This is a genomic window from Pontibaca methylaminivorans, assembly GCF_900156525.1.
GTDB lineage: Bacteria > Pseudomonadota > Alphaproteobacteria > Rhodobacterales > Rhodobacteraceae > Pontibaca > Pontibaca methylaminivorans.
On the sequence record NZ_FTPS01000001.1, the window covers coordinates 1 to 54886 of the forward strand.

60 protein-coding genes, 1 tRNA gene and 3 pseudogenes (1 of these 64 cut by a window edge) are annotated in these 54886 nt (G+C 63.3%); 35 read left to right on the forward strand and 29 right to left on the reverse strand.

What is annotated here, in order from left to right; translation table 11 throughout:
* Positions 1-426, forward strand: a 426-nt coding sequence (ureG, locus tag B0B01_RS00005) for an urease accessory protein UreG (protein WP_076646119.1), incomplete at its 5' end; no start/stop codon positions are given.
* 40 nt (positions 427-466) lie between these two features.
* A pseudogene (locus tag B0B01_RS00010) lies at positions 467-650 on the forward strand (DDE-type integrase/transposase/recombinase); the annotation flags it as partial.
* Between the two features lie 693 nt (positions 651-1343).
* Here the strand turns inward: B0B01_RS00010 and B0B01_RS00015 are convergent.
* The 4 genes from B0B01_RS00015 to B0B01_RS00030 all read right to left on the reverse strand — a co-directional run bounded on the left by B0B01_RS00015 (position 1344) and on the right by B0B01_RS00030 (position 3499).
* Complete coding sequence (locus B0B01_RS00015) at positions 1344-2372, reverse strand: IS110 family RNA-guided transposase (protein ID WP_076646121.1); 1029 nt, start codon at positions 2370-2372, stop codon at positions 1344-1346.
* A gap of 151 nt (positions 2373-2523) precedes the next feature.
* Positions 2524-2832 (reverse strand): type II toxin-antitoxin system RelE/ParE family toxin, encoded by a 309-nt coding sequence (locus tag B0B01_RS00020; protein WP_076646123.1) that lies wholly within the window; start codon positions 2830-2832, stop codon positions 2524-2526.
* A gap of 4 nt (positions 2833-2836) precedes the next feature.
* Positions 2837-3091, reverse strand: coding sequence for a ribbon-helix-helix domain-containing protein (locus B0B01_RS00025; RefSeq protein WP_076646125.1), 255 nt, complete (start codon positions 3089-3091; stop codon positions 2837-2839).
* A gap of 96 nt (positions 3092-3187) precedes the next feature.
* On the reverse strand, positions 3188-3499 hold the full coding sequence (locus B0B01_RS00030; protein ID WP_076646127.1) for a hypothetical protein: 312 nt from the start codon (positions 3497-3499) through the stop codon (positions 3188-3190).
* Positions 3500-3808: 309 nt separating this feature from the next.
* Between B0B01_RS00030 and B0B01_RS00035 the strand changes: the two genes are divergently transcribed.
* From B0B01_RS00035 to B0B01_RS00045, 3 genes are read left to right on the forward strand one after another with little or no spacing between them, the layout of a single operon-like run.
* Positions 3809-5380: a recombinase family protein gene (locus B0B01_RS00035; protein WP_143732982.1), complete on the forward strand. Its 1572-nt coding sequence runs from the start codon at positions 3809-3811 to the stop codon at positions 5378-5380.
* Positions 5380-6291, forward strand: coding sequence for a plasmid partitioning protein RepB C-terminal domain-containing protein (locus B0B01_RS00040; RefSeq protein WP_076646131.1), 912 nt, complete (start codon positions 5380-5382; stop codon positions 6289-6291). Before B0B01_RS00035 ends, B0B01_RS00040 begins: the two co-directional genes overlap by 1 nt.
* On the forward strand, positions 6288-7205 hold the full coding sequence (locus B0B01_RS00045) for a plasmid partitioning protein RepB C-terminal domain-containing protein (protein ID WP_076646133.1): 918 nt from the start codon (positions 6288-6290) through the stop codon (positions 7203-7205). The genes B0B01_RS00040 and B0B01_RS00045 overlap by 4 nt, the downstream gene beginning before the upstream one ends.
* Before the next feature lie 252 nt (positions 7206-7457).
* Here B0B01_RS00045 and arsH read toward each other — a convergent pair whose 3' ends face one another.
* The 6 genes from arsH to B0B01_RS13310 all read right to left on the reverse strand — a co-directional run bounded on the left by arsH (position 7458) and on the right by B0B01_RS13310 (position 11574).
* Positions 7458-8189, reverse strand: a complete 732-nt coding sequence (gene arsH / locus B0B01_RS00050) for an arsenical resistance protein ArsH (RefSeq protein ID WP_076646135.1) — start codon at positions 8187-8189, stop codon at positions 7458-7460.
* Positions 8182-9291 (reverse strand): ACR3 family arsenite efflux transporter, encoded by a 1110-nt coding sequence (gene arsB, locus B0B01_RS00055; protein ID WP_076646137.1) that lies wholly within the window; start codon positions 9289-9291, stop codon positions 8182-8184. Before arsB ends, arsH begins: the two co-directional genes overlap by 8 nt.
* A complete protein-coding gene (gene arsC, locus B0B01_RS00060; protein ID WP_076646139.1) occupies positions 9288-9731 on the reverse strand; it encodes an arsenate reductase (glutaredoxin) in 444 nt (147 codons plus the stop codon). The genes arsB and arsC overlap by 4 nt, the downstream gene beginning before the upstream one ends.
* Positions 9728-10069, reverse strand: coding sequence for an ArsR/SmtB family transcription factor (locus B0B01_RS00065; protein WP_076646141.1), 342 nt, complete (start codon positions 10067-10069; stop codon positions 9728-9730). The genes arsC and B0B01_RS00065 overlap by 4 nt, the downstream gene beginning before the upstream one ends.
* A gap of 80 nt (positions 10070-10149) precedes the next feature.
* The gene (gene chrA, locus B0B01_RS00070; protein WP_076646143.1) at positions 10150-11376 is read right to left on the reverse strand and encodes a chromate efflux transporter; all 1227 of its coding nucleotides are present in this window, start codon (positions 11374-11376) and stop codon (positions 10150-10152) included.
* Positions 11377-11409: 33 nt separating this feature from the next.
* Complete coding sequence (locus tag B0B01_RS13310; RefSeq protein WP_234967660.1) at positions 11410-11574, reverse strand: helix-turn-helix transcriptional regulator; 165 nt, start codon at positions 11572-11574, stop codon at positions 11410-11412.
* Positions 11575-11811: 237 nt separating this feature from the next.
* Between B0B01_RS13310 and B0B01_RS00080 the strand changes: the two genes are divergently transcribed.
* Complete coding sequence (locus tag B0B01_RS00080; RefSeq protein ID WP_200805385.1) at positions 11812-11997, forward strand: hypothetical protein; 186 nt, start codon at positions 11812-11814, stop codon at positions 11995-11997.
* 444 nt (positions 11998-12441) lie between these two features.
* Here the strand turns inward: B0B01_RS00080 and B0B01_RS00095 are convergent, their stop codons facing one another.
* From B0B01_RS00095 to B0B01_RS13320, 8 genes are all read right to left on the reverse strand, one after another.
* A complete protein-coding gene (locus B0B01_RS00095; protein WP_076646148.1) occupies positions 12442-13113 on the reverse strand; it encodes a YcbK family protein in 672 nt (223 codons plus the stop codon).
* Positions 13114-13183: 70 nt separating this feature from the next.
* Positions 13184-13453 carry a DUF6127 family protein gene (locus B0B01_RS00100; RefSeq protein WP_076646150.1) on the reverse strand — a complete coding sequence of 90 codons (270 nt, stop codon included), beginning with the start codon at positions 13451-13453 and terminating at the stop codon, positions 13184-13186.
* Positions 13454-13551: 98 nt separating this feature from the next.
* Positions 13552-13755, reverse strand: a complete 204-nt coding sequence (locus B0B01_RS13315; RefSeq protein ID WP_234967661.1) for a head-tail adaptor protein — start codon at positions 13753-13755, stop codon at positions 13552-13554.
* A gap of 47 nt (positions 13756-13802) precedes the next feature.
* Positions 13803-14342 carry a head-tail connector protein gene (locus B0B01_RS00110; protein WP_076646152.1) on the reverse strand — a complete coding sequence of 180 codons (540 nt, stop codon included), beginning with the start codon at positions 14340-14342 and terminating at the stop codon, positions 13803-13805.
* A gap of 66 nt (positions 14343-14408) precedes the next feature.
* On the reverse strand, positions 14409-14849 hold the full coding sequence (locus B0B01_RS00115; RefSeq protein WP_076646154.1) for a hypothetical protein: 441 nt from the start codon (positions 14847-14849) through the stop codon (positions 14409-14411).
* Between the two features lie 71 nt (positions 14850-14920).
* Positions 14921-16135, reverse strand: a complete 1215-nt coding sequence (locus B0B01_RS00120; RefSeq protein WP_076646156.1) for a phage major capsid protein — start codon at positions 16133-16135, stop codon at positions 14921-14923.
* 10 nt (positions 16136-16145) lie between these two features.
* A complete protein-coding gene (locus B0B01_RS13220) occupies positions 16146-16469 on the reverse strand; it encodes a hypothetical protein (protein ID WP_200805386.1) in 324 nt (107 codons plus the stop codon).
* A gap of 27 nt (positions 16470-16496) precedes the next feature.
* On the reverse strand, positions 16497-16658 hold the full coding sequence (locus B0B01_RS13320) for an ATP-dependent Clp protease proteolytic subunit (protein WP_234967662.1): 162 nt from the start codon (positions 16656-16658) through the stop codon (positions 16497-16499).
* On the opposite strand from B0B01_RS13320, the gene B0B01_RS13325 reads away from it, so the two are divergent.
* Together B0B01_RS13325 and B0B01_RS00130 are read left to right on the forward strand one after the other, a co-directional pair.
* Entirely contained in the window at positions 16639-17046 is a 408-nt protein-coding gene (locus B0B01_RS13325) for a hypothetical protein (protein ID WP_234967663.1), read from the forward strand. The genes B0B01_RS13320 and B0B01_RS13325 overlap by 20 nt on opposite strands.
* A gap of 20 nt (positions 17047-17066) precedes the next feature.
* Positions 17067-17528 carry a hypothetical protein gene (locus B0B01_RS00130; RefSeq protein WP_076646158.1) on the forward strand — a complete coding sequence of 154 codons (462 nt, stop codon included), beginning with the start codon at positions 17067-17069 and terminating at the stop codon, positions 17526-17528.
* Between the two features lie 178 nt (positions 17529-17706).
* Here B0B01_RS00130 and B0B01_RS13530 read toward each other — a convergent pair whose 3' ends face one another.
* The gene (locus tag B0B01_RS13530) at positions 17707-18030 is read right to left on the reverse strand and encodes a phage portal protein (protein WP_327082977.1); all 324 of its coding nucleotides are present in this window, start codon (positions 18028-18030) and stop codon (positions 17707-17709) included.
* Between the two features lie 235 nt (positions 18031-18265).
* Here B0B01_RS13530 and B0B01_RS00140 point away from each other — a divergent pair, with 235 nt between their 5' ends.
* From B0B01_RS00140 to B0B01_RS00185, 10 genes and pseudogenes are all read left to right on the forward strand, one after another.
* Positions 18266-19354 carry an ABC transporter ATP-binding protein gene (locus tag B0B01_RS00140; protein ID WP_076646160.1) on the forward strand — a complete coding sequence of 363 codons (1089 nt, stop codon included), beginning with the start codon at positions 18266-18268 and terminating at the stop codon, positions 19352-19354.
* A 73-nt stretch (positions 19355-19427) separates the two neighbouring features.
* Positions 19428-20432, forward strand: a complete 1005-nt coding sequence (locus B0B01_RS00145; protein WP_076646162.1) for a Fe(3+) ABC transporter substrate-binding protein — start codon at positions 19428-19430, stop codon at positions 20430-20432.
* Positions 20413-22128 (forward strand): ABC transporter permease, encoded by a 1716-nt coding sequence (locus B0B01_RS00150; RefSeq protein WP_234967664.1) that lies wholly within the window; start codon positions 20413-20415, stop codon positions 22126-22128. Before B0B01_RS00145 ends, B0B01_RS00150 begins: the two co-directional genes overlap by 20 nt.
* 36 nt (positions 22129-22164) lie before the next feature.
* Positions 22165-22305, forward strand: a pseudogene (locus B0B01_RS12955) (integrase core domain-containing protein); the annotation flags it as partial.
* A 62-nt stretch (positions 22306-22367) separates the two neighbouring features.
* Positions 22368-23279 carry a LysR family transcriptional regulator gene (locus tag B0B01_RS00160; protein ID WP_076646164.1) on the forward strand — a complete coding sequence of 304 codons (912 nt, stop codon included), beginning with the start codon at positions 22368-22370 and terminating at the stop codon, positions 23277-23279.
* A gap of 133 nt (positions 23280-23412) precedes the next feature.
* Complete coding sequence (locus B0B01_RS00165) at positions 23413-24045, forward strand: NADPH-dependent F420 reductase (RefSeq protein ID WP_234967665.1); 633 nt, start codon at positions 23413-23415, stop codon at positions 24043-24045.
* A gap of 26 nt (positions 24046-24071) precedes the next feature.
* On the forward strand, positions 24072-24368 hold the full coding sequence (locus B0B01_RS00170) for a DoxX family protein (protein WP_143732983.1): 297 nt from the start codon (positions 24072-24074) through the stop codon (positions 24366-24368).
* Positions 24365-25228 (forward strand): VOC family protein, encoded by an 864-nt coding sequence (locus B0B01_RS00175; RefSeq protein WP_076646168.1) that lies wholly within the window; start codon positions 24365-24367, stop codon positions 25226-25228. Before B0B01_RS00170 ends, B0B01_RS00175 begins: the two co-directional genes overlap by 4 nt.
* Before the next feature lie 10 nt (positions 25229-25238).
* Entirely contained in the window at positions 25239-26189 is a 951-nt protein-coding gene (locus tag B0B01_RS00180) for a glutathione S-transferase family protein (protein ID WP_076646170.1), read from the forward strand.
* Positions 26190-26609: 420 nt separating this feature from the next.
* Positions 26610-26882: a hypothetical protein gene (locus B0B01_RS00185; RefSeq protein ID WP_076646172.1), complete on the forward strand. Its 273-nt coding sequence runs from the start codon at positions 26610-26612 to the stop codon at positions 26880-26882.
* A gap of 65 nt (positions 26883-26947) precedes the next feature.
* Here B0B01_RS00185 and B0B01_RS00190 read toward each other — a convergent pair.
* The 4 genes and pseudogenes from B0B01_RS00190 to B0B01_RS00205 form a co-directional block, all read right to left on the reverse strand.
* Positions 26948-27292 (reverse strand): annotated as a pseudogene (locus B0B01_RS00190) (VIT1/CCC1 transporter family protein); the annotation flags it as partial.
* Positions 27293-27567: 275 nt separating this feature from the next.
* Positions 27568-28218: a DUF924 family protein gene (locus tag B0B01_RS00195; RefSeq protein ID WP_234967666.1), complete on the reverse strand. Its 651-nt coding sequence runs from the start codon at positions 28216-28218 to the stop codon at positions 27568-27570.
* 68 nt (positions 28219-28286) lie between these two features.
* A complete protein-coding gene (locus B0B01_RS00200; protein ID WP_076646176.1) occupies positions 28287-30206 on the reverse strand; it encodes a heavy metal translocating P-type ATPase in 1920 nt (639 codons plus the stop codon).
* A gap of 65 nt (positions 30207-30271) precedes the next feature.
* Positions 30272-30490: a heavy-metal-associated domain-containing protein gene (locus B0B01_RS00205; protein ID WP_076646178.1), complete on the reverse strand. Its 219-nt coding sequence runs from the start codon at positions 30488-30490 to the stop codon at positions 30272-30274.
* A gap of 107 nt (positions 30491-30597) precedes the next feature.
* Between B0B01_RS00205 and B0B01_RS00210 the strand changes: the two genes are divergently transcribed.
* Positions 30598-31503: a LysR family transcriptional regulator gene (locus B0B01_RS00210; RefSeq protein ID WP_076646180.1), complete on the forward strand. Its 906-nt coding sequence runs from the start codon at positions 30598-30600 to the stop codon at positions 31501-31503.
* 33 nt (positions 31504-31536) lie between these two features.
* Here B0B01_RS00210 and B0B01_RS00215 read toward each other — a convergent pair whose 3' ends face one another.
* The gene (locus B0B01_RS00215; RefSeq protein ID WP_076646182.1) at positions 31537-32001 is read right to left on the reverse strand and encodes a hypothetical protein; all 465 of its coding nucleotides are present in this window, start codon (positions 31999-32001) and stop codon (positions 31537-31539) included.
* A gap of 505 nt (positions 32002-32506) precedes the next feature.
* Positions 32507-32665, reverse strand: coding sequence for a transposase (locus tag B0B01_RS13330; protein WP_076646184.1), 159 nt, complete (start codon positions 32663-32665; stop codon positions 32507-32509).
* A gap of 415 nt (positions 32666-33080) precedes the next feature.
* Here B0B01_RS13330 and B0B01_RS00225 point away from each other — a divergent pair, with 415 nt between their 5' ends.
* The 9 genes from B0B01_RS00225 to B0B01_RS00270 all read left to right on the forward strand — a co-directional run bounded on the left by B0B01_RS00225 (position 33081) and on the right by B0B01_RS00270 (position 45725).
* Positions 33081-33998 (forward strand): DUF7146 domain-containing protein, encoded by a 918-nt coding sequence (locus tag B0B01_RS00225; protein WP_076646186.1) that lies wholly within the window; start codon positions 33081-33083, stop codon positions 33996-33998.
* On the forward strand, positions 33988-34293 hold the full coding sequence (locus B0B01_RS00230; RefSeq protein ID WP_076646188.1) for a helix-turn-helix domain-containing protein: 306 nt from the start codon (positions 33988-33990) through the stop codon (positions 34291-34293). The genes B0B01_RS00225 and B0B01_RS00230 overlap by 11 nt, the downstream gene beginning before the upstream one ends.
* 753 nt (positions 34294-35046) lie before the next feature.
* Entirely contained in the window at positions 35047-35502 is a 456-nt protein-coding gene (locus B0B01_RS00235; protein ID WP_076646190.1) for a DUF2924 domain-containing protein, read from the forward strand.
* Positions 35499-36824 carry a recombinase family protein gene (locus B0B01_RS00240; RefSeq protein WP_076646192.1) on the forward strand — a complete coding sequence of 442 codons (1326 nt, stop codon included), beginning with the start codon at positions 35499-35501 and terminating at the stop codon, positions 36822-36824. Before B0B01_RS00235 ends, B0B01_RS00240 begins: the two co-directional genes overlap by 4 nt.
* Positions 36821-37210 (forward strand): hypothetical protein, encoded by a 390-nt coding sequence (locus B0B01_RS00245; RefSeq protein ID WP_076646194.1) that lies wholly within the window; start codon positions 36821-36823, stop codon positions 37208-37210. Before B0B01_RS00240 ends, B0B01_RS00245 begins: the two co-directional genes overlap by 4 nt.
* A gap of 90 nt (positions 37211-37300) precedes the next feature.
* Entirely contained in the window at positions 37301-40051 is a 2751-nt protein-coding gene (locus tag B0B01_RS00250) for a type I restriction endonuclease subunit R (RefSeq protein ID WP_076646196.1), read from the forward strand.
* Positions 40048-41838 (forward strand): restriction endonuclease subunit S, encoded by a 1791-nt coding sequence (locus B0B01_RS00255; protein WP_076646198.1) that lies wholly within the window; start codon positions 40048-40050, stop codon positions 41836-41838. The genes B0B01_RS00250 and B0B01_RS00255 overlap by 4 nt, the downstream gene beginning before the upstream one ends.
* A complete protein-coding gene (locus tag B0B01_RS00260; RefSeq protein ID WP_076646200.1) occupies positions 41838-43469 on the forward strand; it encodes an AAA family ATPase in 1632 nt (543 codons plus the stop codon). Before B0B01_RS00255 ends, B0B01_RS00260 begins: the two co-directional genes overlap by 1 nt.
* 783 nt (positions 43470-44252) lie before the next feature.
* Entirely contained in the window at positions 44253-45725 is a 1473-nt protein-coding gene (locus B0B01_RS00270; protein WP_076646204.1) for a class I SAM-dependent DNA methyltransferase, read from the forward strand.
* 296 nt (positions 45726-46021) lie between these two features.
* On the opposite strand, the gene B0B01_RS00275 is transcribed toward B0B01_RS00270, so the two are convergent.
* A tRNA-Ser gene (locus B0B01_RS00275) sits at positions 46022-46111 on the reverse strand.
* A gap of 290 nt (positions 46112-46401) precedes the next feature.
* On the reverse strand, positions 46402-47307 hold the full coding sequence (locus B0B01_RS00280) for a LysR family transcriptional regulator (RefSeq protein ID WP_076649962.1): 906 nt from the start codon (positions 47305-47307) through the stop codon (positions 46402-46404).
* 326 nt (positions 47308-47633) lie between these two features.
* Between B0B01_RS00280 and B0B01_RS00285 the strand changes: the two genes are divergently transcribed.
* The 7 genes from B0B01_RS00285 to B0B01_RS00315 all read left to right on the forward strand — a co-directional run bounded on the left by B0B01_RS00285 (position 47634) and on the right by B0B01_RS00315 (position 53862).
* Positions 47634-48443 (forward strand): glutamate racemase, encoded by an 810-nt coding sequence (locus B0B01_RS00285; protein ID WP_076646206.1) that lies wholly within the window; start codon positions 47634-47636, stop codon positions 48441-48443.
* Between the two features lie 83 nt (positions 48444-48526).
* Positions 48527-49555 (forward strand): N-acetyl-gamma-glutamyl-phosphate reductase, encoded by a 1029-nt coding sequence (argC, locus tag B0B01_RS00290; RefSeq protein ID WP_076646208.1) that lies wholly within the window; start codon positions 48527-48529, stop codon positions 49553-49555.
* 20 nt (positions 49556-49575) lie between these two features.
* Entirely contained in the window at positions 49576-50022 is a 447-nt protein-coding gene (gene ccmE / locus B0B01_RS00295) for a cytochrome c maturation protein CcmE (protein ID WP_076646210.1), read from the forward strand.
* A 116-nt stretch (positions 50023-50138) separates the two neighbouring features.
* Positions 50139-50750, forward strand: a complete 612-nt coding sequence (locus tag B0B01_RS00300; RefSeq protein ID WP_076646212.1) for a holin-associated N-acetylmuramidase — start codon at positions 50139-50141, stop codon at positions 50748-50750.
* Positions 50741-51286, forward strand: a complete 546-nt coding sequence (locus B0B01_RS00305; protein ID WP_076646214.1) for a 3TM-type holin — start codon at positions 50741-50743, stop codon at positions 51284-51286. The genes B0B01_RS00300 and B0B01_RS00305 overlap by 10 nt, the downstream gene beginning before the upstream one ends.
* Positions 51287-51394: 108 nt before the next feature.
* The gene (locus tag B0B01_RS00310; protein WP_076649963.1) at positions 51395-53362 is read left to right on the forward strand and encodes a heme lyase CcmF/NrfE family subunit; all 1968 of its coding nucleotides are present in this window, start codon (positions 51395-51397) and stop codon (positions 53360-53362) included.
* A 41-nt stretch (positions 53363-53403) separates the two neighbouring features.
* The gene (locus B0B01_RS00315; RefSeq protein WP_076646216.1) at positions 53404-53862 is read left to right on the forward strand and encodes a cytochrome c-type biogenesis protein; all 459 of its coding nucleotides are present in this window, start codon (positions 53404-53406) and stop codon (positions 53860-53862) included.
* A 52-nt stretch (positions 53863-53914) separates the two neighbouring features.
* On the opposite strand, the gene B0B01_RS00320 is transcribed toward B0B01_RS00315, so the two are convergent.
* Positions 53915-54616, reverse strand: a complete 702-nt coding sequence (locus tag B0B01_RS00320; RefSeq protein WP_083945941.1) for a DUF1638 domain-containing protein — start codon at positions 54614-54616, stop codon at positions 53915-53917.
* Positions 54617-54618: 2 nt separating this feature from the next.
* A protein-coding gene (locus B0B01_RS00325; RefSeq protein WP_076646218.1) for a corrinoid protein crosses the window boundary here: on the reverse strand, positions 54619-54886 show its 3' end. The gene runs 431 nt beyond the window's last position; only the last 268 of its 699 coding nucleotides appear in the window; its start codon lies beyond the right edge, outside the window; its stop codon occupies positions 54619-54621.

A 54886-nucleotide genomic window follows, 5' to 3' on the forward strand; every position in this document is an offset into this window, starting at 1 on the left:
GAAACCGGCGGCTGTCCGCATACGGCGATCCGCGAGGACATTTCCATCAATCTGGCGGCGGTGCAGCGGCTCGAGGCCGAATTTCCCGAACTCGACCTGATCCTGATCGAGTCGGGGGGCGACAACCTCGCTGCGACTTTCAGCCCGGAACTTGCCGATATCACGGTCTATGTGATCGACGTTGCCTGCGGCGAGGAAATTCCGCGCAAGGGCGGCCCCGGAATCACCCGCTCGGATCTTCTGGTGATCAACAAGACCGACCTCGCGCCGATGGTGGGTGCGGATCTTGGTGTCATGGAGCGGGATTCGGCGCATATGCGCCGCGACCGGCCCTTTGTCTTTTCCAACATGAAAAGCGGCGATGGCGTGGGGCAGATCGTCGATTTCCTGCTGGAGAACGGCGGCCTTCCGGCGCGGCCGGACTGAGCATCACTTGCCAGGAATACATTTTCGTTGCCTGCGCAACCTGTCCATGCGGCATGGGTTCCTGTATCTGGTCGCCATCATGGACTGGCACACGCGCAAGGTTCTGGCCCGGCGCATCTCGAACACGCTGGAGACAGGCCACTGCGTCGAGGCACTGAACGAAGCCATCCACAAGTTCGGCCTGCCCGAGATCCATGAACACCGAGCCAGGCAGCCAATTCACGTGCGTCCCTCTGAACGAGCAGATTGATGCGAAAGAGGCGTTTCACCTGACCTGCTCCCCGTCGAAGCCCCGTTTATCGGTTAGCTCTGTTCAGTGTTCGGCCCTCTTTCGACCGTTGGTGATACTTCCACGGGGTGAGCCCGTCGAGGCTTGTGTGGGGGCAACGCGAAGCCAGCTTCCAGAGATGCTGGCCGAACTCATCCGCTCCGTGGTCTCGATCGGCAGGGGCAACGCCGTTTGGCGCTTCTCTTGGTGTCAGATGGTGATCACCGGAGGCTGCTGAAACATCGTACTGTCACTGAACATCCAGCTGCCGCAACCATTTTCAAGATGATGGGCTGAATGGCGGGTACGACCCTCGTCTTTATAGTTATTCTTATATTATCAGGCGTATGTGGCGGAGGAGATGGGTCTGACATCGAACCTTCTTTTGTGGATGCCGCTCGGTTTGCAAGGATTTTCTGAACGTCTGGACATGTGATCGAGTGCGTACTTTTGTCAGGCCTGTTCGTGCGGCTGACATGGCGCCGCTGGCCGGGATGGTGATACGCGGACCGGGTCCAAATCTCCAACAGCGAGCTCGAGGCTCGGAGAAGGTTTCTGGTTTTCCCGATCCGGATCATGTCGATCATGTGCCCATTCAGATCATGACTTCCTCACAACTCGGTGGCCCGAGTGCCCATTCGGTGCCCGATCAGGCGCCGATCAGCACTGGACCACGATAGCTTTCGCCGCGCGTCAACATCGCCCAGATGCCACGCGCCATCTTGTTGGCCAGGGCGACGGCCACGACCGGGACCGGCTTGCGTTCCAGCATCCTCGCCAGCCACGACCCCTTCGGCGCACCGCGGCGCGAGGCCCAGCGGATCACGGCTGTAGCGCCGATGACCAGCAACCGCCGGATGTCGCGCTGCCCCATCTTCGAGGTCTTCCCCAGCTTCTGCTTACCCCCGGTGGAATGCTGCCGCGGCACCAGGCCGAGCCAAGCGGCGAAGTCGCGCCCTCGGCGGAACTGCTCCATCGGCGGTGCGAAGGTCTCGACCGCCAGGGCTGTGATCGGGCCGACACCCGGCATCGTCTGCAGCTGGCGCGGCATTTCCGCTTCGTTCGACAAGGCCGCGATCCTGGCTTTCAGCGCATCGATCCGGTCGGTCAGCTGGTTGATCTGGTCGAGGAGCACCCGGCAGATCTCGCGCGCCAGATCGGGAATGTCGGCGTCAGGATCTGCGATGACCTGTTCCAGGCGCGGTACATAGCCAATCCCCACGGGGGCGACATGGCCGAACTCGTAGAGATGCGATCTTAGCGCATTCACGGCTTCGGTGCGTTGCTTCACGAGCTGTTCGCGCGTCCGGAACGCAACCGCTCGGGCTTGCTGTTCCTGTGTCTTGGGTTCCACAAACCGCATGGTCGGTCGCAGCGCCGCCTCGACGATCGCCTCCGCATCGGCCGCATCATTTTTCTGCCGCTTGATGAACGGCTTCACGTAGTGTGGCGCGATCAGCCGGACCTCATGTCCGTCCCGCGCCATCTCTCGCGCCCAGTGATGCGCGCTGGCACAGGCCTCCATCGCCACCACGCACGGTGGATGATCCGCCATGAACCGCGCGAATTGCGGCCGCGACAGCTTCTTGCGGAACACGACAGACCCGTCCGCTGCAGCGCCGTGAACCTGGAACACGTTCTTTGCCAGATCGACGCCGATGATGGTAACTTCTCCCATGGATGCCCTCTCCTTCAGCTTGTGCTTCGACACCACGAGTATGGCACATCGCGATGCCGTCAGGGGGAGAGCGGCATCCACCCCATCTCCACCTTGGAAAGCTCCTCGCAGAGCGAAGTGAAGGAGACCTTTCATACGTAAAATCAATACTTTATTCGAAGTCGTCCTTGGAGCGCTCGATCTGATGCATCCGCTCGTGCAGGATGGTGACGATCCCGATGTCGCCATTGGCAAGGCGTTTCCAGTACACGAAATGGCGCTCGTAGCGGAAGAAGTACCCTTCCACCCCGAACTCGGCCGGCACGGGCCTCGACATCACACCGCGTCTTTCAATCCGCTCGAACGCGGCGAAGAGGCCGGTGACGTAGGTTTCGGCCTGCGCCTCGCCCCACCGGTCGCGGGTGTAGCGGTAGATCTCGTCGAGGCGGACCGAGGCCGCCTCCTGGACCCGGATCGCCATGGGCTCAGGCCCGGTTCCGGGAGATCACCTCGGCGGCGGTCAGGGGCTTGTAGCTTTCTTCGGGCGCGGCGAAGGCATGGTTCAGTTCGGCCTTCAGACGATCGAAGGCTTCGCGCTCAGCGCGTTCCTTGTCGCGGCGGATGAGATCGCGGATGTATTCGCTGACGTTCTCGTAAGCGCCGCCCTCGCCAACATTGGTCGCGACGAACTCGCTGAGGGCGCCGCTGACGCGGACGGTCATGGTCGTTGTGCGGGACATGGCACGCACCTCCTCTCCGCTCCGTTGTCTTCAAGATAACCAAAAAGGAAGACAGATCAAGCCGTGCGCTACGCTGTCACTCCCGGTTTCTGGCCTTCAATCGCCTTCGTCCTCCACCACATGGCGGCCCGCAAGCGCGAGTAGCATGAACAGCACCGCATCGGAGTGCCGAGCCAGCGCGATGAGATGATCGCCGCTGGGTCCCCGTTCGCCCGCGAGCCAGTATTTCACGGTGCGCTCGCTGGCACCCGTCCACCGCATCGCCATCTTGATCGCGCGACTGGTTGAACCGAGTTCCTCGTGCAACGCCATCGCCATGGCGTTCCGATAGTCAATCGGCTTGTCGATCAGGTGCACAAATGTGCCCATCTTCGGCACAACTGTGCCCATCTTGATCCGCATCTTCATGCCCTTCTCCGATAAACATCTGGAGAGCCATGAAAACAGCACAATCTCTTTTGCGCCCGAGACGACCCTTCGGGGCCGTCTGGCAAAACACTTCGCTATAGGACGGTGACGGCAATGCTTCGAAAATCTGCGCTTCGTACGAGCAGCTGGGATCTGCGGCCACAGCTGCCGAAAGGCGACCGGAGAAAGAACTTGCCCCTTTCCGGCAACGACTTTCCGGATGCGCTGCTGTCTTCTGCACAGAACAATATTGCCGCGTCTCCCGAGCGCCTGCACTGGCGTCTTGGGCGGTAAAGAGGAGCGTCGGATGTGAGAGTCGGCCGGGCGGACATCGAGGACGGGAGCGCGGCATCTGAACAGGACGTGCCGGCCGTCGCCTATGTCCGGATGTCGACCGATCTCCAGAAATACTCGACCGAGAACCAGCTTGACGTCATCCGCAGCTATGCCGTCGCCCGGGGCCTCCAGATCCTGCGGGTGTTCGAGGACTCGGGACGCTCCGGCCTGCGGCTGGACGGACGAGAGGCGCTGCAGAACCTGATGGCCAAGGTCCAATCTGGGCAGGCCGACTTCAAGGCGATCCTCGTCTATGACGTCAGTCGCTGGGGCCGGTTTCAGGATGCCGACGAGGGCGCCTATCACGAGCACGTCTGCTCTCGCGCCGGCATCCGGGTCCATTACTGCGGCGAGCAGTTCGAGAACGACGGCAGCATCGGCTCGAACCTTCTGAAAACCGTCAAGCGGGTCATGGCCGGCGAGTACAGCCGCGAGCTCTCCGTGAAGGTATTCGCGGGGCAATGCCGCCTCGTCGAGCTGGGCTATCGCCAGGGCGGCGCCGCAGGATACGCACTGCGGCGGGTGCTGATCGACGAGCACGGCAACCCCAAGGGCGAACTGTCGCGCGGCGAGCAGAAGAGCCTGCAGACCGACCGCGTCATCCTGGTGCCCGGCCCCGAGGAGGAGCAGCGGGTCGTTCAGCGCATGTACGGGATGTTCGTCCATGAGGGGCGCCCAGAGCGCGAGATTGCGGAGACCCTGAACGCCGAGGGCCACCGCACCGATCTCGACCGCCCCTGGACCCGCGCGACCGTCCATCAGGTGCTGACCAACGAAAAATACATTGGGAACAATGTCTTCGCGAAGGTGTCCTTCAAGCTGAAGCAGCGCCGCGTGGTGAACCCGCGAGAGATGTGGATCCGCGCCGAGGGTGCCTATCCCGCCATCGTCGATCAGGCGCTGTTCCTGCGTGCCCGTGAGATCGTGGATGCCCGCAGCCGCCATTTCTCGGATGAGGAATTGCTCGACGCGCTGCGCGCGATCCTCAAGCGGCAGGGCATGCTGTCGGGTCTGATCATCGACGAGGAGGATGATCTCCCATCCTCCAGTGCCTATCGCAGCCGCTTCGGCAGCCTGCTGCGCGCCTACCGGCTGATCGGCTACGAACCCGACCGGGACTACAGCTACATCGAGATCAACCGCGCCCTGCGGCAGGCCCATCCGCAGGTGGTGGCAGAGATCATCGCGGGCGTGGCTCGTCATGGCGGGTCGGCCGTTCAGGATCCCGACACAGACCTGGTTCGCGTCAACGACGAGTTCACCATCTCCATCGTGCTGGCCCGCTGCATGGTGACGGCGGCCGGAGCGCTGCGCTGGCGCATCCGCCTCGACGCCGGCCTCGTGCCCGACATCACCATCGCCGTGCGTATGGACGAGATGAACGAGGCGTCGCGCGATTACTACGTGCTGCCCAGCATCGACATGACCTTTGGGAAACTGAAATTCGCCGAGCAGAACGGGCTCGCGCTCGATGCGTACCGGTTCGACACGCTCGATTTCTTCTACGCGCTCGCCTCGCGGGCCAGGATCGCGGAGGTGGCGTGATGCCCGACGACATGAAGCCGACCAACCGGAAGCAGGTGACACCGATCCCCACTAACAGGATCCGGGTCCTCAATCCCCGAGTCCGCAATCGACGCACCTTCGAGGAGATGGTGGAGAACATCGCCCGCATCGGCCTCAAGCGCCCGATCACCGTGGCACCGCGTGCTGGCACCGAGCCACCGGAATACGATCTCGTCTGCGGACAGGGCCGGCTTGAGGCCTTCATCGAACTCAAGCAGGACCGCATCCCCGCCATCGTGATCGAGGCCAACGAAACCGATTGCCTTGTCATGAGCCTTGTTGAGAACTGTGCGCGGCGACAGCACAATCCGATCGACCTTATGCGCGAGATCGGCGCACTGCGCGAACGCGGCTACACTGATCGTCAGATCGGCGACAAGATCGGCGTAACCGCTGAGTACGTCAACATGATCGCGGGGCTTTTGGAGAAGGGAGAGGAACGCCTCGTCTCGGCCGTGGAAACCGGGCTTCTGCCCCTGAACCTCGCCATCCAGATTGCCAGAACCGATGCCAAGAGCGCACAGCAGGCGCTCACGGACGCCTACACTCAGAAGAAGCTGCGCGGCAGAAAGCTGACTCTCGTGCGCCGACTGATCCAGCAGCGGGAACAGCGCGGGCCGCAGCTGCGGAACAATCCCTTTGGCCGCCGCGACGGCGCAAAGCGGGCGCTCACCAGCGAAGGTCTCGTCCGGGCCTATCAGCAGGAGGCCACCCGCCAGAAGCTGTTGATCAAGAAGGCCGAGCTGACGCAGAGCCGATTGATGTTCGTGCGCGAGGCCTTCCGCAAACTCTGCTCGGACGAGCACTTCATGACGCTGCTGAGGGCCGAGGGTCTGGAGACCATGCCAGGCGATCTCGCCAAGGCTGTCACGGACGCGAGGCCGACATGAAGCGCGATTCGAGCCAACCCCCGCGTTCCGTCAATCGCGGTTTCGAGGACGACTGCGTCACCCTTCCCATTGAATCGATCCTCCCGCTGCGTGCGCTCGGCAAGTCCGCGAAATCCAGCCGAAAATACCGGCAGATCGTGGCCTCCATCGCCCAGATCGGTATCGTAGAGCCGCCGGTTGTTGTGCGGAACCACGACCAGTCGGCCACCTGGTTGCTGCTCGACGGTCACCTGCGGATCGAGGCGTTGAAGGACGCCGGTACTCAGGAGGTGGAATGCCTCGTCTCCACCGACGACGAGGCGTTCACCTACAACCGGCAGGTCAGCCGTCTCGCGCCGATCCAGGAGCACAAGATGATCCGCAAGGCGATCGAGCGCGGCGTCCCCGAGGAGAAGATCGCGGCCGCGCTCGACCTCAATCTCAGCAGTATCCGGCGCAAGGTCCGCCTGCTGGACGGAATCTGCGAGGAAGCCGTGGCGATCTTGAAGGACAAGCCCTGCACGGCGGCCGTCTTCGGCGCGCTGCGCAAGATGAAGACCATCCGGCAGATTGAGGCGGCGGAACTGCTCGTCAATGCGAACAATTTTTCCGTCGCCTATGTGAGCGCGATCCTCGCGGGAACGCCGCAAGCGCAGCTGGTCGATTCATCAAAGCCGAAGAAGATCAAGGGAATCACGCCGGAGGCGATGGCGCGGATGGAACAGGAACTGGCACGCCTGCAGGAAGGCATCGCGTCGATCCAGGACACCTACGGCCAGGACCACCTGCATTTGACCGTGATCAAGGGCTACGTCGGCAAGCTGATCGGGAACGCACGGATTGTGCGCTACCTGGCACAGAACCACCCGGAGTTCCTCGGCGAGTTCCAGACGATCACCGAGATCACGCCGGTGGAAGCCGCCAGCCCCGACTGACGAGGCGATAGCCGAGGATGGGGACCCGGACCCAGATCAAGCGCGGGGACCGCGGGAGACGCCGGACTGTGGGCCGGATCAAGCGCGGCGGTGGGGATGGCGGCGAACCCGTTCGGAGCCCGCCAGGCTGGCTAGAGTTTTCGCCGGCCGCGTGGCCGCCTCCGCGGCTGCGTCAAACTCTGGGCGTGTCGGGGGCGGGCCACTCCGACACGCCTTACTTGCATGGTTCCAGTCCCAGCCAGCGCTCCCGATTCAAATCGAGCGCTGGTTCACGCGCTTCGACACCTGCTCTGCACTTTCCACCCGCTCAGAATAGCGATCAGTCAAGTAGATCGAGCGGCGGCGGGTCAGATGGGTGAACTTCACGAGCTCCTCCATCACGTCGACGATGCGGTTGTAGTAGGGCGAAGGCCGCATCCTGCCGGCCTCGTCGAACTCGCCCCAGGCTTTGGGCACCGAGGATTGGTTCGGAATCGTCACCATGCGCATCCAGCGGCCGAGGATGCGCATTTGGTTGACGGCGTTGAAGCTCTGCGATCCGCCTGAAACCTGCATGACGGCGAGGGTCTTGCCCTGCGTGGTGCGGATGCCGCCGAGCGATAGCGGAATCCAGTCGATCTGCGCCTTCATGATGCCAGTCATCGCGCCGTGTCGTTCCGGCGAGCACCAGAGCATCCCTTCTGACCAGGTCGCGAGCTCCCGCAGCTCTCGGACCTTCAAATGGTCAGGCGACTCGGCATCCGGCAGAGGCAGCCCCGCGGGATTGAATATCCGCGTCTCGGCCCCGAACCAGCGCAGCAGACGCCCTGCCTCCTCGGCCGCGAGGCGCGAATAGGACTGCTCGCGCAGCGAACCGTAGAGGATCAGAATGCGCGGCGCATGGGTGGCTGCGGCCGGGCCGGCGAGTGCCTCCACATCGATCGGCTGGAGCTGTTCGGGATCAACGTTCGGCAGGTCGGAGAGCGTGATGGGATCCTCAGCCACGGCCCGACTCCTGCGCGGCGGGGAAATGGCGTCGCGTGCGGTTGGCGAAGGCGACGAGCGACAGCATCACCGGCAGCTCGATCAACACGCCGACGACCGTCGCGAGCGCGGCACCGGATTGCAGGCCGAAGAGGCTGATGGCGACGGCCACCGCCAACTCGAAGAAATTGGAGGTACCAATCAGCGCGCAGGGGGCGGCAACATTGAAGGGCAAACGCCAGGCCCATGCTGCAGCATAGGTAAGCGCGAAGATCCCGTAGGACTGGATCAGCAGTGGCACTGCGATCAGCGCGATCAGCAGCGGCTGTTCGAGGATGATCTGCCCCTGAAAGCCGAAGAGCAGCACGACTGTTGCCAGAAGACCGACTATCGAGAATGGCTTAATCGCCGCCGTGAAGCGCGCAACCGCCGCTTCGGCGTCCGTCCCCCGGCGGCCTCGCGCGAGCCACTGGCGCGTGGCGGCGCCGGCGGCGAGCGGGATCAGGATGTAGAGCCCGACCGAGAGGATCAGCGTCTCCCACGGCACGACAATGTCGGTGAGGCCGAGGAGCAGTGCCACGATCGGCGCGAAGGCGAAGATCATGATGACGTCGTTCACCGAGACCTGCACCAGAGTGTAGGTCGGATCGCCTCGGGTGAGCTGCGACCAGACGAACACCATCGCCGTGCAGGGTGCCGCGCCCAGCAGGATCAGACCGGCGATGTATTGCTGCGCTTCGGCCGGTGCGATCAGATCCGCAAACAGGACCTCGAAGAACAGGACCGCAAGTACTGCCATCGTGAACGGCTTTATCAGCCAGTTCACCACGATCGTCAGCACCAGCCCCTTCGGACGGTCTCCGATATGGCGCAGGTTCGCGAAATCCACCGCCACCATCATCGGGTAGACCATCGCCCAGATGAGGACGGCGACGACGAGGTTGACTGACGCAATCTCGAGCGCGGCAAGCGTCTCGAACACGCCCGGCATGAGGTTCCCGAGCAGCAGACCGGCGGCGATGCAGAGGGCAACCCAGACAGAGAGCCACTTCTCGAAGAAACCTATGCCGGCAGGCGATGCTGTGATGGCCTCGGCCGTTTGTGCGTAGATGCCGTTGCTCATCGCGCAGCATCCTCGCTCGAGGCGATCCGGCGACCGGAGGCATCCACAACAAGCTCGCCCTCCTCCTTGCGGAACTCGCCGCGCTGCAGATTCGGCAGGATGTCGAGCACCGCTTCGGAGGGGCGGCAGAGCCGGGTTCCAAGCGGCGTCTCGACGATGGGGCGATTGATGAGGATGGGATGCGCCAGCATCAGGTCGATCAATTCGTCGTCGGAGAACTTCGGATCGTCGAGCCCGAGCTCATCATAGGGCGTGCCCTTCCGGCGTAGGAGATCGCGCACGGGGATTCCCATGGCGGCGATCAGCCCCACCAGTTGCTCCCGGGTGGGCGGTGTATTCAGGTACTCGACGATCTCCGGCTCCTCGCCGGAGTTGCGGATCAGCGCCAGCACGTTGCGGGATGTGCCGCAGTTGGGGTTATGATAGATCGTGATGGTCATGCGGTCTCTTTCCTGGCGGAATTGGTTGGGGGCGTGATGCCGCAGGCCGCCGGATCGCCGGCGCAGCAATGGCGTGTGAGATAGTCGATGAGGCCGGTCATGGTGGCGAAGTTCGCGGCATAGATCAGCGAGCGGCCCTCGCGCTGCACGCTCACCAGACCAGCGTGCTTCAGCTCCTTGAGGTGGAACGACAACGTGGCCGATGGGAGCCCGAGCGCTTCGCCGATGCGACCCACTGCACGCCCTTCTGGCCCCACCTCGACCAGGAGGCGGAAGATGTCGAGGCGCGTTTCCTGCGCGAGCGCGGCGAGTGTGGCTATGGTGTCATACTTTTCCATATTTCCATGCTAGTGGAGATATGGAAAACAATCAATGCTGCACGTACCTCCCTTCGGCCGCAAAGGCAACTTGGTGACCGTCAGAGAAGCGCGAGCCCCATGCCCCCAGCTGCGACCGTCAGAACCACGGCCCAGGGCGGGGTCTTCCAGACGGTGAGCAGGACAAAACCGGTCAGGCCGAGCGCGAAGTCGAAGGAGCTGAAGATAGCGCTGGTCCAGACCGGGTCGTAGAGAGCCGCCCCGAGAATGCCGACGACCGCCGCATTCGCACCGCGCATTGCCGCCTGCGCGAGGGGCCGGGCCCGAAAGGCGTCCCAGAATGGAAGCGCGCCGATCAGCAGCAGGAAACCGGGAAGAAAGATCGCGACGAGGCCGATGCTCGCGCCAGCGACGCCATTGGGCTCCGGGTCCATAACAGTGCCGAGATAGGCGGCAAAGGTGAAGAGCGGCCCGGGAACGGCTTGGGCGGCGCCATAGCCGGCCAGGAATGTATCCTCGCTCACCCAGCCGGGACGAACCACTTCCACCTCGAGCAGCGGCAGCACCACATGGCCGCCGCCGAAGACCAGCGAGCCCGCTCGATAGAAGGCGTCGAAGAGAGCAAGGCTCTGTAATGCTGCCGCCCCCGACAAGACCGGCAAAAGGAAGAGCAGGAGAAAGAAGAGCGCGAGCGCGGCGAATCCGACGCGCTTAGGCACCGCAAACGTCAGATGCCCGGCTGCCGGAACAGCACCGCCGCGGCAAAGCCAGAGACCCGCCAGGCCGCCCATGATAATGGCTGCGATCTGACCGGCGGAGCCGGCGGCGAAGATCACGACCAAGACCGCGACAAGCGCGATACTGGCTCGTTGCCGATCAGGTGCGAGCGTCCGAGACATGCCCCAGACGGCCTGTGCGACGACAGCCACGGCCACGATCTTGAGCCCGTGCAGGAGGCCAGCTCCGACCGGTCCCTCGAAGGCCGATGCGCCGAAGGCAAACAGCACCAGAAGCAGTGCGGACGGCAGGGTGAACGCCACCCACGCGGCAAGCGCCCCGAGCGGACCGCCGCGAAGCAGCCCCAGCGCGAACCCCACCTGGCTGCTGGCCGGACCCGGCAGGAACTGACAGAGCGCGACCAGATCGGCATAGCCTGCCTCGTCGATCCACTTGCGGCGGGTGACGAGCTCATCACGGAAATAGCCAAGATGCGCGATCGGGCCGCCGAAGGAAGTAAGGCCCAGCTTCAGAAAGGCGCGGAACACCTCGCCCGGCGAGCCGCGTCGAATCGGGTCGTCAGCCGCCGCTGCTTCCGGAAACGACCTCATGAAACAGCTCCCGAATCTTGTCGTGTGCCATGTTCAGCGCCTCGATTCCATAGGGCGTCGCTCTGTAGAGGCGGCGATGCGAGCGCCCGGCCCGCTCCGTTCAGACTCCAGGTATCCATTGCGCTCCATCGCATGGAGCATCGGGTAGAGCGTGCCGGCGCTGACGCGATAGCCATGCCGCGCAAGTTCCTCGATCATCTAGTCCCATACAGGTCGCCCTCGGCGGCGTGATGCAGGATGTGAAGCCGTATAAATCCGGACAGAAGCTCCTGATGCTCCACATGGTGATCTTCCCAAACCGGCCTCACTATCGAATCTCGATTTCGGGAACCGATTGTATCTGGCATCTTTCGCCATGCAAACGGATCGGTCTGGCGGAAGTGCGGCCAACGCTGTGACGGAGAGCTCAATGGTCAGCGAAACGGATAGCGATCCATGGCACCGCACGCAGAAAATGCAGATGCGTTTGCAAGAGAGATGGATCACCCGCGTAAGGACATTGAGAAGGTCGACGAGCCTCAATTGAAGGCGGAGTTCCGGACCGCCGCCCAAGTGCCGGTCGGACTGAAGACGGCGTTCAGCGACTACGAGCAGAAGGACGCAGCTGCGCAGAGCGGCTGAGTTGGTCTTTGGAAGCAAGATTGGCCCTAAGGAGAGGTGCACTTCCGAGATTGCTCGCGCATCACGGCATAATCGCTCATCATGTCGGTAACCGCCGAGAGCTCCGGTAGCAGTATGAGCTCATCAGCCGCGCGCGCCTGATACTCACGGCTGTACTCCACGACCGGCGGACAAGTCACGCGGCCGCCCGTCTCAGAACCGACTGTCGCGCAGCCGCTCAGCAAGCTGGTCGCGATCGTGAGGACGGCGAGCCGCCGCCTCCAGCATCCGGCGTTGGACGTCATTGGCATTCTCCGATGTCTCGAGACGTTCGGCGAGGCGGCCCGTGCATTCCCCGGAGCGCCGAAGCGAAAGCAGGAACAGGAGCACGGCGAGTGCGATAGCGCTGTAGCGTAGCGCTCCCCGCCCACGGGCTCGTTGCGATCCCGGTGAGCGGCCCGGCGATCACCGCCGCCCCCGCTTCCAGTCATCGAGTCGGGCGTAGATGGTGATCGCGATGCTCCCGAGCGCCACCGCGATGAACACCCAGCGCAGCGTGTCGAGATACGGAACCAGCGGCAGAATGGCGGATTGCGTCTCGGCCAGGACGCTCTGCGCAACCTCGACCCCGGCGGCGCCCAGCATCGCCACACCAGCCGCCCCGCCACCCTTCATGGTGCAGCTCTGCGCCAAGACTGCGCGCGCAGGCGGCGTCTCAGCCGCAAAGGCCGTCTCCCGGACCGAGAAACGCTCACCCCACTGACGCGCGGGACCGAGGTCGACATGGATGAACCCCGAGCGCGGATAGAAGCCGAAGCCGAGGAACCCGACCTCCCGCGCTGCGGCCTCGAACGCCACCGGGTCATGGTTCGCCATGGCGATGTCAAAGGCGGCGCCGTCGAGATGCTTCGACCGGGTCGCGCCGCCGACGGCGCGGTTGTGCTCGGGGCTGCGATAGGCGGAGCGGACGATCAGCGGTTTGCCCAGCCGGTCGCGCAGCGCCTGCAGCTTGTCGAGGGCCGGTTCGTTGACCAGTAGCTTGCCGGTACCCCGACAGGAAATTTCGGCGGGCGAGAAGTTGGGCCAGCGCCAGGCGGCATCGGGGAAGTCCCCCCAATGACGGTAAAACGTGGTCATCCGCGACCTCCAGATGGAAAACCCGCCCAAGGGGCGGGTGCGATAAACGATCGACTTTCGGCGATGCGCGTTACGGCCCGCCGCCGAAAATCCTGAGCTTGAGGACGATGCCGGCGAGCAGTGCCAGCAGGATGCCGGTGGTGATCAGCCGCACGGTGGTCTGCAGTACGGTGCGGCGCACCAGCCGGATCACGTCGAGCAGGCAGCACAGATCATGGATATCGAGCGCCGTGTCCTCACTATCGAGGCCAAGGTCAGCGAGCGCCCGTTTCGCGCCTTGCTCGGCAGCCCGGGCCAACATCGCCTCGAGTTCGGTTTCTGTCGGATCATGCGGTGTCATCGACGCCTCCTGCACAGGCAATCCGCTCACGCCTCGGCCAGCATCTCGAAATAGGCGCCATCCTGGCTGGGTCGGGGATCTTCCTTGCAGGTCGAAGATCACCGCATCGATACCGCCCGCCATTCCAAGGTGATGGCGCGGGTCTCAGCGCTTGCGCGGATCGTCAGGATGGCCGGCGCTTTCGAGACCAGCCGTGCCTGCATGACGGCCTCGGAGCCGCGCAGATAATGGACATGGCACCAGAGGGTGGAGCGCTCCTCCCATCCCTGGATCAGCATCCCGTCCGGATCGCGGATCAGCACCGCCTCCTAGAAAGTCACACGGCGCCGCAACCATCCCGCGACCATTGTCACAGCCGGATCCTGCGATAGAGCGTCAATAGTGCGTCAACCGCCATGGTCAGCGCCGCTGCGCTTGCGCCAAGGCTGACGGCCTCGCGGTGCTCATACCAATGCCCGATGAGCAGCAGCATGGCCTGACGGATGGCGGCCGGCACATCGGTGGGGACGCCATAGCCGGTGGTGAAGGTGATCGCTGCTGGCCGCCCGAACCCCGCCAGAGGCCGCAACAGCAGCCGCTGGTCCTGAAGCGCGATGTGGTAGTCGACATCCCCGCCCGCCGCGTCCGTGAACACGGCGCTGTCAATCTCGCTGTCCGGAAACGGCAGCAGGATCGGGCCGGTGACGGCATCGAGGTTCATCTGCCAGGATTGCGTGACCAGACTCCGACCGAGGATCCACGCCGGCCCGTCGAGCCAGGCGATAGCTGCGTCGACATAATGCTGGATCAGCATATCTTCGTCGTCATGATTGACGCGAACCTGCGTCTTGGCCTCTTCCAGCGTGATTGGCGGCGCCGCAGGCGCGATGATGCGGGTGAGCGTGAACATGGGCGTATTCCCTGATGCAGAGCGCGGGCGGCCCTCACCGCCCGCGGGATCATCGCGGGTCTGACCTCACGCCTGATCGGCCTGCGGGTTGATCTGGCCGTGGCCCTTGATCACCAGGGCGGCGATGGGCGTGCCGGTGGCATGGGTGCCGGAAAACGCCGCCAGCAGCTTGAGGTAGCGCCTGATACCGACATAGCCGAAGCGGTAAACGCCGGCGGTGGCATGGGCCTCGACCAGCGCCTTGACGATGCCACCTTCGCCAACAGCTGCGACACCCAGCAGATCATCCGCCGTGACCGCCTCATAGCTGCTGTCGTCATCGGAATGGGTCAGGGTGAACTCGATCTTGTCGGTGTCGCTGAAGGTGATGTCACCGGCACCAATGGCGAGGACGATCTCGGCGCCCTTGAAGCCGCGCAGGTCGATGGCCTCGGGGGTGTCGTCGTCGGTCAGCGTGGCGGCGTCGATGGCCGCGGCCACTGTGAGACCGGAATGCAGATCCTTCATCGGATCCTCCTGTGGGATGTGTATGGGAGGACGCGGGCGACGGTTGGCCGCCCGCGCGATCAGCCGGGCGCTCAGCTCGCCGCGATCTTCAGCAGCTTGATGGCTTCAAAATCCTGCATCCCGCCGCCGACCCGCTTGGTGGTGTAGAAATGCACATAGGGCTTGTTGGTGAAGGGATCGCGCAGCACCCGGATGCCGAAGCGGTCGACGATCAGATAGCCGCGCCGGAAATCCCCGAAGGCCAGCGGGAAGGCCCCGGCGGCGATATCGGGCATGGTGTCGTCATCGCTGATCGGATAGCCGAGCAGCGTCGCCGGCTGGCCGGCCTGAACGGGAGGCTGCCAGAGATAGTGCTCCTCGGTCTTCGACTTGAGCTTGCGGATCGTCGCCTGCAGCGAGCGGTTCATCAGGAAGCGCGCGTTCTGCCGGTAACCCTGCTTCAGCCCGTAGACGAGATTGATCAGGGCATCGACGCCATTATGACCGGCATCGGTGAGCACAGCGGCGACGCCCGAGGCCGTATAGCCGATCTTGCCCCAGGCGTAGGAAACGTTCGCCACCGTGTCATAGGCGAGGATGCCGCGGGGCCGGTTCACCCCGTCACCGGTGATGAAGGCGGTGGCCTCGGCCTCTGCCAAGGCGGTCGAGACCTCCTCGGCCAGCCAGGCGGCGATATCGACCCTTGCATCATCAAGCAATGTCTGGGTCGCGGCCGGATTGGCGTAGATTTCCATCGCCGGGAAAGCCAGTTCCGCGAGCGAAGGCGTGGCGGTCGCGGGACGCGCCTGACGCTCGCCAACCCAGCCGGCCGCCGCCCCGCCCTGATTGACCAGCTTCTTGTAGCTGCCGGCCGAGATCGAGATGACGCTGGCAATCGAGCGCATGGCCGAGACCGAACCCAGTACCCGGTCGATGGTCTGTTCCATCTGGTCGGGGACAACATAGCCGCCATCGGGATCGCTGTCGGTCCTGAGCGCCGCCTTCACCTCCAGCTCGCGCAGCCCGGCCTCGACGCCACGGCGGAAGAACTGGCTGAAAGCGCGGGCGTGTTCGTGAGCCTCGGGACTATCCGCCCGATCCGCGCTGCCGCCACCGCCCAGCTTGGTCGCGGCCAACATGGCATTGGTCTCGTCGAGGGTAGACTGCAGCCGGGTGATCTCGGCCTGGTGCTCATCCTTGACGGCGGCGAAGGCGCGGTTCAGATCGGCGAGGATGGCGTTGGCGTCGCTGGCTTCGGCGCGCACGCGTACGGCCCCGCGGATGCGGGGGGAATGTTGGATACCCATGGGGATCTCCTTATGAGCGGATGGTGTCGATGAGCTGCCTCAGGCTGCTCAGTTTGCCGCCAGCGTTCTGCGTGCCGGTGAGGTCTTTCAGAATCGCGCGCCTTGTGCTGCGTGGGATGCCTTGCTGGGCCAATGCCGCGTCGATGCGGCGGCGGGCCTGAATGTCGGGGCGGGACTGCGCCATCGTGCGTGGCTCGGCTTCGGCGCGCTGTCGGCTGTTGTTGCCCTCCGCGATACTGTCGGCCATCCCGGACTCTGGCCTGCCGCTGCGAGCCGCATAGATCTCGGTCAGCGCCGCATCAACTGTCTCGAAGAGGGCTGCGGCCTCTGCCATGTCATGGCAATTGCCGATCACCACGCCCTAGGCAGTGTGCAGCATCAGGAAACTGCCGGGACTCATGCGGATATCGTCGCCGGCCATGGCGATGATGGAGGCCGCCGATGCGGCAAGCCCCAGCACTTCGACCGTGACCGCGGCCGGATGGGTGCGCAGCAGGTTGTAGATGGCGATGCCCTCGAACATGTCACCGCCCGGCGAATTGATCTGCACGGTGACCGTTCGGACCGATCCGGCGCAAAGCCGCTGCGATCCGGCGCAGGCTGACGCCACCGCCCATGCCATTCTCGCCGATCACGTCAAAGATGGTGGTGCTGTCGTCCTCTGTGCAGCTGTTGCGGCCACGGGCATGGCAGCCCATCGGGCCAGCGCGTCCGAGGGCGCATCCGCCTGGAACGCCGCCAGGCGCGGAAAGACCGGCCCGGCCGGAAGATCACGCAGGCTCATTACTGCTCCTTTTGAGTTTGGACGGCGCGCAACCGAGCAGAAACCCCGGCAGCTTCTTGCCGGTATTATGACTTCAGGCGCTTGTGATGGCGGATCAGCGGCATTTCCGCGTTATCTGTTCGACTAGGAGCACGACGGAGCAAACCCATGCGCATTTTCCAGAAACTGGCCGTGTTGGCCGTGACTGCCGCCTCTGTGGTCGCTGTTCCGGCCTGGGCAGACCCGGGTCGGGGCAAAGGCCATAATCGTGACCACTTCCGGGTCAGCCAGGCAAGACATTGCCCGCCGGGGCTGGCGAAGAAGAACACGCCCTGTGTTCCTCCCGGCCAGGCCAGGAAATACGATGATCGCCGGAACTATGATCGTCACCGGGATTACGACCGTCGCAGGGATTATGATCGCCACCGGGACTATGTCCGCTACGGGGTTCGGATTGGCGATATCCTGCGGATTGACGATTACCCGGTCATCCGTGATCCTCGCAGGCTCAACCTCGAGACGCGGGACAATTGGCGCTATTTCCGCGATAACCATCGCGCCTATCGCGTCGATCGCGACACTCAGAAGATCCTCTCAGTCATCAACCTGATCGACGCCTTTACGAACTGAGGCACCACCGGCTAAGCGCCGATTCCGACATCACGCGTCGGGGTCAGAAGACGCGCCCGACATCGTCGGCCTCATCTTCCGCTTCCCCGACCGCTGCTGTCATGTTCGGCAGCAGATAATAGACGTCGCCACAATCACAGGGGTTCTGGTCCTAAAGCACGCGGATCTCGTTAAGGCTCTAAGAGCCCCATTGCAGGCCCTTCACATAGGCCTCCCAGCGGGCCTTGATGTCGCCCTTGACCAGGGCCGCGCGGTTGAAGCGAGCATAGAGCAGATCATCCGCGCCGATCAGGTCGCGGTCGATCGCCTCCTCCCACATCGTCAGATGGTTCTCAAGCGCATAGGCGACAAAGCAGATCAATGGCTGCTCGATCCCGACACCATCCAGGCGTTTCCGGGCGATGCTGCGACACGAATCAGGCAGCTGTCCCGAATGTTCCGCTGGTGATCCACCGTTCCGCCGCCCGGCGAGCGATCTCGGCCCGCTGGGTGCAGCCGACACGCCGTCCGAGCCGCGGCCGTTGACCGAGGCGCTGATGAACGCCCTATTTCAGCGCGTCGAGTGCGAGCGCCTGCTTCAATGCCAGTCGCGCTGGGCGGGTGCGTCACCAGCGGTGCCGCCCAGCGCGGGACGCATATTCCGACAGAAGCTCTGGAGAATCCGCATCCGACCAGGTAAGAAGCCGTCTAGCCCGTAGCCTGTCTGTGCAGCCGGGGTAGCAGTGAAAGGCCACGTTATGTCCACGAACCCGGCATCCTTGCTTGAACTGGAGCATGTGTCGCGTCATTTCGATGGCCGGGCCGTTCTGAATGACATCTCGCTGACCATCCCGCCGGGAATGATCACCTGCCTGCTGGGGCAGTCGGGCTGCGGCAAATCAACACTTCTGCGGATCATTTCTGGTGTCGATCGTCCCGATCCCGGCGGGCGGATCCTGATCGACGGGACCGAGGTTGTGGGACCGGGCCGCTTCGTCGAACCCGAGGATCGCCAGATTGGCTTCATGTTCCAAGACTATGCACTGTTTCCCCATCTCAGCGTGGCGGACAATCTTACTTTCGGGTTGCGCCACCTGCCGCGCGCCGCGCGCCGCGAACGGGTGGGCGACGTGGCCGAGCGCATCGGCATCGAACATCTTCTGGACCGTTATCCCCATTCTCTGTCCGGCGGTGAACAGCAGCGCGTGGCACTGGCACGGGCGCTTGCGCCGCAACCGGCAATCCTGTTGATGGACGAGCCGTTCTCGAACTTGGATCAGGGGTTGCGCGAAAAGGTGCGCCGCGAAACCGTCGAGACGCTGCGCCGCATGGGCACCACCGCCATCATCGTGACCCATGATCCACAAGAGGCGCTTGCGGTAGGCGACCTGATCGTGCTGATGCGCGATGGCCGGATCGAGCAGGCGGGATCCCCCATCGATATCTATGACTGTCCCTGTTCGGTCTATGCCGCCGAATTCATGGGGCCGTGCAACCGTCTAACCGGTATCTGGACGGAGGGCCGGATCGAGACGCCAATCGGCACCTTTCCAGCCAACCTGGACCTGCCGGACGGAACGCTGGCGCTTGCTTGTATCCGCCCACAAGCGCTGTCCATTGGCCCGGACGGCCAAGGAATTTCCGCCCGAGTCATCGACAAGACCTTTACCGGCGAAAGCGAACAGATTGGCATCATGATCCATCCGCTGGCCCAGCCGTTGCGGATGCACTCGCACGTACGCATTCCGATGGCCGTAGGAGAAAAAGTCAGCCTGCAACTGAACGGCGCTCAGGTGCATGTCTTTTCTGAACAACCCCTGGCAGACAAGCTCGACACAGATAGTTGATGAAAATAGTAGACTACGCATTGGGATCGACGTAAAAGCGTCTGAATGATTTCAGTCGTGTTGGAGGGGCCATATGAAACTTGCACCGATTGCGCTTCTTGCCGCCCTAGTCGCTGGCGGGGCACATGCCCAGGAACTGAACCTCTATACCTCGCGGGAGCCGGGCTTGGTCGAGCCGCTGCTGACGGCCTTTACCGATTTGACCGGGATCAAGGTTAACACGGTCTTTCTGAAGGACGGGATGGCGGAACGTATTGCATCGGAGGGTGAAAGCTCGCCCGCCGATCTGCTGATGGCGGTCGATGCGGGCAACATGGCCGATCTGGTCGACAAGGGCCTGACCCAGCCGGTGGAATCTATGAGGCTGACGTCATCCGTACCGGAAAATCTGCGCGATCCGGACAATCAGTGGTTTGCGCTGTCGATGCGCGCCCGCGTCGTCTATGCTAACAAGGATTTAGATATCGACGCCATCACCTATGAGGAACTGGCCGATCCGAAATGGAAAGGCCGCGTCTGCCTCCGTTCGGGCCAGCACCCCTATAACACGGCGCTGTTTTCGGCCTTCCTGTCGCATCACGACGCAACCCAGACCGAGGAATGGTTGACCGGTCTCAAGGCCAATCTGGCCCGAAAGGCAGGCGGCGGCGACCGCGACGGAGCAAAGGATATCTTGGGCGGCATCTGCGACATCGCCGTCGCCAATTCTTATTATGTCGGCCTGATGCGGTCGAGCCAGGGTGACGCTGCCCAGCGCGCCTGGGGCGATGCGATCAAGGTGATCCTGCCGACCTTTGAGGACGGCGGCACGCATGTGAATATCAGCGGCGCAGCTGTGGCCAAGCATGCCCCCAACCGTGACCAGGCCGTGCAATTGCTGGAATTCCTGGTGTCGGACGAGGCACAAAAAATCTATGCCGAGGCGAATTACGAATATCCCGTCAATCCGGGCGCTCCCGTCGATCCGATCATCGCCTCCTTTGGCGAGCTGAAGGTCGATCAGGTGCCTCTGACGGAAATCGTCAAGAACCGCAAGGAAGCCAGCGAACTGGTCGATCGTGTCGGATTCGACAACTGAAACAGGCGCCGGAGATTTGCCGCGCCGCGACCCGGCAGCCGTGCTGATCTTCTCGGCCCTCCGCCTGCGCGGAGGGTCTTGGATATTGGCCAGCCTGCTGATCGCAGCTCTTGTGCTGGTACCGATTCTTGCACTTGGCTGGCAGGCGGCCCAGGGATCCGCAGGATTGTGGAGCCATCTGGCCCGCCATGTTCTGCCGTATGCGCTGTCGCAGACGACCATGCTGATGATCGGGGTCGGGTTGCTGACGGCGGTGATCGGCACGCTAGTCGCCTGGCTGGTGACGGCTTATGATTTTCCGGGGCGGCGGGTGCTGGAATGGGCGCTGCTGCTGCCGTTGGCGGTGCCGACCTATATCGTCGCCTACGCCTATCTGGACATGCTGCATCCGCTGGGGCCCTTCCAGTCGGTGGTACGCGCGATCCTGGGATTTGACAGCCCGCGTGATTTCCGCCTGCCCGACATCCGATCAATGACCGGGGCGATTCTGCTGCTTAGCTTGGTCCTTTATCCCTATGTCTATCTGCCTGTGCGGGCCATGTTCATGACCCAGGCCGCCAATCTGGTCGAAGTCGCGCAGACCCTTGGCACCCGGCGCCGCCTGATCTTGTGGCGCGTGGCCCTACCGCTGGCCCGCCCCGCCATTGCCATCGGCGTCAGTCTGGCGCTGATGGAGACGCTGAACGACATCGGCGCATCAGAATTCTTGGGCGTCCGGTCGCTGACGATCTCGGTCTATACGACTTGGGTCACGCGCTCGGATCTGGCGGGCGCGGCGCAGATCTCACTGGCGATGCTGCTATTGGTCATCGCGCTGATTTCATTGGAACGCTGGGCGCGGCGCAAGCAGCGATATTCTGTCAGCGCGCAGCGTGCCCGCAGCCTTGCACGCCAACCGCTGACCGGGGGCGTCCGCTGGGGTGCGCTGTGGGTCTGCCTGATGCCGGTTCTGCTGGGGTTCATACTGCCCGCGACTTTTCTGGCCGCCGAAGCATGGAAACGGTTCCGCTTTGCTGGGCTGTCAGACCGAATTCTGGCCGAGGCCGCGAATACCTTCATCCTGTCCGCACTTGCGACGGTTGCCGTTCTGGTCTGCGGCCTTGTCGTCGCCTATACTGCGCGGATCTTTCCGCAGCGCGGTATGCAGATCATTCACAGGGTCGCCTCGCTGGGCTATGCGATGCCCGGCACGATCCTGGCGCTTGGCATACTGATCGCTGCCGGCGGGCTGGACCGCTGGATCGGCCGCACTACCAAGTCGCTGTTTGAGTTTGACCCCGGGCTTGTTCTGATCGGGTCGGGGCTGGCTTTGGGCTATGCATATCTGGCGCGCTTCCTGGCCATCTCGATCGGCGCAGTCGAGGCCGGGCTGATCCGAATTCCACGCAGCTATGACCAGTCCGCGCGCACACTGGGCCAAGGAGTCACCGGCACGCTGCGCCATGTGCATCTGCCATTGTCGAAGACGGCCCTTGCTGCTGCAGGGCTGCTGGTCTTTGTCGATTGCATGAAGGAACTGTCCGCGACTCTGCTGCTACGTCCGCTGAATTTCGAGACGCTGTCGACCCATCTTTACGGAGAGGCCGCGCGCGGCACCTATGAGGAAGCGGCCCTTGCTGCCCTGGCTATCGTTCTGGTCGGGATCCTTCCGGTGATCCTGCTCGCCCGCGTCGGTACGAAGAACGCCCCGTCCTAAGGGACAAAACCAACGGAGGGGATGGGCCTGAATACCTACAACCTCCGCGAGGCACAGATCCTGATTGAGCAATGGAAGATGCACTGCAACACGAAACGACCACTCAGCGCATTGGGCTATCGCCCGCCGGCGCCAGAAACTATCGTTCCGATGGACCAGAGGCCGATCATACACTAACTTTTAAAATGGACCACTCAGGTGGGGCTGATCACTACTGCGTTTCCTGCGATGAGGAAGAAATGGGCCGTCTCGAATGCGACCGGATGTTCCTCGCTGTCATCGAGACCGGCAGCTTCACCGGCGCCGCAGACAAGCTGGGCACACGGTCCGGGCAGACGTCGAAGCTGATCTCGCACCTGGAGACCGAGCTGGGGGTGCGGCTGCTCAACCGGACCACGCGATCCGTCGCGCCGACGGAGGCTGGTCGCGCCTATTACGATCGGCTGAAGCCGCTTGTCGATGAACTCGACACGCTCGACCTCGATATCCGAAACATCTCTCAGTCCCCGCGCGGCCGACTTCGGCTGACGGCGCCCCTGACCTTCGGGACCCTCGAACTGGCTCCCGCACTCAACGCCTTCGCCGGGCTCTATCCGGACATCGAAATCGACGTCAGTTTCTCCGACCGGGTCGTCAATGTCGTTGACGAGGGATTCGATCTTGCCGTCCGCGTCGGGCGGCCCGGCGATTCCAGCCTGATTCTCCGCAGGCTCTGCGCCGTGCGCATCGTCGTCGTCGGCGCGCCCGCCTATCTCGAGGAACGCGGTGCACCAGAGGCACCATCGGATCTGGCGCGGCATTCATGCATCATCGACACCAACTTCCGCGAGCCGAACCGGTGGCCGTTTAAGGGCGAAACCGGCGAGGTCGAGATGGCGAGCGTCGATGGCCGCATCCGCTATTCGAACGCCGAGGCCTGCGTCCAGGCCGCAGAACTTGGACTCGGGCTCGCCTGCGTGCCCGCCTTCGTAGCGGGGGAGGCACTGCGTTCGGGCAGGCTGATCCGGTTACTGGCGTCGTTCGAGCCCGATCCCTACGACGTGCACGTCCTCTATCCGCACAGCCGTCATCTCGCGGCCAAGGTGCGCCTGCTGGTCGACTTCCTCTCCGACCGGTACAGGCAGACGCCGCATTGGGAGAAAGGCTGGTAGCAATTACTCCCCATTTGGAAGCAATCATCTTCCCCATGCCCGGATTATCGTCTCTTGGGCCGGAGTCTATGTTCTCCGCATGACGAACGAACTGGCGCTCAGCCGAACGCCAGATGTCAGAAGGAGAACGAACATGAGCATCTCGATCATTGGCGCCGGCAACATGGCGAAGGGCCTCGCGACCCGCTTCGCGAGCGCCGGCCATTCCGTCACGCTCGCCAGCCGTGACAAGGCAAAGGCTGAAGCTGCGGCTCGGGATGTCGGCAACGGCGTGTCGTCCGCACCCCTCGCGTCGGCTGCGCAATCGGGGGACATCGTCGTCTTGGCTGTGCCCTATGATACCGCGGGCGACGTCATAGAGGCGGCCGGCGGCTTCGCAGGCAAGATCGTTATCGACATCACCAATCCCATGAAGGCGGACTTCTCAGGCCTCAGCATCGGTCACACGACGAGCGCTGCCGAAGAAATCCAGAAGCGCGCACCGCAGGCGAAGGTCGTGAAGGCCTTCAACACGATCTTTGCGCAGGTCCTGCAGAACGGCGGTCAGGTCGCCGGCCGGCCCGCAACGGTCTTCGTTGCCGGAGACGACAAGGCCGCGCGGGCCGCAGTCATCGACCTGGCGCGGAGCGCCGGCTTCGAGACGCTGGAGACCGGGGCGCTTGTCACCGCCCGCTACCTCGAGCCCACCGCCGCGCTGAACATCACGCTCGGCTACGGCCTCGGCCACGGCACCGACATCGCCCCCACCTGGCAGCGCGCTGCCTGAGCTCCCTCGATTCAAGGAACATGACCATGACCTATGCAACCGCTTCCACCACCGATCGGCCGTCGCTTGTCGACGGCGTCACCAACGCCAATCTTGCCGCGACGATCCTGCGCGTCTCGTTGGGTATCCTCTTCCTTGCCCATGCCGGGTTGAAGCTCTTCGTCTTCACGCCGGCCGGCACAGTGGGTTATTTCGCCAGTCTCGGCCTGCCCGGACCGCTCGCCTATCTCGTCATCGCGGCGGAGCTCTTCGGCGGTATTGCCCTGATCCTCGGCGCCTACACCCGCTGGGTGTCGCTGGCGCTGGTGCCGATCCTGCCATGACTACGGCTACCGAATACTTCGACATGACCGCCGCGCCGCTCCGGATCGGAACCGTGCGGCTCAAGGTGCGCGACCTGGATGCGGTCTCCGCCTTCTACCAGTCCGTGCTGGGGCTCAGCCCGGTCGAGACCGATGAGCATCGCGTCACGCTCGGCACCGGCGGCACGCCGCTGCTGGAGCTCGTGGGCGATCCAAGCCTCGACGCGCTCGACCCACGGCAGGCCGGCCTCTTTCACACTGCTTTCCTGATGCCGACCCGCGCCGACCTCGGTCGCTGGGTCGCTCATGTAGCCGCGGCGCGCGTGCCGCTTCAAGGCGCATCCGACCACATCGTCAGCGAGGCGCTCTACCTCGCCGATCCCGAGGGCAACGGAATCGAGGTCTATGCCGACCGCCCCGTGTCACGCTGGCACGGTGCAGACGGCGAGATCACGATGAGCACCGATCCGCTGGACGTGCAGGACCTGCTGCAAAGCGCCAAAGGCACCGAATGGTCGGGCTTCCCCGAGGGCGGCAGCGTGGGCCATGTCCACCTGCAGGTGGGCGATACGGCCGAGGCTGATCGCTTCTACCGCGACGTGCTCGACCTCGATATCGCCGCAAGCTATCCCGGCGCCAGCTTCTACGGCAGCGGCGGCTATCATCACCAGTTCGCCGGCAACGTCTGGAATAGCCGTCGCGCCGGCAAACGCCCCGCGGGCATGGCGGGCCTCGATGCCGTCGAAATCGTGGTCCGGGATGCCGAGGACATCACGTCCATCGCCGCGCGCGCCGATGGCGCCGGTGTTGCCAGCACCAGGAACGCGGATGGTCTGACCCTGCACGACCCCTGGGGCACTGCCATCATGCTGAGGAACTGAGGAGACGATCATGCTTGTGAACGGAAAATGGGTGGCCGACTGGCAACCCGTCCAGGCCAAGGACGAGAAAGGCGGCTTCGTCCGCCAGACCTCGAGCTTTCGCAACTGGGTGACGCCCGATGGTAGCGCCGGGCCAACCGGGGAAGGCGGCTTCGATGCCGAGTCGGGTCGCTATCATCTCTATGTCGCGCTGATCTGCCCCTGGGCCTCGCGCACACTGATCGGCCGCAAGCTGAAGGGGCTGGAGGACGTGATCTCGGTCTCCATCGTCGAGCCGGAGCTGTCGGAGCAGGGCTGGCGGTTCGGCGCGGACGGCGATTCTGTCCAAGGCACCAGCTTCCTGCATGAGATCTACACCCGCGCGGATCCCACCATCTCGGGACGGGCCACGGTGCCGGTGCTGTGGGACAAGAAGCGCGGCACCATCGTGAACAACGAATCCGCCGACATCCTGCGGATGATGAATTCGGGCTTCGGCGACCTTGCGAACGACAGCCTTGACCTCTACCCGGCCGACCTCCGCGAGGAGATCGACACCCTCAACGCCCGCATCTATCCGGCGCTGAACAACGGCGTCTACCGCGCGGGCTTCGCCACCACTCAAGAAGCCTACGAGGAAGCCTTCCACGGCGTCTTCGCGATGCTCGACGACCTCGAGGGGCGTCTCGGAGACGGCCGCGATTATCTGATGGGGAAGCAGTTCACGGAAGCGGACGTGCGTCTCTTCGTGACGCTGGTGCGCTTTGACGTGGCCTATCACGGCCTCTTCAAATGCAACCTGCGCCGCATCGCGGACTATCCCGCCTTAAGTGCCTACCAATCCCGGATTCTCGCGATCCCCGGCGTGCGTGAGACGGTCAGCATCAACCACATCAAGCGCGGCTACTACTCGATCAAGGCGCTGAACCCGACCGGGATCGTGCCGGTGGGTCCCGCACTGCCGACGGCGCTCGCGGCCTGAAGCTCGTGCTGTCCGACTTCTAGACATAAGCACGTTGTATGGGCGTGCCGGAGTGGCCCCGATCTCGACACGCCCCGAAAAGAACGCAACTGCGTGCGCGGCCAGCGCGGCCGGTGAAAACTCAAGCCGGCCTGTTGGGCTCCGAGCGGGTTTGCCGCCATCCCCCCGCTGCGCTCTATCCGGCCCACCGTCGGGTGTCTCCCGCGGTCCCCGCGCCTGTGTGGTCCGGGTCTCCATCGTCTGCTATCGCCTTAATCAGTCCGAGGGGCGGGGCTTGACATCAGCGGGCGTGACGACGGGCATTGACTTTGCCCAGGCACTTGTGGCCGCGGATCATGGCGCGGCCCTCCCCATTTTGTTTTCCTGCGCGGGGCCCTGATCCGCACCGGCATCAGTGCGCTGATTGGCGGCACGGGCGAGTTGATCTACCAGTTTAACCAGTTCATCCGGAGCGCTGGCGGGTTCAGTATCGCGCTCGAGCTGATGGGCAATGTGGCCAAGGCGGTCTGGGACGGCGTCAATGCAACGGCCGGCTCTTTCGTCGACGATTTCCGCGCGCTGCGGTCAGACATGGACGCAATCTGGCTGCGGCTGATGGCCTTCGCCGCCCGCACAATCACTACGAGCTTGCTGAGCAGTTGCACGACGGGCATCTCTGAGCCGGTCGTTCGCGCGATTTGTCCGCCGGCCTAAGGGTGTTGCCGCGAGCTTCAGGCACGGTCGACTGATAAGCTTATGCTGCTACCGGAGCCCTCGGTAGTCAGGGTCGAGACCAGCGCCGCCTGGATCGGGCGAGCCATCATGGTCTCGGAGATGCCGAGTTCGTTGCGGACATGCGATCCAAGCGCGTCGCGTTCGGTCAACTGGTGCGCCACCTTTTCCGCCAGGTTGCGGTCAAGGCCGCGTTCGACATAGATCAGGGTCAGTTCCTCAAGCTCGACTTCGGGGGTTTCCGCCAATTCACGGGTCTCGCGCGCGAGGTCCGCCTTTTCAGCATCATCTTGGGAGCTGAGCGAGACATATTCGCCCGCCGCCATGGACATCGCCCCGGCTACGAGCCCAGCCAGCCCTGCGATGAGAATCTCGGGCTTGCCAGAGCCTGAGCGGTTTGCCGGCGGGACATATGCAATGATCTCCGACATGATGAGATCCAGCGCAGTAGAGTGCAGGACCCGCGTTGACGCAAGCCGTCGTCAACAATGAAATTACGGCCGTGCACCAGTCCGTTCTGTCTTTCGCAGTCGGCTTGCCGCGCATAAAGCCCGCGAGCAGCGCGATGACGGTTCGGTCCACCGGCCGACGCAGAGGCCCATCGCGAAATCTCCGGACATGGTCGAGGAGGTCGTGACCGGAGCGTATATTCTGATCATGCGCCGGATCATTCACGGAAGGCGCGCTGATACGGGAAATCGCCCTTTTCCAGATAGGCTTCCTCCTCTGGCGTCGATCTGCGGCCAAGGATGGCGTTGCGGTGCGGGTGGCGGCCAAAGCTGGCGATGATGCGGCGCACCTGCTCCGCTTGATCGACGAGCGAGGCATAGAGCGGCCGCAACGGCGCCGGCGCGCGGGCGGCGATGTCCTTGCGCAGGGCAATCAGCCGGTCGATGCGGGCCAGATGGTCCGGCCCCTCGGCATGGCCCAGGGGCTGGGTGAAGCCAATCTGGAACCACGGCAGGCCAAGGGCCGCCCAGTCTCCGTTGTCCAACCCCGCCAGCGCCTGCGCCAGTGCCGCCGGGTCTTGCGCATATGCAAGCGCGCTCCCCCGCCACAGCGAGCGCGGGAACTGGTCCAGAACCACGATCAGCGCCAGCCGGCCCTCTTGCGTCCCGGCCCAGTGATCGAGGTCCCCCGCCGCGCCGCGTTCGGTCAGCGGGCCAAAGCGCGCCGCAATCGTACCGTCCGCGCCGCCATGCATCCGCCAGCGCCAGTGCTCGGCATGGCGGTCAGGGTCGATATCCAGCGCGCGGCCCTCGGGGAACCAGAAATCCAGAACCTCGCCGATCTGTCTGGCATCATTGCTATCGGTCATGTCATCCCCCATGAAAACGCCCCCGTGCCATGGGCACGGGAGCGGATTTGCCGTGGCGGTGCAAGCGCCTAGGCCGTCGCGGGCATCGATGCCTGCGCAGCCCGGCGTCCGCCGGGGCCGCGTGGGACGCGCAGCAGGCGCATGGCGTTGGCGATCACCACTAGCACCGAAAGCTGATGGATCAACATGCCCTCGGCCATATGCACATCGCCGTTGAACACGCCAAACAGCAGCCCGGCCACGGTCAGCAGCGCGATGACGAGATTCTGGCGCATATTGCGCAGCGTCGCGCGGGAAATCGCCATGGCCTCGGGCAGTTTCTCCAGATCGTCGGCCATCAGGGCGATATCGGCGGTCTCGATCGCCACGTCGGACCCCGCCGCCCCCATGGCGATGCTGGTATCGGCGGCCGCCAGTGCGGGGGCGTCGTTAATGCCGTCACCGATCATGGCGACATGGCGGCCCTCGGCCTGAAACCGGCGGATCAGGTCCAGCTTGTCCTCGGGCAGCAGGCCGGCATGAACCTCGTCGATGCCGATTTCGGTGGCGATGGCGCGGGCGGCCTGCGGCTGATCGCCGGTCAGCATGGCGATGCGGCTGACCCCGATGTCGCGCAGCCGGGCGATTGCGCCCTTGGCCGAGGGGCGGGGCTGGTCGGAAAGCCCGAAGATGCCCGCGATCTGCCCGTCCAACGCCACGATGATCGGCGTGCGCCCGCGCCCGAGAACCCCGGCCAGCGCGGCCTCGGCCTCGGGGTCGAACGCGATGCCCAGCTTGTCGAACAACCGCCGGTTGCCGGCCGCGACCTGCCGGCCTTGATGGTTGACCATCAGGCCCATGCCGGCCACTTCCTCGACCGCCTCGGGGGCCGGAATGTCACCCTCAGCACGGCCAGCGGCGACGATGGGCCGGCCCAAGGGGTGATCCGAGCCGGATTCGGCGATGGCGGTCCAATGCAGCAGTTCGGCGCGGTCCACACCGGCCAGCGGCAGCACCTCGACGAGGCTCGGGCGGCCCTCGGTGAGCGTCCCGGTCTTGTCCAGCGCCAGCATGTCGATGCGACCCGCGCTTTCCAGATGCTGTCCGCCCTTGATCAGAATGCCCGACCGCGCCGCCCGCCCGATACCGGCGACGATGGAGACCGGGGTCGAGATCACCAGCGCGCCGGGGCAGGCCACGACCAGCAGCGTCAGCGCCAGCCGAATATCCTGCGTCATCGCCCAGGCACCAAGTGCCAGCACCATGATGCCGGGCGTATACCATTGCGCGAAACGCTCGATCATGCGCTGGCTGGGGGCGCGCTCCTCCTGCGCCTCTTCGACGCGGCGGATGATACGGGCCAGCGTGGTGTCCGCACCAATGCCCGTGGCGCGGATATGCAGCACCCCGTTCTCAGTGATGGTGCCGGCATGGACATGGGAACCGGGGGCCTTTTCGGCCGGAATCGGCTCACCCGTGATGGCCGCCTCGGAAACAGCGGCATTGCCAAAGGTCACCTCGCCATCAACGGGGATGCGGTTTCCGGCGCGCACCAGCACGATCTCATTCGGCTGGACGGCACTGGCGGCGATCTCGACCGGCTGGCCGTCGCGGATCACGGTGGCGACCTCGGGCGCGGCCTTCAGCAGATCGGCCAGCGCGCCACGGGTCTGGCGCAAGGTGCGGGCCTCAAGCCAGGCGCCGAAGCTGAACAGGAAGGTGACGGCGGCGGATTCCCAATATTCGCCGATGAACAGTGCGCCGATAGCCGCAACGGTCACCAGCAACTCGATCGAGAAATGGCGAATGCGCAGCGCGTGGAACGCCCGCCAGGCGATGTCAGAACCGGCAACAAAGGCCGCCGCCAGCATTGATGCCGCCCAGAGCCCGCGCAGGCCGAACCCGTAAAGGGCGATCAGGCCAAGCACGATCAGCGCGCCACTGATGATCGTCAGCCATTTGCGCCGGCTGGTCGGCTGGCGAAGAGTTGTCAGGATGGGGGTCAACATGCGGGCCTCCTCTCGTTGAAGGCCCGACCGCGCGGGGCAGGCGCGGCCGGGCAGGATGTGATGGATCAGAAAGCAGCGGGGCGGGCCTCGTAGCCGGTGGATCTCACCGCCGAGACAAGGGCCTCGACCGGGGCGGATGCGGGGTCATGCTCGACCTCGATGCGGCCGGTGTTGAAATGCACCTTGGCGGCGGTCACGCCGGGAGTTGCCGCCAACGCCTTCTCGATCTTGGTGACGCAGGAGGGGCAGGAGAATTCGTCGCTGCGCAGGATAGTCTTGGTCATGGCTGGTTCCTTTCCATTGGTTCGCCGGATGGCGGTCATTGCTCCTTCCTTCAAGATATGCTGTCTTTTCAGGATCAGGATTGGCAATCCAAGCAAGGAACTATTGCATGAATGCACAGTCGCAGGATTGGGACGATCTGCGGTTGTTTCTGGCCGTGGCGCGGGCGGGATCGCTTTCAGGGGCGGCGCGCAGCCTTGGCGTTACTCATTCCACCGTCTTTCGCCGCATCGGCGCGTTCGAGGCGCGGTTGCGGGTGCGGCTGTTCGACCGGCTGCCCGGTGGCTATGCTCTGACCCAGGCTGGCGAGGAGATGCGCGATTCCGTCATCCGCATCGAGGAAGAAATCACCGCGCTGGCGCTGAAGGTTACCGGTCAGGACCAGCGGCCCACTGGGACGATCCGCATCACCACGACCGACCTGCTGGCGGTGGGTGTGCTGCCCCGCCATGTCGCCGCCTTCCGCGCCGAATGGCCCGAGATCGAGATCGAGGTGGTGGTGGCGGATACGGTGCTGGACCTGACTCGGCGCGAGGCGGACGTGGCCCTGCGCATCGGCAATCCGGGACAGGAGACGCTGATCGGGCGGCGGGTCGGGCGGTTGGTCTTTGCCGCCTATGGTGCGGCGGACCGGCCGCTGGGCGATCCTGCCGAGGGTGACTGGATCGGCTATGGCTCTGCGCATGGCCCGCTCAGCCGCAATCTGGCCCGCTGGTGGCCGGATGCGCGACAGGTTTACCGGACAAACTCGATCATCGCCGCCCATGCCGGTGCGAAGGCGGGGATCGGACTTGCCGCCTTGCCTTGCGTGATCGCCGATTGCGACTCCAGCCTGATCCGCGCCGCCGCGCTGCCCGAGGACTTCATGCTGGACCTGTGGTTGCTGATTCACGAGGATCTGCGCCAAACTGCGCGTATCCGCCTGTTTCTGGACTTCATGGCAACGGCCCTGGCGGCCGATGCCGACCTGCTGGAGGGGCGCTGCCCGTGCAAGACAAGGCCGGCGCAGGCGTGACGCCCGCGCCGGCCCATGCCTGCGCCCGTGGCGTCAGTCGATCATCTGCCAGCCCGGGTGCTCGAAATGCTCGCCATAGGCATTCAATGCCTGAACGATGCTGACGGCGCCGTGTTCGACCTCACCCGCCTCCAGCGCAGAGACGCCATTCATCACCTCGCCAAGGACGATGTGGAACTGCTCATCCACCTCGGGCTCCAGCACGCAGTTCTCGACCATGAAATCGACCTGCTTCTGGACATCGGCGGCCATGGTGGCGCTGGCCTCTGCCGGCAGGCTGCCGGCGTGGATCGCGTCCAGATTGGCGGTCATGGTGTCGTGGATCGCGTTCATCCCCGTCAGCATGTTCTGGTCGCCTTGCCACTTGGCGCCGTCGTTCAGCGTCATCTCTACCGAGGACGCGCCATGATCGTGCGAGGCGGCTTGCGCAAGGGCAAGCCCCGGCGAGGTCAAGGCAAGTGTCACGGCAAGGGCGGTAAGCGTCTGGAGGGTTTTCATCGTTATCTCCTGTGTTGGTCTGGTATGATCCGAGGCGCGAGGGATGAACGCCACGGAACATGTGATGAAGATAGAATGTCCGCTTGCGCACAGGAATTCATCAAACCCGCAAGGGAGCTTTGCGCAAACGAACAGGTTCTCAGGCAAACTCGAAGTGCTCGTAGCGGACCCGGCGCGGACTCTGGCCGAGACGGGCAATGCCACCAAGCAGCGTGCGCCGCAGCCCGGCAGGACCGCAGAACCATAGATCGCCGCTGCCTGGCGCGAACAGCGCCGAGCGGATTAGGTGTTCAGCCGTCAGCCGACCATCGCGCGCTATCGCTACAAACTCGAAGCTGAAATGCGGGTTGCACGCGGCGGCGGCTTGCAAGACCACCAGCGCGATCGCGCCCTCGGAGCGGCGGGTGCAGTAGACAAAGTGGATATGGTGGGGAACTTCCGCGCGGAGGCTGTCGGCCTAGGCCAGGAAAGGCGCGTTGCCGACGCTGCCCGCCACCCACAACTGTCAGGCGCCACCCTTGCGGAAATCGAAGCGGTAATAGGTCTGCTCGACGACTCCGATCCGCCTGTTTGCATCAAGGCGCGACAGACCTTGACCTATCAAAACCTCAACCTGCCGCAACTTCGACACAATCTCGTCCGGCCTCACCCGCTTGTTTGCCATTCTCGATTATCCGTTTCCGAATCATAACGGCGGACCACTCAAGTGGGGGAGGAGCACGGGGAGTATCTCAAATGCCGGTTCTCCTGCATCTATTTCATTATGCTTTTTGGGGATGTAGCCAAGTGAAACGATAGTTTTCGGGGAGAGACAACGGTCGCCTGCGGCTGCATGGAACCGGGAACAAAAGGAGACTGGCAGGGGGCACTCCGGTCCCGCGCCACCTCGCGCCTCGCTGCCATCCGGATTGCTGGTGCTCATTACTGCTCGACTCAGCAAAGGAGCAGAATATGAGCGAGATCAAACTGAAGTGGCCCACCGGGGTGCCAGTTTTCATTCGACGTGCGGGAGCGGCTGTACACCGCGTCCTGGAGTGCCGCCCGACCTTTTGCACCGTCTGGAGCAGGGAGTTTGTGGCATGAGCAAAGCAAGGAAACTGACCGAGGCATTGGGCGGCAAATGGCACACCAACTATGGAACCGCACCGTGCCCTGTCTGCCAGGCTGAACGCCGCAAGGACCAGACAGCACTGACACTGCGCGATGGCCACAACAGGCTCCTCGCAAACTGCAAGAAATCGGACTGCGACTTTATCGAAATCCTCGAGGCGGCCGGGGTCCCCCTAAAACGGAGCGGCTATAACGCAGCACCAAGATCGGTTCAGGAGCAGGTACCCCAAAGCGAACTGGAAAAATCCATCGCAGCCAAGAAGCTGTGGACCAAGAGCATACCGATCACCGGTACGCCGGTCGAGACCTATCTGCGCGACAGCCGAAAGATCTCGGCTCAATTGCCGGACACTCTGCGCTTCTGTTCGAATGCTTGGCATGGCCCCAGTCGCCAGCACTTGCCGGCGATGGTCGCGCGGATTGATTGCAGCTCGAGGTTTGCGGTGATCCGGACCTATCTCGAGCCCGACGGATCGGGCAAGATGGCGTTCCCCGGGGGGCAGCAGAAGATGATGCTCGGGCCATCCGCCGGTGGGCATGTCCTCTTGAGGTCCGGCTCCGGTCTCCTTGTCGTTGCTGAAGGCATCGAGACGGGACTTTCGCTCGCCAGTAGCCTCGTCGAACGCGACGCAACCATCTGGGCAACGCTCACCGCGGCCAACATGAAAGCCGTGCGACTTCCAGAGCCCCCGGGCCGCCTGATCATTGCAACCGACGGCGACGCGGCCGGCCGAGCAGCAGGACATGGGCTTTCATCTCGCGCCATCGGCCTCGGATGGGTCGTTGAAATGAAGCCGGCGCCAGACGGCATGGACTGGAACGATGTCCTGACCTTGAGGGAGCGGGCTCGGCAGAGTGCAAAAAGGAACCCCCACCATGAGCTATGAAACCGTGGATCGGGCGTTGGGTTGCGAAGGCTTGCTGCCGACAACCAAACTCGTTCTGGCCATGACGGCGAAATTCCGGAACACGAAGACCGGGAAATGCCACCCCAGTCAGGCGACCCTGGCGCGCGCCTGCGGGATCTCGGTCTCGACGCTCAATCGGCATCTTCGTGTCCTCGAGCAGCGCGGTCTCATCAAACGGAAGCGACGCTACAATGTCCGCACCGGCGCCACCCTTTCGACACAATACAGCTTCCCGGATCAGCCGGTTTCGACGAGGGCGGAGCACGAAACATGACGATCTCGTGCTTCACCCCTGTCGCAGCAGCGACAGCCCTCCATGGCATCTCCGACAATATCCCCGTGTTACTCATGAGAAACAAACCAGGAAGGGAACCAGGAAAAGAACCAGACCGTGAAAAAGAAAACACTCTGAAGGCAAAGGAGCCGACACGGCATCGGGCCTTTCGGGCTGCGCGGCAGGCTTGCATCCCATCACAAGACGACGTGCTTGGAAAGGGCAGCAAACACACCAGCCTCGCCACGTGCAGCAGCGGCGGCCACCATCATGCCTTTTTCTTTCACGGAATTCTGCTCGCGCATGAAAGGCCATACGGTCTCACGATGATCGGAACGGACGGAACCTGCCTGTTCTACCCCCTCCCTCGCTTCGGGTCCTTCCGCTCGGCTTGCGTATACGGGTGGCCTTTGCCCGCGAGCGCGCTAGCGTCAGGGCATTATTCCGGGTTCGCACCCCGGGTTCGCACCTTTGGGTTCGCAGGGTACGCACCTCGTTCCGGCAATGGGTACGCAGTGCCAGGTCGCGATGGGCTGTTCCCATGTTGAAGGCTGGTCCCAATCCACTGCCACCGAAGCTCATGTCGTCCCTCGAGCGCAGACGGGCGCTTTGCGAACTATTGGCGGCTGGACTGCTGCGCCTTCGATCAAGAGGAACAAAACAGAGTGAAAACAATTCGGTAGAGGAGAACTTTCGACTACACATTCGCGCGGAACCATGCGGACGTCATCGTGACGATCACAGGAGACCCGCATGACGATGCCCGACACCATTCCTGCGCGCCTGGCCGCGCTCAAGACCATCTCGATTGCCGATCTCAAGCAGCAGTGGCGCGATCTGTTCGACAGCGAGCCGCCCCCGTTCAACCGCCGCTACCTCGAGAACCGCCTGGCCTACCGTATCCAGGAACTGACCTATGGCGGGCTGAAACCGGAGACGATCCGGCGGCTGGAACGGCTGGGCGAGGAACTGGACGGCGGCGACAAGAAGAAGCGCGGCATGCGTCTCGACCGCGACCGCCCGATCACCGGCACGCGCCTCTTGCGCGAATGGCAGGGCGTCGAGCAGATCGTCACCGTCACGGCCGACGGCTTCGAATGGCAGGGGCGGCCGTACAAGTCGCTGTCCGCCATCGCCCGCGCCATCACCGGCACCCGCTGGAACGGCTGGGTCTTCTTCGGCCTCAAGAACCACAGGGGGCGGACATGACGAAGCCGCCGGAAAAATCGAAACCCGTCCGCAAGCTGCGCTGCGCGGTCTACACCCGCAAATCCTCCGAGGAAGGGCTGGAGCAGGAATTCAACTCGCTCCACGCCCAGCGCGAGGCCTGCGAGGCGTACATCGCCAGCCAGCGCTCCGAGGGGTGGGTACTGGTTCGCGATCAATATGACGACGGCGGCATCTCCGGCGGCACGCTGGAACGCCCCGGTCTCAAGCGGCTGCTGGAAGACATCGAGGACGGGCTGGTCGATGTAGTGGTGGTCTACAAGATCGACCGGCTCAGCCGCTCGCTGGCCGACTTCGCCAAGCTGGTCGAGGTGTTCGACCGGAACGGCGTCACCTTCGTCTCGGTCACGCAGTCGTTCAACACGACGACCTCCATGGGACGGCTGACGCTGAACATCCTGCTGTCCTTCGCCCAGTTCGAGCGCGAGGTGACGGCCGAGCGGATCCGCGACAAGGTCGCCGCCAGCCGCAAGAAGGGGATGTGGATGGGCGGAGTGCCGCCCTATGGTTACCGCGTCGAGAACCGCAAGCTGGTCATCGATGACGAGCGCGCCACGCATGTGCGCTGGATCTTCGCCCGGTTCCTCGAGATCGGCTCGGCGACCGAACTGGCACGGGAGGTCGGCGCGCGTGGCATCCGCACACCGCGCGGCAATCGGATCGACAAGAAGTATCTATACCGCATGATCAGCAACCGCGCCTACCTTGGCGAGTCAGTCCACAAGGGCAACAGCTATCCCGGCGAACACGACGCGATCATCGACCGCGAGACTTGGGACAAGGTTCACGCCATCCTGCAGGAGAGCCCACGCAAGAGGGCTGCCCGGACCCGGGCCGACACTCCCGCGCTGCTGAAGGGGCTTCTCTTCGGTCCCGATGGCGCCGCCTTCTCGCATACCCATACTCGCAAGGGCGGCAAACTCTACCGCTACTACGTCAGCCAGACGGTGCTGAAGCACGGCGCCGGATCATGCCCGGTGGGCCGCGTGCCCGCGGGCGAGATCGAGGCCGCGGTCATCGACCAGCTACGCGCCGTCTTCCGCCAGCCCGAGATCGTGGCGGGGACGTGGAAGGCGGCGAAAGTGCAGGACGACGACATCACCGAGGCAGACGCCCGCACCGCCCTGCAACAGCTGGACCCGCTGTGGGACGAGTTGTTCCCCGCCGAGCAGGCGCGCATCGTGGCGCTGCTGGTTGAGCGCATAGATATCGGCACCGACGGGCTGAACGTCCGGCTCCGCGTCGACGGACTCGGCAGCCTCGCGCGCGAGATGATGGCCGGCGGTATCGGAGAAGCCGCATGACCCGCGGGGCTCCCATCCCAGAGACGGTCACGCTCCACGTCCCGTTCCGCGTCGTGAAGCGCGGCGGGCGAAAGGAGATGCAGCTGCCCGAAGGAGCCAGCCAGACACGCAAGACCGACAACACGTTGGTCAAGGCACTGGCGCGTGCGTTCCGCTGGAAGAGGATGCTGGAGTCGGGCGAGTTCGCCACCATCGCCGAACTGGCCGAGCGCGAGGGCATCGCGCCCTCCTACCTGACCCGCATCCTGCGCCTGACCCTGCTCGCGCCCAACATTGTCGAGGCGATCCTGGAGGGCAAGCAGTGGCCGGAGGTCACACTGGCGCGGTTGCTGGAACCGTTTCCGGTGGAGTGGTCGTCTCAAATCGCACGCGGCATGCCAGCCTAGGACTACTCCTCTCTACAAACGAGAGGTGTTTGCATTTCTTTTGCGCTAGAAGCATTCTCGCAGAAGATGAGATTTTTCAAGGCTTAGTGCGTGCCACCAGCGGTCAACCAAACCCCCGAGCAGCTCGCCCGGGACCGGATCGATGAACGCCTGCGGGCGTCCGGTTGGCGTGTTCAGGACAAGGACGCGCTCGATTTCAATGCCGGGCTTGGCGTGGCCGTGCGCGAGTACCAGACAGACATCGGACCCGCCGACTACGTCCTCTTCGCCGATAGGCACGCGGTCGGCGTGGTCGAAGCCAAGCCCGACAATTGGGGGGTCCGCCTGACCTCCGTCGAGGAGCAATCTGAGGGCTACGCCAACGCCAAGCTGAAATGGATCAACAATGCCGAACCGCTCCCGTTTCTCTACGAGAGCACAGGCCAGGTCACCCGCTTTACCAATGCCCGCGATCCCAACCCAAGGTCGCGCGAAGTCTTCACCTTCCACCGCCCCGAAACACTCAAGTCCTGGGCACAGGCGCCGAAGAGCCTGCGGGCGGGCATCGCAGATCTACCGGCCCTCAACCCGAATGGTCTGCGTGACTGCCAGATCAAGGCGATCACGAACCTCGAAACCTCGCTCAAATCCGACAAGCCCCGCGCCCTCGTCCAGATGGCCACGGGGTCGGGTAAGACCTTCACGGCGATCACGCAAGTCTACAGGCTACTCAAACATGCCGGGGCTCGCCGCATCCTGTTCCTCGTCGACACCAAGAACCTGGGCGAGCAGGCCGAACAGGAGTTCATGGCCTTCATCCCGAACGACGACAACCGCAAGTTCACCGAGCTCTACAACGTCCAGCGCCTCACGTCGCCCTCCATCGCGAACGACAGCCAGGTCGTCATCTCGACGATCCAGCGCATGTACGCCACGCTCAAGGGCGAGGAACTGAACGAAGGCGCGGAGGACGAAAACCCGGCCGAGCAAAAATGGCGCCGCAAGGAACCTCTGCCGGTCGTCTACAATGCCAAACTGCCGCCGGAATATTTTGATGTAGTCGTCATCGATGAATGCCACCGCTCCATCTACAACCTGTGGCGGCAGGTCATCGAGTATTTCGACGCCTACCTCATCGGCCTGACCGCCACGCCCGACAACCGCACGTACGGGTTCTTCCAAAAGAACGTGGTCAGCGAATACAACCATGAAAAAGCCGTCGCCGACAAGGTCAACGTCGGCAACGAAATCTACCTGATCGAGACCGAGATCAGCCAGGGTGGCGAGACGCTGAAGGCGGAGCAACTTGTCGAGAAACGCGAACGCGAGACCCGGGCGCGACGCTGGGAAACGCAGGATGACGAACAGGCCTACGCCGCGACCCAGCTCGACCGTTCCGTCGTAAACCCCGACCAGATCCGCACCGTCATCCGCACATTCCGCGACAAGTGGCCCGAGATATTCCCCGGCCGCAAGGAACTGCCGAAAACCCTGATCTTCGCCAAGACCGACAGCCACGCCGACGACATCATCCAGACCGTCCGGCAGGAGTTCGGCGAGGGCAACGACTTCTGCCGCAAGATCACCAACGGGGCCAAGAACCCGAAATCCTCGCTGTCGGCTTTCCGCAACGACTACTACCCGCGCATCGCCGTGACTGTAGACATGATCGCCACTGGCACCGACGTCAAACCGCTCGAATGCCTGATCTTCATGCGTGACGTGAAGTCGAAGAACTACTTCGAGCAGATGAAGGGCCGCGGCACCCGTGTCCTGAAACCCGATGAGCTGAAAAAGGTCTCGCCCTCCGCCCAGGCCAAGACCCATTACGTCATTGTCGATGCCGTCGGCGTGACCAAATCCCTAAAAACCGCGAGCCAGCCGCTCGACACCAAGCCCTCGATCCCTTTCAAGGACCTCGCCATGGGTTTGATGATGGGCGACCGCTCAGAGGAAACCGTAAGCTCGCTCGCCGCCCGCCTCTCGCGGCTCGACAACAAGCTCGGCGCCGAGGATCAGGAGAAAATCACAGCCGAGGCCGGCAAGCCCCTCACCGCCATCGTGCGAGACCTTTTCGACGCCATCGACCCGGACAAAGTGGAGGCGGATGCCAAGGCAGCAGGCCACCCTGAGCCCGACGATACCGCCATGCAGGCCGCGCGAGAGGAGCGGATTAAAAAGGCCGCCAACGTTTTCACAGGTCCCCTCATCAACATGATGGAGGCGATCCGCCGCGACAACGAACAGACGATCGACCATGATAACCTCGACACGCTTCTGCGGGCCGAATGGGCGGGCGATGTTGCCGAGAACGCCAAGCAGATCGCGCAGGAGTTCGAGGAATATCTGACCGAGAACCGGGATGAGATCGAGGCACTGTCGATCTATTTCAACACTCCCGCCCGCCGATCCGAGGTCACTTACGCCATGATCAAGGACGTGCTGAAGAAGCTGACCGAGGATCGCCCGCGCCTCGCACCGCTCACCGTCTGGCGCGCCTATGCGCATCTTGACGACTACAAGGGCAGCAATCCCGCCAGCGACCTGACCGCGCTCGTGGCGCTGATCCGCCGGGTCACCGGGCTCGACGATACGCTGACCCGCCATTCCGAGCGGGTGCGGCGCAACTTCCAGAATTGGATCCTGAACCGCCATTCCGGCGCGGGCGAGAAATTCACCGAAGAACAGATGGACTGGCTGCGCATGGTCCGCGACCACCTCGCCACCTCCTTCACCATCGAGCGCGACGATCTGGAGATGGCTCCGTTCGACGGCAAGGGCGGCATGGGGCAGATGTATGCGCTGTTTGGCGACGGCATGGACGACATCATGACCGAGATGAATGAGGCGCTCTCGGCATGACGGAATTACCATCTACTTGGGCTCTCTGCGCAATCGGGGACGTCTTGGCACCTGTCGAAATGACGGGCAAACACGAGCCGGATCGCGAGATCTGGTACGTCGATATTTCCAGCATCGACAATCAGACGAACCGCATAACCGAACCGAAACGCCTGCAACTATCGGAGGCCCCGTCACGCGCACGCCAGAAAATCGCTGTCGGAGATGTGCTGTTTTCGACAGTACGCCCCTATCTTAGGAAGATCGCAGCGGTCGACGCCAAGCATGAGGGCGAGATCGCGTCCACGGGTTTCGCTGTGCTCCGCGGCGCGACGGGTATTGATCCCAAGTACATTTTCTTCAAAGCAATTTCGCATGATTTCGTCAGCGCCCTTACTGGCGAGCAGTACGGTGTAAGCTACCCTGCCGTTAAGGAAGAACAGGTGAGGTCGCAGCCCCTTGAACTTCCACCCACCAACGAACAACGCCGCATCGTGGCGAAGATCGAGGCGATGTTCGACGAGATCGACAAGGGGGTCGAAAGCCTGCAAACGGCGCGCGCCACCCTCGGCCTCTACCGCCAGTCCCTGCTGAAATCCGCCTTCGAAGGCCGCCTCACCGCCGACTGGCGCGCGCAGAACGCCGGCAAGCTGGAAGCGCCAGCCACGCTCTTGGAGCGCGCAGAGTATGAACGGGACAAATGGCACAGGACTGCATTTGATGAATGGTCGGAGGTCGTAGAAGGCTGGAAGGCAGCTGGCTCAAAGGGCCCGAAGCCAAGACGGCCTGAAGTTTACAAGCAGTCCGATCCGCTTACAGCGGAAGAGCTTGGCTTACTTCCTGAAATCCCAGAGGAATGGATTTTTCTGAGACTGAACGACATCGCCGCCATAGGCTCAGGAATGTCCGTCAGCAAATCCCGCAAGCTGGATGATCCAGTCGAGGTCCCATATCTACGCGTCGCAAACGTTCAACGAGGCTTTCTCGACCTGGACGAAATCAAGACAATGAAGATAGAGCGATCACAGGCTGACGCTCTTGGGCTGGCCACTTGGGATGTCTTGTTCAACGAGGGTGGTGATCGCGACAAACTTGGGCGCGGATGGGTATGGGAAAACCAGGTCCCGAACTGCATCACGCAAAACCACGTCTTCCGCGCTTCGCCTTTCCGGCATGACCTGACTTGGTCACAATTCATCTCTCATTGGGGCAACAGTTTCGGGCGCGATTATTTCGAGAAAGGCGGAAAGCAGACAACGAACCTCGCTTCCATTAACAAAACGGTTTTGAAGGCGTTGCCCGTGCCTTACTGCTCGCCCGCTGAGCAAGCCGAAATCGTCCGCCTGCTCGACGAAAAACTAGAAGCCGCCGCCGTGCTCGAAGCCGAGATCGATGCTGCCCTCACCCGCGCCGACGCCCTGCGCCAATCCATCCTGAAAAAAGCATTCTCCGGCCAGCTCGTCCCCCAGGACCCCGATGACGAACCCGCCTCGGCCCTACTGGAACGGATCAAGGCTGAGAAGACAGAAAGAGACCAAGCCAAACGCGACAGAAAATCTGTGCCACCCCGCACACCCAAGGCAAGGAGGCCGACCTTGACTGACCTGATCGAAGTGCTCGAAAAGCAGAAAAGCTGGATATCGGCCGCGAAGGCGGCGCAGGCGTTGGGGATCGGCGATGGCTCGACATCAGACGATGTCGAGGCGTTCTACCGCCAACTCAAGGACTTTGTCGAAGACGGTGCCATCGAAGTCGAAAGGCGTGGTGACGAAGATTGGTTGCGTCTTGCGACGGCCGAGGTGAGCTGATGCGCATCGATTGGCTTTGGGTGGACGAGTACAAGAACCTCAGGGACCTGACGATTGATTTCTCTCAGGACCACCTGATTACCGTCCTGATCGGCCGGAACGGTACCGGCAAGTCCAATGTGCTGGAAGCCCTGACGGTCATCTTTCGCGACCTCTTGATGTCGGAGCGTGTGCCATCACTCAAGTATAACGTCGCCTATGAAATCCAGGACCGTTGGGTTTTTATCGACGCTGACCCCGAGCGCAGAGATGCCTATCGGGCAAAGACCATCAGCAAGAAAACGCACCCTGTACCTTATCCTGTGGGCGCGTCTTTCGATGATCTCGAAGGAGAATCGATCAGCAGGACCAAACTCATCGGTGAGGACTCGGAGCATCTGCCGCGATTCCTGTTCGGCTATTATTCGGGTGAAAGCGAGCGGATGAAGGAGGTGTTCCGCGCCTATCTGAAGAACTACGATGACAAACTAATCAAAAACAATGACCCTGGACTGAAACGCATGTTCTTCGCTGAGCCCGTGCACAGCAACTTCGTGCTGTTGTCGTTCATCGTGAACAATAAAGAGCAGACCAACTTGTTCCTGCAAAGACAGCTCGGCCTGGAGGAAGGTGGCATTGAATCTGTTCTGTTCGTCCTCAAGCAGCCCTATTGGTACAGCAAGAGCGCGTCAGGTGGTGATCAGAGATTCTGGAATTCGAAAGGGATCGTCCGCGACTTTCTCGCCAAGCTTTATGAGATCTCGCTTGCTCCGATCAGAATTAAGCGCCGCGAGTTGTATGATGTTCGGCGATCGAGGACTCTCGAGTATCTATATCTTTACGCCAAGGACATTGACGCTCTACGAGAACTGGCGAAGGGAAAGACGTCGGCCGAATTTTTCCGCGACCTGGAAAGCACGCACGTCTCCGATCTGATTGACGAAGTGCGGATCAGGGTCAAACTGAAGAAGAATGATGGATCGGTAACTTTCCGCGAGTTGAGCGAAGGGGAGCAACAGCTACTAACGGTTCTGGGCCTGCTGCAGTTCACCGCCGCCGAGGAAAGCCTTTTCCTGCTGGACGAGCCCGATACCCATCTCAACCCGCGCTGGAGCGTCGAGTACATCCAGCATATTCGAGATTTTCTCAAGGACGACAACGACAATACTCAGTCCAGCCATGTCCTTCTGGCCACGCATAACCCGATTGCAGTTGCTGAGCTTCTGAAGGAACAAGTACAGATCTTGAAGCGTGATGACGAAACGCTCAACATTTCTGCAGAAGAACCAAGCGTGGATCCGATGGGTATGGGGTATGCCGGGGTGGTAACGAGTGAGATGTTTGACCTGAACGCGGCAGTGGACACTACGACACAGAAACTGCTGGAAATTCAGCGTACACTCTCTGCAAAAGACCGCCTAACCAAGCAAGAGAAAGACGAACTCTTAAACGCAACAAACAAGCTCGAATCATTTGGATTTCACTACCAGATGCGAGATCCAGTTTATACAGAGTATCTTCGTGCGCGTGCGGAACGCACAGCACTAGCGGCGTCCGACACAGGTCAAAAAACGAAAAGTCTTGATCCAGATGAGGCCCGGAAACTCGTGGAAGGCGCTTTAACGAGATCGTCGGGAAAGTCGGATCAGTGAGATACATTGATCTAGCGTTTACCGGTAGGCCTGATGCCTTTGAAGAGCGCGCAGCTGCCGCGCTTGCGGACGGGCCCGAGAGAATTGATGATCACTCAAGCGTATGGCGCGACTGCAAGGATCACCTCAAGGCAGCTTCTTACGAAAAGTGCTTTTACTGTGAGTCCAAAGACTTACGGTCCGACGGAGCCGTGGATCACTTCCGACCGAAATCCGTCTATCCGTGGTCTGCGTTCAGGTTTTCGAACTTTCGGTTTGCCTGTACGTTCTGCAACAGTCTTCGCAAGGACAAAGAGACTGGGAAGACCGGAGGAAAAGGAAACCAGTTCCCCTTATTTGATGGAGCCCCAAGGGCGACTTGTTGCGCAGAAGAATGCTATGAGCAGCCAAAGCTCATTGATCCATGTCGAGCGGGCGATCCTTTAGAAATCGACTTTTCCTCGGATGGCCGAGCAGTGCCAGCTTACGCAGACGAGGGAGATAGACGGTTTGAACGCGGCAAGGTTTCAATCAATGCATATCATCTGAATCACACGGCCTTCGTTGAAGAACGGAGGAAGCATGCAATTATATTGGAGGAAAAGATAAAGGCTGCGTGCGACGCCCATGAAAGCTACACTGCCGGAAATCTTGACGCGAGGATACGGCTCGATGATGCAATTTCGGATCTTCATCGGGCAATCCAACCACAATCAACCTATTCGGTGTTCGCCAGAAGGGTTCTGAATTGGTACCGAGAAAACCCACTGATCGAAGCAGTTTTGACGACGGCGTAGGGCAAAAATGAACACTTCACCGATTGTCTCCAAGGTCTGGAGTTTCTGCACCACGCTGCGTGACGACGGCGTGGGCTACGGCGACTACTTGGAGCAACTAACCTACCTCATCTTCCTCAAGATGGCGGACGAATACGCCAAGCCCCCCTACAACCGCGATGTAGGGATCCCGGAGGGGTACGACTGGACCAGCCTGACCTCGCGCCGCGGAGCAGAGCTGGAAGCGCATTACGTCATGCTGCTGCGGAAGTTGGGCGAGCAGAAAGGCATGCTCGGCCAGATCTTCACCAAGGCGCAAAACAAGATCACTGATCCGGCGAAGCTGTTCCGTCTAATCGACATGGTGGACGGCACGAAGTGGGTGACGCTCGGCGCCGACGTCAAAGGCGACATCTACGAAGGGCTGCTCGAGCGCAACGCCGAGGATACGAAATCGGGCGCCGGCCAGTATTTCACGCCGCGTGCCTTGATCCGCGCAATGGTCGAATGCGTCCGCCCCGAGCCCGGCAAGACCATCGCCGACCCGGCCTGCGGGACCGGCGGATTCTTCCTCGCCGCGCATGATTTCCTGACGGACCCGAAGAACTATGCGCTCGACAAGGAACAGAAGGCGTTCCTGAAGCATTCGACCTTTTTCGGCAACGAGATCGTCGCAGGGACCCGGCGCCTTTGCCTGATGAACATGTTCCTGCACGGGATCGGCGAAATGACCGGTGACACGCTGGTGTCCCCGGCCGACGCGCTGATCTCGCCGCCGTCGGAGACCTTCGACTACGTTCTGGCGAACCCGCCTTTCGGCAAGAAGAGCTCGATGAGCTTCACCAACGCGGAAGGTGAGCAGGAAACCGACGACCTCACCTACAATCGCCAGGATTTCTGGGCGACCACGTCGAACAAGCAGCTTAACTTCGTCCAGCACATCCGGACCATGCTGAAGACAACAGGGCGGGCTGCCGTGGTCGTGCCCGACAATGTCCTGTTCGAGGGCGGCGCGGGAGAAACCATCCGGCGCAAACTGCTACAGACGACGGATCTGCACACCATTCTTCGCCTACCCACGGGCATCTTCTATGCGCAGGGCGTGAAGGCGAACGTGATCTTCTTCGACAACCGCGCCGCCAGTCCCGATCCGCAGACCTCCAAGGTCTGGTACTACGATTACCGGACGAACGTGCATCACACATTGAAGCAGAAGTCCCTGACCTATGCGCATCTCGAAGATTTTGTGTCCTGCTACAATCCACAGAACCGGCATGAGCGCAGCCCGACGTGGAGCGAGAACAGCCCTGACGGACGCTGGCGCCCGTTCGACCGGGAAGAACTTCTGGCCCGCGACAAAGCGAGCCTCGACCTGTTCTGGCTGCGGGATGCGTCGATGACGGACCTCGAGAACCTGCCGGAACCAGAGGTCTTGGCAGAGGAAATCATGGAGAACCTTCGGTCCGCACTGGCGAGCTTTGAAGCAGTTTCTGCTGAGTGAGAGCCGCGTTCTGTGCGACATGGCTTGGAGAGCTTTAGGCTTCGGTTCCATCTCGGGCGCGAGCGACTGGAATCGAAGTGCTCAGCTGCAGCCTCAGAAAACGGCTATCTTATAGATGTTTACAAGCTATTCACCAAACCCGCGCAGTCATGAGGTCCGGAGAATATCGGCCCTGAGAGACCGCTTCAGGACCTCCTGGTGCATGGAGTGGTGCTCAGCCCCACCCGCATAACCCTCGAAAAAAACGGAAAAATCCGGCCGCAGCCGGATCGGGAGAACGCTTTCGCGAGGGCAAGTGGCGGAGCAGGTGGGATTCGAACCCACGGGACCATCGCTGGCCCGACCGATTTCAAGTCGGTTGCCTTCGACCACTCGGCCACTGCTCCGGGGGTGTTAGTAAACCGCGGCCCGGGTTTTGCCAAGGGAAGCCGGAGCGGGCGGGACCCGTGCTTGTGGCCTTCCGCTTCCGGCACCTGCGTCTGCCGTCGCGACTGCGCAGCGGCGGGAGCGGTTCGAAGCGAGCGGACAAAAAAAGGCCGAGCATAAAGCTCGGCCATAGTCCAACAGGGAGGTAAGAAGGCCTCGGCCTTCGACTGGTGAGATAGGAGCGGTGCTGCGCAGGTTCAAGGGTTTTCTGCAGGTGCAAAGGCATATCTGTCATGCGATGCCTGCATGACTAGGTTTTTGCCAGTTCCCTCAGGTGCTTGCGCTGCATCGTTATCTCGTTCTGGACAAAATCCCGGAACACGGCGACGCGTTTCGACTGCCGCAGTTCCTCGGGATAGGCCATGTAGACCGGCACATCGGAGGATTCCGTCTCGGGCAGGACCTGCTCGAGATCGGGGAAATATTCGGTCACGTAATCGGGCAGAACGGCCACGCCGAGATGATTGAGCGCCGATTGCAGGATCCCGAAATAGCTGTTCACCGTCAGCAGCGAGCGAGGATTGAAGCTGCGCAGATGCTGGACCAGCGCCGCACCGGCCTTGACCTGGGCCGAGGTCGCGTTCTGGCAGATCAGGCGGTGTTCGGTCAGATCCTCGGGCAGGCGCGGGCGCCCGTTCTCGCGCAGATAGGTGCCGGTGGCAAAAAGCGCGATCCGGATCGACATCAGCCGCTTGCGGATCAGGTCGGCCTGGCTCGGCTCTTTCATGCGGATCGCCACATCGGCCTCGCGCATGGGCAGGTCGAGCACGCGCTCGTCCAGGATCAGGTCGATCTTGAGATCGGGATACTTGGCGAACAGGCGCGGCAGGCGGGGCGCCAGCCAGATCGTGCCGAATGCGGTGGTGGTGGTCACGCGGATCTGGCCCATGACCTCTTCCTCGCTGTCGCGGATCCGGGCGGTCGCGGCATCGAGCCGTTTCGCCATGGCCTTTGACGCGTCGAACAGAAGCTCGCCGGATTCGGTGAGGATGAGACCCCGGGCGTGGCGGCGGAACAGGGCCACGCCGAGCGCCTCTTCCAGCGCGCGAATCTGCCGGCTCACCGCGGATTGCGACAGGTTGAGCACCTCGCCCGCATGGGTCAGGCTTCCGGCCGCGGCAACGGCATGGAATATTCTGAGCCTGTCCCAATCCATGGCGCTCACATTCTTGTCCTTTCGGCTTCCGGGCATGTCCGCGATGGTTCCATATATGTTCACAAGTTGCGGTTTGACAATGAAAATCCCGTGAGAATCGCGGCTCCGGCAGCGGATGCAGCCGTCATGAGCCGGCTTTTGCCGCTTTTTTCCGCACCCTTACGCGACACCGCAAAGCCGCAGCGAAAGCAATGCGGCGGTGCAACGACATGGATGGATTCCCGGGCGATTGCGGCTTATGTCAGGGGCGCGGCGGCCGGGGGCGATTTCCCGGCCGCGGCGTGACGGGCGGGCAGGGACGGGCGGACAGGGCGACGAGCGGTGACATGGCGGTAGGTATCTTCGATTCCGGTCTGGGCGGGCTCACGGTGCTCGAGGCGCTGCAGCGGCGCCTGCCGGAGGTCGATTTCCTGTACCTTGGCGACAATCGCAACGCGCCCTACGGGGTGCGCAGCGCCGACGACCTTTATCATCTGACCTCGCAGGCGGTCGGGGCGCTCTGGCAGCGGGGTTGCGACCTGGTCGTGCTGGCCTGCAACACCGCGAGCGCGGCGGCGCTGCGCCGGATGCAGGAAAACGGGCTGCCGAAGGGCAAGCGCGTGCTCGGGGTCTTCGTGCCGCTGATCGAGGCGCTGACCGAACGGCGCTGGGGCGACAATTCGCCGCCCCGCGAGGTGGCGGTCAGGAACGTGGCGCTGTTTGCGACGCCGGCGACGATCGCGACGCGGGCCTTTCAGCGCGAGCTTGCCTTCCGCGCCATCGGCGTCGATGTCGAGGCGCAGGCCTGCGGCGGCGTCGTGGATGCGATCGAGGACGGCGACCTGATCCTGGCTGAGGCGCTGGTGCGCAGCCATGTGGCGGCGCTGAAGCGCAAGATGCCGGCCCCGGAGGCGGCGGTGCTCGGCTGCACCCATTATCCGCTGCTGAGCGATGCCTTTCAGGGCGCGCTCGGGCCCGATGTACGGCTGTTCAGCCAGGCGGATCTGGTGGCCGAGAGCCTTGCGGATTATCTTTCGCGCCATCCGGGCATGCTGGGCGAGGGCGCGGGCGGGTATCTGACCACCGGCGATGCGGCCCGGGTCAGTGACAGCGCCACGCGGTTCATGCGCCGCGAAATCCGGTTCCGGGCGGCATGACGGCGTGGCCCGGCGTGAGGCGATTGATATCGGTCAAGCACCGCCGGCCCGGCCGGTGGTAGACAGGAAGAAAGAGGTGAAACGTGGCTCACAGGATCGCAGTTCTCGGGGCGAGCGGCTATACCGGCGCGGAGCTTGTGCGGCTGATCGCGCTGCATCCGAACATGGAGATCACGGCACTTTCGGGTGAGCGCAAGGCGGGCATGAGCATGGCCGAGGTGTTCCCGCATCTGCGCCACCTCGACCTTCCCCGGCTGACCCGGATCGAGGAGATCGACTTTGCGCAGGTCGATCTCTGCTTCTGCGCGCTGCCGCACAAGACCAGCCAGGAAGTGATCCGCGATCTGCCCGCCGGTCTTAAAATCATCGACCTGTCTGCCGATTTCCGTCTGCGCGATCCCAAGGAATACCGGAAATGGTACGGCAACCCGCATGCCGCGCTCGACCAGCAGGAAGAGGCGGTCTACGGACTGACCGAGTTCTATCGCGAGGAAATCCGCGCCGCGCGCCTTGTGGCCGGGACCGGCTGCAATGCGGCGACGGGGCAATATGCGCTGCGGCCGCTGATCAGCGCCGGGGTGATCGGGCTCGACCGCATCATTCTGGACCTGAAATGCGGCGTGAGCGGGGCCGGGCGCAGCCTGCGCGAGAATCTGCTGCATGCGGAGCTGAGCGAGGGCTACAACGCCTATGCGGTCGGTGGCACGCACCGGCACCTGGGCGAGTTCGACCAGGAGTTCTCGGCGCTCGCCGGCCGCGAGGTGCGGGTGCAGTTCACGCCGCATCTGGTTCCGGCAAACCGCGGGATCCTTGCCACGGTCTATGTCGAGGGCGCGGCAGAGGCGATCCACGACGCGTTCCGCGCCGCCTATGCGGATGAACCCTTCCTGCAGGTGCTGCCGCTTGGCGAAACCCCGAGCACCCATCATGTCCGGGGATCGAATTTCGTTCATGTCGGGGTGGTCGGCGACCGGATCGAGGGGCGGGCCATCGTTATCGTCGCGCTCGACAACCTGACCAAGGGCAGCAGCGGGCAGGCGCTGCAGAACGCGAACCTGATGCTGGGCGAAAAAGAAACCGAGGCGCTGATGATGCCACCCCTTTTCCCGTAAGAGTTTTCCGTGAGGACGCGATGCGAAGTCTGAAAAAGAAAAGACGTATACAGGTGATCGTCATGGCGGCGGTGGCGTTGGTTCTTGCGACCGGGCTGATCGGTTACGCGATGCGCGACGGCATCAACCTGTTCCGCGCCCCGACGCAGATCCTTGCCGAACCGCCTGCCGAAACCGAGGTGTTCCGTATCGGCGGGCTGGTGGTCGAGGGCAGCCTGGAGCGCGGCAGGGGCGAGACCATCCGCTTCGAGGTGACCGACGGCGGCGCGACGATTCCGGTGGTCTTCAACGGGGTGCTGCCGGATCTCTTCGACGAGAACCAGGGCATGATCGGCACCGGGCGCTATGTGGACGGGGTCTTTGTCGCCAGCGACGTGCTGGCCAAGCATGACGAGACCTACATGCCGAAAGAGGTGATCGACGCGCTGAAGGAACAGGGCGTCTACCAGGAACCGGCCGGAAGCTGAGCCTTCGGCCGCCGGGCTTGCGCAACGCGTGATGGCGCGCGCAACGCACGATCCGCCGCCATGTCGTTAACCGGCCGCGCCGCATGGTCCCCGCGCAGATGCAAAGGGATCGGATCATGCAGACAATACGCGAGATCGCCGAGGCGATCGTTGCCCGCGAGGGGGGCTTCGTCAACGACCCGGACGACTCGGGCGGCGCGACCAATTACGGCGTTACCCTGAACACCATGCGCAGCCTCGGGCTCGACCTTGACGGCGATGGCCGGGTCGATGTGAAGGACGTGAAGGCGCTCGACCGCGCGCAGGCGGTGGATATCTTCATCACCCATTATTTCGAGCGTCCGAACCTGTCGGGCCTGCCGGCGGCGCTGCAGCCGAGCATGTTCGACATGTATGTGAACGCCGGCACGAATGCGGTGAAGATTCTCCAGCGCTTGCAGAATGCGATGGGATATGGCGTGGCGGTCGATGGCGTTATCGGCCCGCAGACACTGGCGGCGGCGCGGGATGCGGCGCGCCCCGACGACATCCTGCTGCGGGATGCCTACGGAATCGCGCGGCGGAACTATTACTTCGACATCGCCGATCGCCGGCCGGCGAGCCGCAAATACGCCCGCAGCCGCGCGAACGGCAAGGGCGGCTGGATCCGGCGCGCCGAGGAATTCATCTCGGCCCATTATCACATGAGTGACGAGGAATTTGCGCGGAGGACGGCAGCATGGCAGTGATCGACAGGATTGCGGGGCTTCTCGGCGCCGCGCCGGGCAATGTCCTGGGACGCGCGATCGGGCGGATTCGCACGACCGTGGAGAGCGGGGGCGGTGCCGACACCGCCTTGCGCGACGAGGCGCTGCGACAGCTTGCGGCGGGGCTCGCGAAAGGGCGGCTTACGCGGTTCGGGCGGCTGGTGAAAGAGGGCGAGCGCCTCCCGGGGCCGGCCCTTGCGCTCGGGACCGTCGCCATGTTCGCCTCGGCGGTGCTGGATCCGGTCGGGTTCAGCGAGCGGATGGCCGGGCTCGAACAGGTGCCCGAGCCGCTCTGGTGGCTTCTGGGCGCGGTGGTGTCGCTTTACCTTGGCATGCGCCATCACCGCCGCGGGCGCGAGTTGCAGCATGATCTGGCCATGACCATCGCCCAGGCACCCGAGGTGATCGAGGATCTGGACCGCCTGCAGGATCTGGGAAGCCGGACCGGGGCGCTGCCGGCGGGCGCCTCCGGCAATCCCGCGCTCGACGACTGGCAGGCGCTGCGCACCGGGGCATGAATCCGTCCTGAACGGGCCCCGGGTTTCCGGGGACCCCGCGACAATGTGATCTGGGGCCGGCGCGGAAAAACGATGGAAGCCGCGCCGGCTCCGGCATATAACGGGGCCATGATTACAGAGCTTGGCCATTTCGCCCTTATCCTCGCCTTTCTGGTGGCGATCGCGCAGATGATCCTGCCCATGGTCGGCGCCAGCCGGCGCTGGCCGGGCTGGATGGCCATGGCGGAACCGGCGGCGACGCTGCAGTTCCTGCTGATCGCCTTTTCCTTCGGCGCGCTGGTCTGGGCCTTCGTCACCTCGGATTTTTCGCTCAGGCTGGTGATCGACAACAGCCATTCGGCCAAGCCGATGCTCTACAAGGTCACCGGCGTCTGGGGCAATCACGAGGGCTCGATGCTGTTCTGGGTGATGATCGTCGCCCTGTTCGGCGCGTTGGGCGCCTGGTTCGGCGGCAACCTCCCGCCCGAGCTGCGGGCGCGGGTGCTGTCGGTGCAGGCCGCGATCGGCGTCGTGTTCCTGGCCTTCATCCTGTTCACCTCGAACCCGTTTCTGCGCGTCGCGGTGCCGCCGTTTGACGGCCAGGATCTGAACCCGCTGCTGCAGGATCCAGGGCTCGCCTTCCATCCGCCGTTTCTTTACCTCGGCTATGTCGGGCTCAGCATGGCGTTCTCCTTCGCCGTGGCGGCACTGATCGAGGGGCGGGTCGATGCCGCCTGGGCGCGCTGGGTGCGGCCCTGGACGCTGGCGGCCTGGATTTTCCTGACGCTCGGGATCGCGCTCGGATCCTACTGGGCCTATTACGAACTGGGCTGGGGCGGGTTCTGGTTCTGGGATCCGGTCGAGAACGCGTCCTTCATGCCCTGGCTGCTGGCGGCGGCGCTGCTGCATTCCGCGATCGTTGTGGAAAAGCGCGAGGCGCTGAAAAGCTGGACCATCCTGCTTGCGATCCTCGCCTTCGGATTCTCGCTGATCGGCACGTTCATCGTCCGCTCCGGGCTCCTGACCAGCGTCCACGCCTTTGCCACCGACCCGACGAGGGGCGTCTTCATCCTGTTCATCCTCGCCTTCTTCGTCGGCGGCGCGCTGTTCCTTTTCGCGCTCAGGGCCAATGCCATGCAGGCGCGGGGCGTGTTCGGGATGGTCAGCCGCGAAAGCGCGCTCGTGGTCAACAACGTGCTGCTGGCCGTGGCCTGTTTCGTGGTCTTTGTCGGCACCATGTGGCCGATCGTTGCCGAGATGTTCTTTTCCCGCAAGCTGAGCGTCGGGCCGCCGTTCTTCAACATGGCCTTCACCCCGTTCATGATCGTGCTCGGCCTGATCCTGCCGATCGGGGCGCTGCTGCCGTGGAAGCGGGGCCGCATCGGGCAGGTGGCATGGTCGCTGCGTCATGCCTTTCTGCTGGCGCTTGCCGTCGCACTGCTGGTCTGGGCGATGCAGACCGGGCGCAGCGCCTTCGGGCCGGTGGGGCTGTTCCTCGGGTCATGGCTCGTGTTCGGGGCGCTGGTCGATTTGTGGTCGCGCACCGGGCGCCGCAACGGCCGGATCGGCCGTCTTTTCCGCCTGCCGCGCGCGGATTGGGGGCGGGTTCTGGCTCATGCCGGGCTTGGCATCACGATGATGGCCATCGCCGGTCTGACCGCCTGGGAAGAGGAAGACATCCGCATCGCCCACCTGGGCGAGCCCTTCGAGGTCGGCGCCTATACGCTGACCCTCGAAGACGTGGAGCGCACCACGGGGCCGAATTACTTCACCACCATGGGACGGGTCCGGGTGGAGCGGGACGGGCGGCTTGTCGCCATGCTCAGCCCCGAAAAGCGCGATTATCCGGTTGCGGGCATGCCGACCACCGAGGCTGGCATCGACAGCGGGTTTCTGCGCGATGTCTATGTCGTGATCGGCGATGCGCAGGGGGCGGATGCCTGGACCATGCGCACCTATATCAAGCCGCTTGCCAACTGGATCTGGGGCGGGGCGCTGATCATGGCGCTTGGCGGCACGCTGAGCCTGACCGACCGCCGCTTCCGGGTGGCAGCCGGTGCCCGCAAGACCGAGCGCGCGGCGGTGCCCGCGGAATGAGGCGCGGCACGGGACAGAACCTGCGGGCGGCTGCCGGGGCAATGCTGCGGATATTTGCGCTCGCCGCCGCGCTGGTTGCAGGCGGCCCGGCTTTCGCGGTCCAGCCGGACGAGATCCTCGACGATCCGGCGCTCGAGGCGCGCGCCCGCGAGATCAGCAAGGATCTGCGCTGCCTTGTCTGCCGCAACGAAAACATCGACGAAAGCAACGCGGATCTTGCCCGCGACCTGCGCCTGCTGGTGCGCGAGCGGCTCGTGGCCGGGGACAGCGATACCGAGACGGTGGATTTCATCGTCGATCGTTACGGCGAATACGTGCTGCTCAACCCGCGCCCGGGCGGGTCGAACTGGCTGCTCTGGGCGGCGGGGCCGGTGATGCTGCTGGTTGCGGGGGCGGTGGGCTATGGCTACCTGCGCGGCCGGGCGAGGGCGAGCGAGACGGCAGAGGCCCGGCTGACCCGCGAAGAGGAAGAGCGCCTGCAAAACCTGTTGAAAGACTAGGCGCGGCCGAGCCGCATTATCGGCATCCCACACGGGCAGGCGGCGCGCGCGCTCAGGTTGATTGCTTTGCCCAGTCCTTGAGCACGGTCTTCAGATCGCCATAGCCGGTCAGGCGGCGCTCGAAGGCCAGGCCGAGGCGGCGGGCGCAATCCTGCGCCTTTTCGGTCAGGGCGGGATCGTCGGTCTGGGCCTGGTAGACCAGCTTTTCGTAATTGCCGAAATACATGTCGCGCAGTTCCGGGTGGCGTTCGAGCCCGAGCGGGCGCCACACGAAGGCATCGAACTGGCGCACGAGAAAGTCGGTAAGGTAAAAGGCCGTGGCCTCGTCCCGTCCGGCGAAGGTCTCGTTTCCCTCGTAAAAGCTGTAGCAATGGGGGCCGGAGATCATCTCGACGCCCATTTCGGCGCAGGCGCTTTGCAACTGGCCGCCGGTGCCGCAATCGGCATAGACGACGAAGATATCCTCATAGGCGGCGCGGTTGCGCTCGACCAGATCGCGCACGGCGGGAGTGATCCGCTCGGGGTGGTTGTGCAGGATCGCCGGCAGGCAGGTCAGGTCCATATGCTCCCAGCCGTTCTGCCGGATCAGCGCCATGATCTCGCGCGCGAGCGCCCCGCAGGCGATCAGCAGCACCCGCCCGGCCCGGACCTTCGGGGGGGCAAGCCCCCGGTCGGTCAGGGTGCTGTCGTCGGGCAGGGCAGCGGTGGTGGAGCTGCCTTCCCGCGCGGTCAGGGGGCGGGCGCGATCCGGCATGGTCAGGCGTTCGGGCGGTTGTGCTTGCGTTTCATGAATTCCTTGGCGGTCTCCACCGCGACGGCGGCGTCGCGGCAGTAGGCATCGGCGCCGATCGCCTTGCTGAATTCCTCGTTCAGGGGCGCACCGCCGACCATGACGATATAATCATCCCGCTTGCCCTGTTCCACCAGCGTGTCGATCACCACCTTCATGTAGGGCATGGTGGTGGTCAGAAGCGCCGACATGCCAAGGATGTCGGCATCCTCGCGTTCGAGCGCCTCGAGATAG

Bases quoted from the DNA above. Each gene is read 5' to 3' on its own strand.
- arsC (WP_076646139.1), bottom strand. From the start codon at position 9,731: ATGACCATCACGATCTATCATAACCCCAACTGCGGCACATCCCGCAAC.
- B0B01_RS00025 (WP_076646125.1), bottom strand. From the start codon at position 3,091: ATGTCCCGCACAACGACCATGACCGTCCGCGTCAGCGGCGCCCTCAGC.
- B0B01_RS00215 (WP_076646182.1), bottom strand. From the start codon at position 32,001: ATGAAAACCCTCCAGACGCTTACCGCCCTTGCCGTGACACTTGCCTTG.
- B0B01_RS00145 (WP_076646162.1), top strand. From the start codon at position 19,428: ATGAAACTTGCACCGATTGCGCTTCTTGCCGCCCTAGTCGCTGGCGGG.
- B0B01_RS00280 (WP_076649962.1), bottom strand. From the start codon at position 47,307: ATGGATTGGGACAGGCTCAGAATATTCCATGCCGTTGCCGCGGCCGGA.
- B0B01_RS00205 (WP_076646178.1), bottom strand. From the start codon at position 30,490: ATGACCAAGACTATCCTGCGCAGCGACGAATTCTCCTGCCCCTCCTGC.
- B0B01_RS13320 (WP_234967662.1), bottom strand. From the start codon at position 16,658: ATGTTCGAGGGCATCGCCATCTACAACCTGCTGCGCACCCATCCGGCC.
- B0B01_RS00015 (WP_076646121.1), bottom strand. From the start codon at position 2,372: ATGGGAGAAGTTACCATCATCGGCGTCGATCTGGCAAAGAACGTGTTC.
- B0B01_RS00110 (WP_076646152.1), bottom strand. From the start codon at position 14,342: ATGTTCACGCTCACCCGCATCATCGCGCCTGCGGCGCCGCCAATCACG.
- B0B01_RS00310 (WP_076649963.1), top strand. From the start codon at position 51,395: ATGATTACAGAGCTTGGCCATTTCGCCCTTATCCTCGCCTTTCTGGTG.
- B0B01_RS00225 (WP_076646186.1), top strand. From the start codon at position 33,081: ATGAGCAAAGCAAGGAAACTGACCGAGGCATTGGGCGGCAAATGGCAC.
- B0B01_RS00305 (WP_076646214.1), top strand. From the start codon at position 50,741: ATGGCAGTGATCGACAGGATTGCGGGGCTTCTCGGCGCCGCGCCGGGC.
- B0B01_RS00040 (WP_076646131.1), top strand. From the start codon at position 5,380: ATGCCCGACGACATGAAGCCGACCAACCGGAAGCAGGTGACACCGATC.
- B0B01_RS00235 (WP_076646190.1), top strand. From the start codon at position 35,047: ATGACGATGCCCGACACCATTCCTGCGCGCCTGGCCGCGCTCAAGACC.
- B0B01_RS00120 (WP_076646156.1), bottom strand. From the start codon at position 16,135: ATGGGTATCCAACATTCCCCCCGCATCCGCGGGGCCGTACGCGTGCGC.
- B0B01_RS00315 (WP_076646216.1), top strand. From the start codon at position 53,404: ATGCTGCGGATATTTGCGCTCGCCGCCGCGCTGGTTGCAGGCGGCCCG.
- B0B01_RS13325 (WP_234967663.1), top strand. From the start codon at position 16,639: ATGGCGATGCCCTCGAACATGTCACCGCCCGGCGAATTGATCTGCACG.
- B0B01_RS00255 (WP_076646198.1), top strand. From the start codon at position 40,048: ATGACGGAATTACCATCTACTTGGGCTCTCTGCGCAATCGGGGACGTC.
- B0B01_RS13220 (WP_200805386.1), bottom strand. From the start codon at position 16,469: ATGGCAGAGGCCGCAGCCCTCTTCGAGACAGTTGATGCGGCGCTGACC.
- B0B01_RS00320 (WP_083945941.1), bottom strand. From the start codon at position 54,616: ATGCCGGATCGCGCCCGCCCCCTGACCGCGCGGGAAGGCAGCTCCACC.
- B0B01_RS00140 (WP_076646160.1), top strand. From the start codon at position 18,266: ATGTCCACGAACCCGGCATCCTTGCTTGAACTGGAGCATGTGTCGCGT.
- B0B01_RS00030 (WP_076646127.1), bottom strand. From the start codon at position 3,499: ATGAAGATGCGGATCAAGATGGGCACAGTTGTGCCGAAGATGGGCACA.
- B0B01_RS00165 (WP_234967665.1), top strand. From the start codon at position 23,413: ATGAGCATCTCGATCATTGGCGCCGGCAACATGGCGAAGGGCCTCGCG.
- ccmE (WP_076646210.1), top strand. From the start codon at position 49,576: ATGCGAAGTCTGAAAAAGAAAAGACGTATACAGGTGATCGTCATGGCG.
- B0B01_RS00130 (WP_076646158.1), top strand. From the start codon at position 17,067: ATGCGCATTTTCCAGAAACTGGCCGTGTTGGCCGTGACTGCCGCCTCT.
- B0B01_RS00065 (WP_076646141.1), bottom strand. From the start codon at position 10,069: ATGGAAAAGTATGACACCATAGCCACACTCGCCGCGCTCGCGCAGGAA.
- B0B01_RS13310 (WP_234967660.1), bottom strand. From the start codon at position 11,574: ATGATCGAGGAACTTGCGCGGCATGGCTATCGCGTCAGCGCCGGCACG.
- B0B01_RS00300 (WP_076646212.1), top strand. From the start codon at position 50,139: ATGCAGACAATACGCGAGATCGCCGAGGCGATCGTTGCCCGCGAGGGG.
- B0B01_RS00080 (WP_200805385.1), top strand. From the start codon at position 11,812: ATGGCACCGCACGCAGAAAATGCAGATGCGTTTGCAAGAGAGATGGAT.
- B0B01_RS00285 (WP_076646206.1), top strand. From the start codon at position 47,634: ATGGCGGTAGGTATCTTCGATTCCGGTCTGGGCGGGCTCACGGTGCTC.
- B0B01_RS13330 (WP_076646184.1), bottom strand. From the start codon at position 32,665: ATGGCAAACAAGCGGGTGAGGCCGGACGAGATTGTGTCGAAGTTGCGG.
- B0B01_RS00175 (WP_076646168.1), top strand. From the start codon at position 24,365: ATGACTACGGCTACCGAATACTTCGACATGACCGCCGCGCCGCTCCGG.
- arsB (WP_076646137.1), bottom strand. From the start codon at position 9,291: ATGAGCAACGGCATCTACGCACAAACGGCCGAGGCCATCACAGCATCG.
- B0B01_RS00240 (WP_076646192.1), top strand. From the start codon at position 35,499: ATGACGAAGCCGCCGGAAAAATCGAAACCCGTCCGCAAGCTGCGCTGC.
- B0B01_RS00210 (WP_076646180.1), top strand. From the start codon at position 30,598: ATGAATGCACAGTCGCAGGATTGGGACGATCTGCGGTTGTTTCTGGCC.
- B0B01_RS00100 (WP_076646150.1), bottom strand. From the start codon at position 13,453: ATGACACCGCATGATCCGACAGAAACCGAACTCGAGGCGATGTTGGCC.
- B0B01_RS00020 (WP_076646123.1), bottom strand. From the start codon at position 2,832: ATGGCGATCCGGGTCCAGGAGGCGGCCTCGGTCCGCCTCGACGAGATC.
- B0B01_RS00170 (WP_143732983.1), top strand. From the start codon at position 24,072: ATGACCTATGCAACCGCTTCCACCACCGATCGGCCGTCGCTTGTCGAC.
- B0B01_RS00270 (WP_076646204.1), top strand. From the start codon at position 44,253: ATGAACACTTCACCGATTGTCTCCAAGGTCTGGAGTTTCTGCACCACG.
- B0B01_RS00200 (WP_076646176.1), bottom strand. From the start codon at position 30,206: ATGTTGACCCCCATCCTGACAACTCTTCGCCAGCCGACCAGCCGGCGC.
- B0B01_RS00245 (WP_076646194.1), top strand. From the start codon at position 36,821: ATGACCCGCGGGGCTCCCATCCCAGAGACGGTCACGCTCCACGTCCCG.
- B0B01_RS00195 (WP_234967666.1), bottom strand. From the start codon at position 28,218: ATGACCGATAGCAATGATGCCAGACAGATCGGCGAGGTTCTGGATTTC.
- chrA (WP_076646143.1), bottom strand. From the start codon at position 11,376: ATGAGGTCGTTTCCGGAAGCAGCGGCGGCTGACGACCCGATTCGACGC.
- B0B01_RS00045 (WP_076646133.1), top strand. From the start codon at position 6,288: ATGAAGCGCGATTCGAGCCAACCCCCGCGTTCCGTCAATCGCGGTTTC.
- B0B01_RS00115 (WP_076646154.1), bottom strand. From the start codon at position 14,849: ATGAAGGATCTGCATTCCGGTCTCACAGTGGCCGCGGCCATCGACGCC.
- B0B01_RS00160 (WP_076646164.1), top strand. From the start codon at position 22,368: ATGGGCCGTCTCGAATGCGACCGGATGTTCCTCGCTGTCATCGAGACC.
- B0B01_RS00230 (WP_076646188.1), top strand. From the start codon at position 33,988: ATGAGCTATGAAACCGTGGATCGGGCGTTGGGTTGCGAAGGCTTGCTG.
- B0B01_RS00260 (WP_076646200.1), top strand. From the start codon at position 41,838: ATGCGCATCGATTGGCTTTGGGTGGACGAGTACAAGAACCTCAGGGAC.
- B0B01_RS00095 (WP_076646148.1), bottom strand. From the start codon at position 13,113: ATGACCACGTTTTACCGTCATTGGGGGGACTTCCCCGATGCCGCCTGG.
- B0B01_RS00180 (WP_076646170.1), top strand. From the start codon at position 25,239: ATGCTTGTGAACGGAAAATGGGTGGCCGACTGGCAACCCGTCCAGGCC.